The following is a 57,671-nucleotide window of genomic DNA, read 5'->3' on the forward strand; positions in this document are numbered from 1 at the left end:
GTCAATGTCCCGCCTCTGCGAGCCCGGCAGGACGATATTCCCCTGCTGGCCGACCATTTTGCGACGCGGATGAGCGCGGAACTTGGCCGAAAGCTCTTTGCGGGATTCTCCCAGAAGGCTGTGCAGCGGCTGATTGACTACGCTTGGCCCGGCAACGTCCGTGAGCTTCGGAATGTGGTGGAGCGCAGCGTGTATCGTATGGATCAGCCTGAGCGCCGTCTGGATGAGATTGTGCTTGATCCGTTCGTCACGCCTGACTGGAGTAGCGTTATGGCTCCAGCCTCGACTGGGGAAGGTCATGTTCAGGGAGACATTCCCCAAACCTTCCCGCTGGATTTTGCTGAGACAGTCAAAGGTCATGAACGTGCGTTGCTGGAAGCGGCCCTCAAGGAGGCGCAGTTTAGCCAGCGGCAGGCCGCAGATCTTCTGGGGCTGACCTATTATCAGTTCCGTCACCACCTGCGGCTGCACGGTCTGGCCGACAAGGAAGCGCGGAAGGCCCTGACCAAAAAAGGATGAACGCAGTTTCATACCTGGGTTCATGCATGAAGTGTGCCAGATTTTGTGGTGTGGGAATTTTCAGGAATGACACCGTTTGTGGGGTGAGTCGTTTGCGGGAAATTTGACCATTAATTGGTAAATCAGGCCAAAAATTCTGCCGCACTTCAATCGATGAGAAATACTCAATTAAACCATTTAATATGGTTATACAAAATAAAATAGTTGAATAATAGGTGAAGCGCGCCTATGTCTCCTTCACGTCGTGATTCTGGCGCGTGTGAACAGGGATATGGGTGCAGTAAATGCCTCTCTCACAATCCGAACTTCAACATCTTTTGGATACGCCGGAGAGTCACGCACTTGAGGAGGCGCTCGTGAGCCTGAAAGGCCGCGTCGCTGTTATTTCCTCATTTGGAGCTGAGTCGGCCATTCTTCTGGATGAGATTGCCCGGATAGACCCGTCTGTGCCGGTTTTCTTTCTGGATACGCGGCGCCATTTCCCGGAAACGCTCTCTTATCGTGATGAGCTTTCCGATGCGCTCGGCCTTCAGGACGTCCGGACTATTTCTCCCTTGGCTCGGGAACTTGAGAACAGAGATCCACAGGATCAGCTCGCGGCATTCGATCCGGATGCCTGCTGCGCCCTGCGTAAAGTGGAACCTTTGGAACTGGTGCTTCCGGAATTTGACGTCTGGCTGACCGGGCGCAAGCGCAGTCAGGCCTCAACACGGGCGGCTCTTCCCATTGTGGAACCACAGCCGGATGGCACCGTGAAGCTCAACCCGCTTGCTGGATGGGGCATGGAGAAAATCGAAGCAGAGATGCGTCGTCGGAACCTGCCGCGGCATCCTCTGGTTTCAAAAGGATACACTTCGATTGGCTGTGCGCCTTGCACACGGCCGGTTGGAGACGGAGAAGACGGGCGGGCAGGTCGTTGGGCCGGTCTGACCAAGACAGAATGCGGCATTCATCGGCCGGCATGAACATGGAGCGGACAATGACGCGGACACAAACCCTGGCGGAACCGCGCGTCATGGATGATCTTGACCAGCTCGAAGCTCAGAGCATTTTCATCCTGCGTGAAGCCTATCGGAAACTGAAGCCCCTCTCGCTGCTGTGGTCCCTCGGGAAAGACAGCAACGTCATGGTCTGGCTGGCGCGCAAGGCGTTCATGGGGCGCGTGCCGTTCCCGGTCATGCATGTGGATACCGAGAAGAAATTCCCGGAAATGTATGCCTTTCGGGATGAGTACACCAAGAAGTGGGATCTGGATCTCCTTCTGGGATACTGCCCACCGGTCGAAGAAATCGATCCGTCCCTGCCGCCCGCTGCACGTTCTGCAGCGCGCAAGACGGCGGGTCTGGCGGCTATGATCGACAAGCACAAGCTGCGTGGCGTGATTGCTGGTATTCGCCGTGATGAGCAGGCCACACGTGCCAAGGAGCGCGTGTTCAGCCCGCGTGGCGCCGGTCATCGCTGGGATGTCCGCAATCAGCCGCCGGAATTCTGGGACCAGTATGCCACGCCGTATGAAGATGGCATGCATATTCGCGTCCACCCGTTGCTGGCTTGGCGGGAAATCGACATCTGGCGGTACATCGAACGCGAAGGCATCCCCCTCGTGGATCTGTATTTTGCCAAGGACGGTAAGCGATATCGCTCTCTGGGTGATCAGGACATCACAAGCCCGATCGAGAGCAATGCCACGACCGTAGCCGAAGTGATTGCCGAGCTGGAAAGCAGCAAGACATCCGAGCGCGCCGGGCGTGCCATGGATCATGAATCAGAAGACGCATTCGAGCGTCTGCGCGTGGCGGGGTATCTGTAAGATGGGTGACATTATCGCAACCCAGGAACTCTCTGGGGCGTATCGCGCGGCCGCCACGCCGATCGTGATCGTCGGGCATGTCGATCACGGTAAATCCACTCTGATTGGACGTTTGCTCTACGATACTGACAGCCTTCAGGACGGCAAGCTGGCGCAGATCGTTGAGAGCAGCCGCAAGCGTGGTCTGGCGGTGGAGTGGAGCTTCCTGCTCGATTCCCTTCAGATCGAGCGCGATCAGGGCGTGACGGTTGATTCCACGCGTATTCCGTTCCGTCTGGGCTCCCGTGAGTTCGTGATTGTGGATGCGCCGGGCCATCGCCAGTTCCTGCGCAACATGATTACGGGTGCTGCCGATGCGGAAGCTGCCGTTCTGGTGGTGGATGCTCAGGAGGGTGCGCAGGAGCAGACGCGGCGTCATGCCATGCTACTGCGTCTGATCGGGATCCGGCACGTCATTGTGCTGCTGAACAAGTCCGACGTTCTGGGCTTTGATGAGTCGAAGATCGTTCAGGCCGAGTCTGATGTCCGCCAGCTTCTTGGTCGTCTGGAAATCGAAGTGGAAGCCGTTGTTCCGGCGTCTGCGCGTGATGGTGACAATATTGCCAGCCGTTCCGAGCGGTCTGCCTGGTACAAGGGGCCGACGCTGATTGAGGCTCTGGCCAATGTGCCGCCGCCGACGTCCCGTCTGTCTCTGCCGTTCAGGATGCCGGTGCAGGACGTTTATCGCTTTGATGGTGCGCGTTATGTCGCCGGCCGGATCGAGCGTGGTACTGTCCGTGCGGGCGATCGTCTGGCAATTGGTGCCCAGGGCCAGATTGCAACGGTTGCAGAAGTCTGCCGCTGGCATGCGCCGGAACTGCCGGTTGCTGGTGCGGGTGAATCCATTGCGCTGCGCCTGGAGCCGGATCTGGTGCCGGATCGTGGGGACCTGCTATTCCCTGCAGATGATAAAGCGTCAGCCCCGGCGCGTTCTGCCCGTATTCGCACGCGTCTGTTCTGGCTGCGGGGTGAGCCTCTTCGTGTTGGGGAAAGCTTCACGCTTCGTCTGACAACAGCAGAGCATGATGTGACGGTGGCGTCCATTGATGCGGTTGTCGATCTGGATGACCTGACATTGCGTCAGGGCGATGAGGTCCCGCCGGACGGATTTGCTGAAATCACGCTCGCTGCTTCTCACGCCGTGTTGTTTGACCCGTTCTCTCCGGGAATGGGCGACGGTCGCGGCGTTCTGGTCGATCGTCATCAGCGGATTGTTGGCGGCGCACCGCTGATTGGTCCTGCTGAACTCGAAGATGGTGTTCATGCGATCCACCCGACGGCCAGCCGTATTTCTGCTGTCCAGCAGGCTCAGACGCGTGGTCATAAAAGTGGCGTGTTCTGGCTGACGGGCCTCCCGGGCTCCGGCAAAAGCACTGTGGCTCGTGCGGCAGAAGTGTCTCTGGCGGGACAGGGCGTGAAAGCCACCGTTCTGGATGGAGATACGTTACGGGCCGGACTGTGCAGCGATCTGGGTTTCTCGCCGGAAGACCGTCGCGAGAATATTCGTCGTGCAGCGCATGTCGCAAAAATTCTGTCTGAGAGCGGCCAGGCCGTGGTTGTCGCGCTGGTCTCGCCCCTTCAGGCAGACCGTGATCTGGCGCGCCAGATTGTGGGTGAGGGCTTCCACGAGATTTTTGTGGATACACCTCTGGAAACCTGCGAACAGCGTGACCCCAAAGGGCTCTACGCTGCAGCGCGCTCGGGAAAAATTCCAGAGTTCACGGGTGTTTCAGCGCCTTACGAAGCTCCCTTGTCTCCTGAGCTGCGGCTGGGAGCTGACCGGACGGAGGCTGAGACTGTTAGTGAGTTGACGGGCTTTGTGCTCCGGGTTGTTCAGCCCTGATTGCAGGCTAATTAAAGTGACTTCAGAAACGGCGGGCTTTGTCCCGCCGTTTTTTGTTTCAAGCCTTTTTCACTATGCGCGTGTCGTCGCATTTTGATCCGGCCGTGCTGTCTGTCAGCGAAAGAGGCGGGGCGCTGCCTCTTTGTGCTTTGACGGCTCTTAATTCGAAATTCGACGGTACAGGCATATAATAAAGCTGCCGCCCGGAAGATATCACACAAAAAGCAACATTCATCACGTATTTATGTGATGGATATCGGCGGGTCGATAAATATCTCTTATCGTAAATTATACATAATAATATCAATGAATTATGAATTAACGGTCTCTATCATATTCGTAAAATATCATTTCGGAGTCATAGGATAACAAGGATTTTGTGACGAAATTATCGTTGATTAAGTTATTTATAACAGTATAGTTGTTACGAATCGGGTGCTCAAATCGGAGATGGACGATGGAGCGTGACGCTATCTGGGTTGGTACAAGCTGGAAAATGAACAAGGGGCCCGCAGCATCTGTTGCGGCCGCTAACGAGCTTGCACGGATGTCTTTCCCGACAGTTCTCCAGCCGTTCGTCATCCCACCATTTACGTCTCTAAAGGATGTCTGTGACAGGCTTTCGGGAAGCCGTGTGGCAGTAGGTGCACAGAACATGCACTGGCAGGATGAGGGCGCGTGGACCGGAGAAATTTCCCCGACCATGATTTCTGAATGTGGTGCGGAACTGGTGGAAATTGGTCATTCAGAACGCCGGACCTATTTCGGAGAAACGGATCAAACCGTCAATCTCAAGGTTCATGCGGCTCTGCGACATGGATTGAGGCCGCTCGTCTGTATCGGTGATACGGCCGATGAATATTCTTATAACGTAACAAATGAAACTCTGGCACGCCAATTGAAGATCGCCCTTCATGGGGTGTCTGAAGACGATGTTCCACAGGTTCTCATTGCATATGAACCTGTCTGGGCCATAGGTGCATCAGGCCGTCCTGCAGATGCAGCTTTCGTTGAGAGAACGCATAATCACCTGCGGAAGCTCCTGATTAACATTGCCGGATCCAGTGCAGGGTCTGCGGTCAAGCTCCTCTATGGCGGAAGTGTCACGCAGGACAATGCGGCCGGTTATGTCGCTCTGCCTCACGTGAATGGAGTGTTCGTTGGGCGGGCTGCCTGGAATGTGGAGCATTTTCAGGCGTTGGCTGAGGGGGTCATCGCATGATGCCCCAAGCAACTTTTGAAACGCGCTCGGCTTCTGCGCGCCGCCAGAACATCCTGGACTATGTTCGGGATCGTGGTGGTGCACAGATTGATGAGTTGGCCGGACGTTTTGTCACCAGCCGCATGACCATTCACCGCGATCTTCAGGTGCTTTCGGAACGCGGAGTTTTACGTCGTGTGCATGGGGGGGTGACTACGCCTCCAAAAGCGTTTTCAGAGGGCAGTATTTCCCAGCGAAGCCATCGGGCGATGGAAGCCAAGCAGGCTATCGCGGCTGTGGCGGCAGGCCTTGTCGAAGAAGGTGAAATCATTGCACTGGATGATTCAACAACATCCCGCGTTCTGGCTGAGCGTCTGACTGACAGTGCCTCTCTTACAGTTGTCACGAACAGCATGGGTACTGCGAACCTGTTCACCAGCAAGCCCAATGTGAATCTTCTGCTGCTTGGCGGTCGCTATAACATGGATTTTGACGCGTTCTTCGGAACCCTGTGTGAGCAGGCCGCGGCATCGCTGCGCGTCAACACGCTGTTCCTGTCCGTCGCAGCAATTCGCGGAATGACGGCGTATCATCAGGAGCAGGATATCATCAAAGCCAAGCAGGCCTTGATGAATATTTCCGATCGCAAAATCCTGCTCGTGGACAGTACGAAATTTGGTGTCATCACGCTCAATCGTTTTTCCGATTTAACGGAATTCGATGTGGTGATCACGGATTCAGGTCTCGAAAAAGACCTGGAGGACACGCTCCGCAATGCGGGGATCAATCTGAAAATTGCGGAAATCTCCACCGTCAGGACGAGCGGATCAAGCACCTCCCCTGAACGTAACCCATAAAGACGGAGAAAAATCATGCGTATTGCGATTGGAGGCGATCGGGCCGGAGAAGGTCTTGCAGGCCTCATTGCTGCACATCTTCGCGCCACAACACCGCATACGGTTGTTGATATGTCCCATCCTGAAGATGATCATCCTGAGCTCTATTCGGAGCTAAGTGAGCGGGTCGGTCTCGCGATCACGCACGGGGATTTTGATCGGGGAATCCTGTGCTGCGGAACGGGAATTGGCGTTTGTATTTCCGCCAATAAAATTCCGGGAATTCGGGCTGCGCTAACGCACGACACCTATTCTGCAGAACGTGCTGCCCTTTCAAACGATGCCCAGATCATCACCATGGGGGCACGCGTCATCGGGCCGGAACTGGCCAAAAGCATTGTGGATGCCTGGTTGGCGCATAGCTTTGACCCGTCTGGGCCGTCCGCAGGCAACGTTGCGGGCATTGAAGAATTGAGCCGGAAATATTCCGAGCATCATCTGCAAACATCCAACTGCTGAAAATACTTCCCCTGTTTCCGATCTGATTCCGGAACGGGTTATCTGGAAAGACGACGAACATGAAAAAAGCTCTTTTCCTTGGTGCTGTTCTGGCCGCAACGCCACTTGCTGCACAGGCCGCTGACACCAGCACACCGCTGCGCTTTGTTCTGATTCCGAAAGTTGTCCATCCGTGGTTTGACAAGCTCAATACGGGTGCTCGTGCCGCAGCAGACATGATCACCAAAACCACGGGACAGAAAATCGAAATCGAATACCGTGCGCCGCAAACAGCTGATGTCTCTTCCCAGAATGACATCATTGAAAGAGCGATTGCTACTCATCCTGACGGACTTATTCTTGATCTGCTGGACGAGAAGGGAAATCGCGCGACGATGGATGAAGCCATCGAGCAGAAAATTCCCATGACCGTTTTCGACTCTCTTCCTCCGGAGGGCATGAATATTACGGCAGTGGGCGCCGATTTCTGTGAGCAGGGAACGATTGCGGCGGAACGGCTTGCCACATTGATTGGCAAAAAAGGTGAAGTGGCCATCATGATGGGTGTGCCAACAGCGCCTAACCACACTTTGCGCGCAGAGTGTGAAAAGAAGGTCTTTGCAAAATACCCGGATATCAAAGTTGTCGCGACCGGGATCGACAACGACAGCATCGAGACAGGTCAGAAACAGGCCTCTGCCATCATGCAGGCGCACCCCAATCTCGTGGGATGGGTTGCCTGTGATGCATCTGGTCCTGTGGGCATCGGGCAGGCCATCCGGGAAAGCGGGAAGGCAGGGAAAGTTCAGGAAGTCGGCCTCGATAACCTGAACGATATGCTTCAGCTCATTCGGGACGGTGTTGCGGAATCAACAGCGTCCAGCCGCCCGGAAATGCAGGGTTACTGGGCTGTCGTCTCTGCATGGCAGAGCGCGATGGGGCAGAAAACACCCAAATACATCGATACGGGCATCGACGTCATCACCAAGAAAACCCTTTGAGCCTGGCTCTGAGGCAGGAGTAACGATCATGGCGGTTCTCCAGGTTGAAGCTGTCCGTAAAAGCTATCCCGGTGTGGTCGCGCTCGATCACGTCGATCTGACGCTTGAGCCGGGCAAAATCCATATCCTGGCCGGCGAAAATGGTGCGGGTAAATCAACGCTGATCAAGACCCTGACAGGTCTTGTCACGCCTGACGAAGGAAAGGTCCTGATTGAGGGGCAGGATGCTCTGGCGGATCATAGCCTTTTCTCCCGTATTGCTTACGTACCGCAGGAACTGAATCTGTTTCCGTCCATGACGGTTGCTGAAAACATGTTCATGCCGTTCCATCGTTCGGGATTTGGTCATCTGACAATTTCCCGGAAGGCCATGGAAGCGGAGGCAGCCCGTTTTATCGAGCGCTTTGGGATTCATGCCCGGCCGGGACAGACCGTCAGTCGCATTAGCGTATCAGATCAGCAACTGCTTCAGATTGCGCGTGCGGCCTGCCGGGATGAGTTCAAGGTTTTGATCCTGGATGAACCGACATCCTCCCTCACGGCGAACGAGACGGAACATCTTTTCCGCATCATTACCACGTTGCGGGACAGTGGCTGTGCAATTGTTTTTGTCTCGCACAAAATGGAAGAAATTTTCAGTCTGGGAGACACCGTGACTGTTCTGCGCAATGGTCGCAGTGTCGGTACGTACCCGATGGACGGCATGACGGAAGATCAGCTTATCCGTCTTATGTCTGGCAGTTCTGTTCAGCTTGAAGAGAAATTCCAGCCGCGGGGTGCCATTGATGATTCTGATATTCTTCTGAGTGTTGAAGGCCTGACGGGACCGGGCTTTTCAGATGTTTCTTTTCAGCTCCGTCGTGGCGAAATTCTTGGTTTTGCGGGGCTGGTGGGGGCTGGTCGTTCGGAAGTGATGCAGACCATGTTCGGGTATCATTCCGCAAAATCCGGACGGTGCATGTTTAACGGTAAAGAAATACCTCGTGGCCGAACAGATCGGGCTGTGGCTATGGGCATGGTCTATCTTTCCGAAGAACGGAAACATCACGGTATTTTTCCGCTTCTGAGCGTGCGCGAAAACATCAGCCTTTCCGTTCTGGAAAAGATGAAGCGCGGCGGCATTATTTCGTCCGGAAAGGAGAAATCAATCGTTTCTGAAACGATTCAGAAATTTGATGTGCGCACATCTTCCGTCGGCAAGAAAATTGTCTTCCTGTCCGGTGGAAACCAGCAGAAAGCCATTATCGGCCGTGCCATGGCGCGTCGTCCTCGCATTTTGATTTTCGATGAGCCCACAAAGGGGATCGATATCGGCACGAAATTCCAGATCTACCGCATCATGCAACAGCTCGCGGAAGAGGGCGTCGGCATCATCCTCGTCTCTTCTGAAATGACTGAATTGCAGCGCTGCGCAACGCGAATCATCACCATGTACGGCGGTCGGACCACCGGGTCGTTCGACCAGGCTACCACTGACGTCAATACGCTTGTGGGCGCGATCATCGGCGCCACGGAGACCCGTCATGTCGCTTGAAACCACGCTCCCTGGAGCAACTCCCACTCCTCCAAAGGCGTCTTCCATTCGTGCGCTTATAGCCAGAATGGTCGCCAATCCGCTGGGTGGCGTCATTGGTGCGATGATCCTGATTTTCGGGATTTCGTGTCTGTTGTCGCCGCACTTCCTGACGTCATTCAACATGATCATCATTGCGCGTGCGCTCGCGTTTATCGGTCTGGTCACCATTGGGCAGGCCGTCTTGATGATTCTTGGCGAGCTTGACCTGTCCGTTGGTGCGATTGGTGGCCTCGCTGGCGTCGTTGGCGGAATGCTGATGGTGCAGGTTGGTTTGAATCCCTGGCTCTCGCTCGCTCTGTGCCTGCTGATGGGGGCAGGATGTGGCTTGCTGAATGGCCTGCTGATTACTCAGCTTCGTCTGCATTCTCTGGTGCTGACTATCGGTATGGCGGGCGTCTATGGCGGTGCCAATCTGGTGGCGACACGCGGCGTCGCCATTACCGGGGTGCCGCATGAAATCAGCTTCCTTGGTAGAGGTCTTGTCCTCGGCGTGCCGGTTCCATTTCTGGTGCTGCTGGTCTGTCTGACGGTTGTTGCATTCGTCATGATGCGTACGCCTGTCGGGCGTTACATTTACGCCATCGGGAGCAACCCGCAGGCCGCAAGAATGCTTGGTATTCGCGTTAATGCCATTCGTATGGGCGCGTTCGCTCTCGCCGGTTTCCTGTCTGCTCTGGCTGGCATTCTTATGGTCGCGCGTCTTGGAACAGCACAGCCATCCATCGGTGACACATGGGTTCTGTCTCCGATTGCGGCAGCCGTCATTGGGGGCGTTGCAACAACGGGTGGCCTGGGAAGCCCGGTTGGCGCTGTGCTGGGTGCCGTGATCATCGGGATCATTGAAGACATTATCGTCCTCTTTGGCATCTCGCCGTACTGGCAGTCCGTTGTGAGCGGCGGCATCGTCGTGCTCGCCATCTCTCTGGACTCTCTAGCCCGTCATTACCTTAACCGCGACGCGTCCTGACCGTCAGCAGCTTTTCATCCTGATAAAGGAGAGACTCACATGACCAAGATCTGTGGCGATGCTTCCGAATTCGCAGCCTCGGCCCTGCATGGATACAGCATGGTGCATCGAGACCTTGTCAAAATGGTCCGAGGTGGTGTTGTGCGCGCCAAACCGGGTTCAAAAGGCAAGGTGGCTGTCGTCGTCGGGGGAGGATCAGGGCACTATCCGGCATTCATCGGATATGTGGGAACTGGTTTTGCAGACGCGGCCATTGCTGGAGATATCTTCGCGTCTCCGTCAACACAGGCAATTCAAAGCGTCGTGCGTCAGGCTGATCTCGGAGGAGGCATTCTTCTGGGCTTTGGCAATTATGCTGGAGATGTTCTGAACTTTGGTATCGCTGCCGACAGGTTGCGGGCAGAGGGATATGACGTTCGCATTCTTGCAACCATGGATGACGTGGCCAGTGCGACAGAAAATGAGAGGGAACGTCGGCGCGGTATCGCGGGTGATCTGACAATTTTCAAGATTGTGGGCGCTGCTGCAGAAGAAGGGCTGGATCTGGACGCTGTCGAACAGATTGGTCATCGCGTAAACCGTCAGACACGAACATTCGGTGTTGCTTTCGATGGCTGCACACTGCCGGGCGAAGCAGACAAGCTGTTTCACGTACCGAATGCCCGTATGGCGCTTGGGCTTGGTGTGCATGGGGAGCCGGGGATCGGGGAAGAGAGTATTCCGACACCGCAGGTCCTGGCACAGATCCTGCTGGAAAAAGTCCTAAATGAACTGCCTGCCGGGGCATCCCGGCGTGTGGCTCTGACTCTCAACGGGCTGGGAAGCACGAAACAGGAGGAACTGTTTGTTCTGTGGGAAGCACTGGCGCCCCTGTTGGAAAAAGCAGGTCTGACGGCTGTGGCCCCTCTGGTTGGAGAATACGTCACCAGTCTTGATATGGCAGGCTGTTCACTGACCTTGACCTGGCTTGATGAAGAACTGGAGCGCCTCTGGTGCGCTCCAGTTGATACGGCCGCGTTGCGCCATGGTCTGATTGAAGAAGTAGATACAACCTTCGAGGACGCGCCAGCCGAGACCAGCGTGACCTACATGAAATCGTCTACAGCAGAAGGTCGGCGAGGCGGTCAGTGCGTTTCGGGAGTTATGAGCACCCTGGCCGAGGCTCTTGCAGCGGCAGAAACTGAGCTGGGCCATATTGATGCGGTGGCGGGAGATGGAGATCATGGTCAGGGAATGGCCCGCGGTTCGGCTGCTGCCAAAGCCGCGGCCGCCAGAGCCGTGACTTCAGGGGCTGGGTCTGCAACCACTCTTTCAGCAGCGGCAGATGCCTGGGCAGATCGTGCCGGCGGAACGTCTGGCGCTTTGTGGGGCGAGGGCCTGAGAGCGTTCAGTCTGGCGCTGGACGACAATGCGCTTCCCTCTTCAACGCAGCTTGCTCAGGGAGTCAGGCAGGCAATGGAGCGCATCATGTCTCTTGGGAAAGCGAAGCCTGGGGACAAAACCCTCATTGATGCTCTCGTGCCATTTGTAGAAATTCTTGAGCAGGAGCTTTCAGGTGGCGCGGCTCTGCCCGTTGCGTGGTCTAAGGCCGCCAATGCCTCACAAGTCGCCGCCGAGGCTACGAAAGATCTTCTCCCCCGCATGGGGCGCGCTAGAACCCATGGTGAAAGAAGCAAGGGTCACCCTGATGCGGGGGCTCTTTCTCTCGCGCTTTGTGTCGGTGTGGTGGGAAAGGAACTGCAGACCCAGCTTCTTGAAGATGAGCAAAAACGCACAGTTTCTCTGGGGGAGTAAGGGAAAAACGGGCGCTTTCTCAGAGAAACGCGTCAGGGGAGGCCTTTTCTTGAGAACTCCTGACCTGGCGAAAGTGAAAGGGCAGGAGCTTTCTCACCAAAAGCTCCTGATCCTTTTAACGGCTTAGCCGAAAGAAAGCTGGAGCGCTGAATCGTCCTGGCTCTCCAGAAGATATGGCCCTGCGTTCAGAACCTGAACTTCCAGCATCCCGATCGCATCAGCATTCCGGTTTCCCAGAGACACCAGAGCATTGCCATTCGTCCAACGGGTTTCACCGTTGGTTTCAGCGTACCAGCCCGCATCCTCGGATGCAGAAAGATGGGACGTGATGGAATGGCAAATTGTGCTGTCCCAGAGTTTGATTTGCCCAACCAGAACGCCGAGATTGCGACGGTCATCAACAAATGGACCAATAACATCTGCAGGGCGGCTGCTTCGTGAAACCAGACGAACCGATGTGACGCCCGGCTGGATCTGGAACAGAACCGATCCCTGCATTGTCCGTGATGGATAAATCACGGTGTTGTCCGTCGTGACCAAATGCAGATCATGGTCATCAGTTTGTTCTGCGGGATGCGACGTTTCGCCAATATCCAGCTTGGTCGCACGTTCCAGAAGCGCAGAGTAAAGCGGTTCGACCTGCTCGCGGTTTACACCGAGCGGCGCCGCAGCATCAGACACCCATGTCTGATTGTTCAGGCGAACAACATCTCCGGTCTATTCGAACGAAGTGCGGTTTCCCGTGTCCAGATAGCTTTCAGCTTCTGCTCCATCGGCGATAAGAACGCCGTGTGTTTCGAGTTCCACATGGAAGATTTCGAAAAAGCTCTCGGACGTATCTGTCATGATGGAGCGACCATTGACCAGCATACGCGCCGGAACCATCAGATCATTCAGATGCAGACAGTGCTCCGAAGTAATACGAAGGTCCTTGTGTGGGATGTTCTGGGCGAGTGCGTTGGCCTTGATGCAGACGGGCCATTTGTCAGGATCTGCACTGGCTTTGACGTCCACAAAACGACGGCCCATCCAGCGGATTGGCTCTGGCTGAAGTTTGCCATTCCGTTTGACCATGACCAGATCGCCAATCTGCAAGGTTTCAACGGCCTTTTCACCGTCTGGCGTTAAAATCATGGTGTTGGATAGATAGCAGACCGTAACCCGGATGCCGCCGCTGTCGTACTGACCCGACGACGCTGAGACGTCGAACTTATGACCATCATAGGCAGTCGTATCCAGGCCCACGGACTGTACAAGCTTACCTGCTGAATAAACATTCAAGGTCGAGCCACTGACACTGGCTGACATGCTGGAACCAGCCTTGAAGTCTGCAAATGTCAGCAGAGAGCCAGAGGTAATGTCCAGACCGCTGATAATGGCGCCTGAATGAACTGTATAAATTCCACCGGAAGACACCGTGGCGCTAATGGACGACGCACCAGCCTGTACGGAGAATTCTCCGCCATTGGCAACAGTCGTATAATAGTCCTTGGATGGGCCGTAGCTGTTGCCGAATTCCTGGGCAAAGCCACCAGAGGAAACGGTGACGTTACTGAGCACACCGCCTCGGTTATTGATTTCAGCGCCGGAAAAAACCGTGACGCCTGTGACCGTCGCGCCGGAATAGGTGTAGAGCCGAGCGCCATTGGCAGCATATTTCGCGCCGCCAGAACTCAGTACGATGCCAGAGGCGCTTCCACTTTTGACATTGACAACGCCGCCCGAAGAAACAGCGATGCTGCTGGCTTTCCCGCCACCTGAGACATTCAGTGTGCCGCCACCACGGACAACGAAACCGCTTTGTGTCGTACCGCTAACGGTCGTGGAGCTGCCTGAACTGACTGTCGTTGTCATGTGATTCCTATGCTTCTTCGTCGACGCTAAATGTGAATAGTTTGTTTTAAGCAAACTAATATTATGATTTCAGGCGGTTTTTGTAAAATGGAAATATTTATTTTCATGATTTTCCACGGCAGAAAGATCAAAAAGAAAACACCGAGTTTCTAAAAAGTCCTGATCTTTTCAGGAGAAATATTTTTTGAGAAAAATGCATTCTAGAGGGCGGCGTTAATCGGAATTTTCATATTGGATTCCGAATGTGAGACGGAGCGAGGCCAGAAAAGCGCTCGATATTTTCAAATCATGGATGGCCTGCGGTAGCATAGTCTTCTCTGGAAATGCCGCCTTTCCAGCAAATCTGAGAGGCCCATTTGAGATGTGGAGAGACTGATGATCTCGATAACGTCATGTCCCGAGCTCTTTGCTTAGAACAGCAACCCTAAGAGAGTGTTGATTGGAAGAAGCGTTGGCGAATGGAATTGAAGAGGAATTTCCGGAAGCGGGAGCTTCACTGTAAGAGAATTTCCTATCGTTGATTTTGGTATCAGGGGCCTGTCTGTAATCTCATGAGTGTTTCTTCCGTCCCCGTGCGGCGGCGTACGCAGGCTGATCGTAGCGCCTCGACGCGTGCCAAGGTTGTGCAAGCGGCCGTCAATCTGCTTCAGACGCAGGGCTATGCCGCGACAACAATACAGCGCATCGCAAAAGCGGCGGGTGTCAGTCTTGGGGCGTTGCAGCACCACTTTCCCACAAAATCACTGATTATGGCCACGGTCCTGCGTCATTATGCTCTTAAGCGCGCGCGCCTCTACAGGCAGGCCATCAGCAACAAGGAAACACCTGAGCAACGTGTTGATGCCATGCTGGATACGATGTGGGCACTCGTGACCGCCGGGCCGGAATTTATTGCGACGGTAGAAATAGAGCTGGCAAGGCGCAGCGATCCGGATCTGGAAGAAGTGACAGCTCCGGTTCTCGCCCGCATTGACCAGTTCATGACGCGGTGGCTGTCCGGAAAGCGGGGTGTGGCGCCCAGTCAGGAGTTTATTGATCTGCGACTTCTGAATGCTGCGCTTTTGCGCGGGTTAGCAGTTGAAACGGCACGAGGCATTCCGCTGGAGGACCTCTATCGCTCTTTTGAAGTCTGGCGCAGATTTGCCCGCGAAGAATTCCTTCGGATTGCTTTGAAAACTCCCTGATTCAAAGGGCTGGGAACGTTCCGCACGTGCAGGGTCGAATCATTCCGGTACGCAAATAATTTATCTTGACGCACAATAAACAAGTAGGTTGTATTGCTTTTATAAGAATTTGAATGGGAGCGTTGAGAGACCTCCCTCCAGCACAACAGGGTCAGACATGACAATGCCGCCTCTTACTGCTTTGCAGGTTTCTCCCGCCGAAATGGCCGAACGCCATAAGAAGGTCCGGGAAAAAATGGAGGCAGCCGGCCATGCGGCGTATGTCTCTTTTGATCCCGACAATATCTATTATCTGACAAATTTCGCTAATTTCGTTCATGAGCGTCCATTTGTACTGGTTCTGACTGCCTCTGACGCGACGTTCATTGTTCCCAGGCTTGAGATCCCGCATGTGGAGCGGCACAAGGTTGGTGCCCTGACACTTGAGGAGTATGCCGAATTCCCAGCCCCTGCTGGAGCGCGATGGTCTGATCGTCTGGCGAGCATTCTGCCAGCGCAGGGTACAATCGGTATTGAGGCTGCCTGTCCGGCTTATTTGCAGGCAGCGATCGGACCTCGGTGCCAGATCCTGAATATCGTTGATGACGTCCGGCAGATTAAGTCTGCCCATGAGATTTCACGTATCGCGTGGACAAGTGACGTGATGACCAAGGCTCTTGCCATGATGATGGGCCAGGTCAAGCCAGGTGTGATGGTGGCTCAGGCCATTTCAGACGTGACACCCTATTTTTACCATCGCTGCCTGACGGAAGCACCGGCTTATAATGTCATGTCCAGCAAGGCTGCCGGTCTTATCCAGCCGCCTGCCTATACAGACGATCCGCATAATTTTTCATGCCTGACCGCACCTTGTGAACCAGGAGGTCCGTTCATGGGGCTTATTGCGGGGCGCATTAACGGATATGGCGCGGAAATCGAGCGAACGTTCTTTCTGGATCATATCCCCGAAGACGCGAAACGCCCCTTCGATACCATGATGGAAATGCGCCACAAAGCGTACGGTATGCTCAAACCGGGTGCGATTGGTTCCGAAATTGATGCGGCCTGCCAGGCTATTGCGCATCGTGCGGGCTATGAAACGCCGCTGCACCGGACCGGCCACAGTTTCGGTGTTACCAGTCATGAAGCTCCGTTCCTTGCTTTGGGTGAAGATAACGTCATTCAGCCGGGTATGATTTTCAGTGTTGAGCCGGGAATTTATATCAAAGGGCAGGGCGGATACCGGCATTCGGATACAGTTCTGATCACTGAAGCCGGATACGAAATACTGACAAAATATCCCGATGAAAAAGAAAATCTCATCGTTCGTTAGGCCTGAGGCACACGCTGATTTTTCCTGACGAAGTTTGTTTTTTCATTCTCCCTTGTGTCGGGAACGCTATCGATGACTATTTCAGAACGGCTGGAGCAGCTTCCGTTTTCCCGCTTTCATTACAAGCTCCTTCTGGTGGGGGGAGCAGGGTACTGCTTTGACGGGCTTGATGGAGCCATTTTGGCATTCGTGATGCCCGCTATTCAGCATTTATGGGGCCTGTCCCTGTCACAACTGGGGCTATTGGGCAGCTCCGCGTTTTTGGGATATTTCATTGGTGCGCTGTGTGCCGGTTTGATTGCAGACAGATGGGGCCGCCGATCCGTCATGATGTGGGCTTTGGCCTGCTATTGTCTGGGATCGTTGGCTTCGGCCTTCTGTACAAACTGGCACAGCTTTCTTCTGACACGGATGATCGCGGGTCTTGGGACTGGCGCTGAATCCGCCATTATCGCTCCATATCTTTCAGAGTTTGTGCCGCGTCGTTATCGCGGAGCTTTTACTGGTGCTCTGGCTGGCTTCTTCTCGTTTGGTTTTGTTGCTGCGGCTCTGCTGGGATATGCCCTGATCCCGGGATCATCGGACGGGTGGCGTTGGGCGCTGGCTCTGACAGCCTGTCCGGTGATTTTGCTCCTTTGGTGGCGCAGATCTCTGCCTGAATCTCCCCGCTGGCTTCAGATCGTCGGGCGGGGACAGGAAGCTCATGCTGTTCTTAGTGGAATCGAAAGAGAACTAGGGCGCCCATCGGTGGCTTATAAGGCAGAAAGCGCGCCGTCATCACCATGCACGCGTATGTCCAAGCAATTCACGCAGCTTTTGTCAGCACGCCTGCGCAGGGTCACCGTCATGAGCTGGCTTCTCTGGATGTCCATTACGTTCAGCTATTATGCGTTCTTTTCCTGGCTGCCTACGCTTCTGATCGCTCGGGGTTTTACCATTGCGCATAGTTTCGGCTTTTCAATCGCAATCTACGTGGCACAAATTCCCGGGTATTTCAGTGCTGTTTATTTCAATGAAGCGTGGGGACGAAAAGCGACCATTGTAGGTTATCTAGCTGCCGCGATGATCAGCGCTCTTGGTCTGGGGATGGCGAGTTCTTCGACCGCAGTTCTCGTATCCGGCCTTCTGCTCTCCTTTTTCATGAATGGAACGTATGCCGGGGTTTACGCCTACACTCCTGAGATTTTCCCAACGTCTCTCCGCGCGACGGGCATGGGAACAGCATCGGCACTTGGTCGAGTAGGAGCGATTGCTGCCCCGCTCTTGATCGGTGCTGCATATCCAAAAGTAGGCTTTGCAGGAGTGTTTGGTCTGACAGCCGTCATTTTGTTCGGTGGCGCGCTCAGTATCCTCCTGTTCGGACCGTCCACCAAAAACCGTTCTCTGGAGGCGATTACTGGAGATTACGGCGTGTAAGTCACGTCTGCCTCCACGCGTCCCTCTTCATCAAATACGCTCATGCGAATGCATGAAACACGCCACCTTCATAACCGGAGATATTCCGGGGAGACCTGAAATGTTCCGATATAGCAATTATTTTCTTCTGTGCGGCACCGCTCTTGCCATGACGCTTTCCGTCTTTACGGCAACATCTGTCGCGGCCCCAATCACAAAGGGCGCAGTTCACAAACATGCGTCTCACCCCAAAGCTGGGACAACTGTAAAAAAGCCTGTGTTGTCTCCCGTTCAGCATAATCGCAAGGCCATGCAATCTTCGCAACCTGAGACGATTATGGTTCGGCAGACGAGAAACGTGTTTGGGCAGGCGGCGAGACAGAAGCAGGGCGTTTCAGTCACTCATATCGATGCTGCGGATCTTGCAAGGCATCAGGTGACGGATGTTAAAGGTCTGATGAATCTTGCACCCAATCTCACAGTGCAGCCTCAAGGTGCGAGTTCCAGTGTCAATTTTACATTGCGTGGTGTGGGGTTAAATGATTTTACCTCCAACAATACGCCATCCGTCATGACCTATGTGGACGGCGTAGCTTTGCCTATTGGATATATGGCAGGCGCTGCGATGTTTGATATGGCGGGTGTGGATGTCACCAATGGGCCATCGGGTTACACGCACGGACAAACCGTGACAGCAGGTGAGATCAACGTTCAAACGGCGGACCCGACGAAGGCGCTTCACTATGGTGCGTCTGAAGACATTGCGACCTATAATCGCAGCATTACCAACCTTTACGTATCCGGCCCCATCACCTCCAACGTGCAATACCGGATTGCTGGTTTTACTCAGCAGGGGGGAGGCTTTCAGAAGAATATTAACACAGGCCAGACTTTGGGAAATGCCAACAAAGGCGGTTTGCGTGCAAAGGTTGCCTGGCAGCCTGACGATAAGACGAACATCGTTTTTAGTGGGAACTGGATGCAGGATAATTCCCAGGCTACTGGCGTTTATAATATTCAGGACCTATCGAGAAATACGCCAGCTTACAGCAATAACAGGGATACCTCGTGGGGCTTTCGCCCGGAATTTCTCAAGTTGTCAGGCAATGAGGGACAGACCAAACCATCTTATAACAACACCTTCTGGGGGGCAGGCGTTAATATCACGCGGAACCTAGGATTTGCGAACCTGACAACCATTAGCGCATTCCAGCAGATGTACGTTCATAATCTCATGGATCTGGATGGCACGCGCTATGCAATCTATGACGTGGACGTCAACACGAACGCCAATATGTTCTCTCAGGAGGTCAAGTTAGCATCGCGTAACTCACAGTCACGCCTTCAGTGGACGGTGGGGATGTATTATGACCGCACGCAAATGCGTTCTTCCATTTTTAATGATTATTCCCAGTCCGGGTCCCGGCCTTATGTGCAGCGGACCAGCTATAATCAGGATCAGCAGGCGTTCAGTCAGTATGGCCATTTGCGCTTTGCCCTTACCAAGCGGCTGCATCTTCAGGCGGCCCTGACGCATGAATCCGATGACCGTACGCTCTACAATATGCGGACTATGCGGTATAACACTCCGGCGTATCCAACGCCTTTTGACAACCGGTATGGCCGACATGGTGCTCTGACCAATCAGTTTTCCGGAATGGGTGGCATTGAATATCAGGCGTTCAATAATCTGATGTTTTATGGGTCAATTCGGAAAGGGTTCAAGCCGGGCGGGTTCACAGCCAACAATACGGTTGTTGACTCGCAGCTTAATCCAACAAAGCCGGAATCCCTTCTGGCTTACGAAATTGGTTTTAAGTCCGACTATATGCATCATAAGCTGCGTATTAACGGCGATGCGTTCTGGTACGATTATCATAATCAGCAGATGGTTGGGCTAGCCGTTATCCCACGTTATGGCGTGGTCGGCCAGTACGTCAACATTCCCAAGAGCCGTATCTGGGGCGTGGAGATGGAGATTGATGCCAACCCGATCGCGGGGTTGGTCCTGCACCAACATATTGGATACGAGCGCGGGAATTATAAGGATTTCAACGCTATCGACTCAACGGCTGTCGCTCTCGCGTACATCAAGACCGGCGTGCTGAGCGCGCAGTACAAGAATTTCAATAACGTCGATATGGGAATTCCGAAGCTGACGCTTGAGGGCTCTGCGTCCTACAAGGTGAAGCTCGGTGAAACATGGGGGCTGACGCCCTATGTCGATTACAGTTACCGCGGATCCCAGTTAAATATTCCTGGGAATAACCTTTACCGGCTGCCAGCTTATTTCCTGCTGGACGCTGGTCTGACGTTCGCACCTAAGAGCGGAAAATGGTCCGTCTCTGCCTACGCAAACAATCTGCTGAACCGCCATTACGACATAACACGGGACACGGGTTTGAATGGTATTTTCGGTGTTCCCGGAACGCCACGCATGGTTGGTGGTCGCCTTAAAGTGGATTTCTGATACAAGTAGACGGATCTCAAAGGGAGTATGTAGGCTAAGCTGCGGAAAGACGAATGGAGTTTGATGAACCCACGCGTTCTCCAGCACGCAGAGCCGTGGACTTACACAACGCCTTTGAGCAGTCGTTTGGTATAATCGCTTGGAGAGTATCCGGTGTTTTTCCTGAAAGCCGCAGCAAAAGCACCGAGACTTTCATAACCTACAGCAGCAGCTACAGAAGTGACGCTTTCGCCGCGCGCCAGTTTTTCCTGAGCGCTCAGAATACGCAACCTCTGGCGCCAGGTCGAAAAAGACATGCCGGTATCAGCGGTAAAATGGCGCACGAAAGAGCGGAGTGACATCCCGGCCAGCTTTGCCCAGTCCTGCTGCTCTCGTGTATCGGCCGGATGAATGCTCAATGCTTCTGTCACTTGCTTCAACCTTACGTCTTTGGGGGCTGGTAGTGTTACCGAACAACGAGGAATAGACAGAAGTTCATCCCAAAAGCTTGTAGCCAATCGAGTGGTACGGTCGTCCCATGTACTGCTGATGATAGCTACTGACAGACGTTCCGCCTGAGCTGTTATCAGACGTGTGCTGTCTGCAATAAAAGGTTTGGTGGGGAGAGAAATGCATCTGTCTTCTCTGAGATAGAAACTCCAGCCCGAAATCGCACCATGGGAGCACGCTTCATGATTGGTTTTTGGTGGAACCCAGAGAAATTGTCCTGGACCGATCAGCCAGTACGACTCTTCAGTTTTTATGATCATAACCCCGCGCTCTACTCCAATAATTTGACCGGTTTTGTGGATGTGAAGGTCGGTCACGCGACGTTGGGGCTGACTGATATGCCTGGTTGTTAGCCAAGGACAAGCGATATTGGCGGAGTGCATATGTAGGCCCGACTAAGAAATTTTGGCGTATAACAGTTGTATTATGGCGCATTCCCGAGAGTGCGCCACATTTTCCTACGTTAAAGTCTCTGTGTTGGATGCCACAAGACCAAAGGAAGTTTTCATGTCATTGAGACATCACGAGCGGACGATCCGCCAAATGTTCTCTACGTTTACGGATTTTAACTCAGAGATCAGCGCGCTCTCTGATTTTATGACACCAGATTATCGACAGCGTGTTGATGGAAATGAGATGACGCTGGACGCCTTCCTAAGGCATGCGAATGCTCTAAGAAGCGGCCTCCATAGGCTGGAAATCAGTATTAAGCATGTCGTCTGTGAGGGTGATAGGGCAGCTACTGTCCATTTGGCGCGTGCTATACGCCACTCTGGTGAGTGTAGTCTGATTAAGGTTATCGCTTTTTATGAATTTCGTGAGGAGCGTATCTGCCTCGTGGATGAACTGACGCATGTTCTTGAGGGTGGACAGAACGATAAAACGCTTGGATCGCTACAGTAATGGGTTGTTATGATATTTCAATCACTATCAGGAGGTGTTATTTATGGCTGCTGCTTGTTTCTGGTGGCGCGCAGTCATGGAGATATTACAGGCTAGAAGGGGGCCGCAATGACATGGGACCGGTCGGTTATGATCTCCGCTGTTTTTATAGCTCTTTGAAAAAAGCGAGACTGTAATGCAAGTTGAGAGTTCCGCGAGGAGGCTGTCAAACACGACGATCTTCTTTTTAGTTCTCCGTAATATCGGCATCACCTTGTTTGAGGGGTTTATTTTTCAACCTCGTCATTGTCGTCGTCAAACTTTCGAAGTGGTAGAGTGCAGATAATGTTTTCACATTAAATTCTCTCCACAAAAAAACACACTAAAAACAGTTGGTTATAAAGAGGCTTTCTTCCAAACACTTTCTTTGAAAAAATTGTACGCATTGGGTGGTCATATTTTCCTGTTATTGTCTTCAATTGTACCCATTTTTTAGCATATCATTCACCTCCTGTAATTTGCATACCGGCGGTAAAAGGCGAACAATGTGCCTCAAAGAATGGGGGCCAATCGACAGAAAGTGTACTGACTTCGACGCCTTGGAACGTTCTAACAGGACAAGGAACAGAATTATGATTGAAAATTTTAATAAGAATGAAATTTACAATAATAAAAACGTCGAAGCTGAAACGATCCTGAAGCATAGACTTTTTGGTATGGTTTTAGGTTTGTTTCTAGCGCATGCATATGTAGCTCTAGCGCTTTATTACACATACATAGATGACAAAAATCATTTCCATACAAGCTGGATGGCTTTGTTCGGTTGCTTTGTTTCATCCATGATATTTTTGTATCATATTGGTATTTCAAAAGCGATTTCTGAAAGAGAAAACGGAGTTTACGGAAAGTATCTCTCTCCTTTCATGTCATCCTCTCTATGGGGTTTCGTTTTATTAGCGATAACCGTCATAACGATTATTCAGGGACAAACTTGGTTTTTGCCATATGAATATCTTGCATGGCCTATGGCATTTGCATCCATATTTGTTGGGTATTTTATCGGGCCAGCGCTCGATCGATTTTTTGAGTTTCTTATGAATTCTTCCAGAAGATAATTAAGAATTCCATAAATGCAGAATAAAAAAATATTAGATAGGTGGAGTGAATATACGGCCCAATATAATGGGCCTATGTACCTTGCAATTGTAGAAGCTCTGGCATCGTCAATTCGAGAGGGGGTCATTCACGGTGCTGAAAGACTTCCTACCCAGAGAGATATAGCTTCTGCGCTTGGGACAAATCTTACAACTGTGACGCGAGCATTCAGAGAGGCGCATCGCCGTGGGCTCATTAATGCAACGGTTGGGCGAGGAACCTTTGTAAGGATGGGAGCTGAAGTCAGTCACTGGCGCTCTCCCAAAGCGGCGATTGTTGATATGACGATGAATCTGCCGCCAATACCGCAAAATCCGCCACTTCAGCGCATTATGCAGCGTGATCTTGCTGCACTTTTGAAAAAGCAGGATATCGCCAATCTTATGTCCTACCGCGTCACAGGGGGAACATTGGAAGAGCGCCAACAAGCGGTAAAATGGATTGAACCCGTTATGGGATCAAGGCGCCCAGATGATGTGTTGGTTGTCCCTGGTGCACAGACGGCTTTGGCGGCAGCCATGAGTATTCTGGCAGGTCCGGGAGATATAATATTAGCTGACCGTATTACCTATTCTGGAATACGCACTGTCGCAGATCAACTCGGTCTTATCTTGGTCGGGGTAGATGGTGATGAAAACGGGTTTCTACCTGAGCAGCTGGAAACGGCCTGCCGACAATATCGACCAAAAGCCATATATTGTATTCCTGCTATTCAAAATCCGACGACGGTGACGATGTCATTGGAACGCCGTAAGCAGGTCTTAAGGATTGCTCATGACAACCGTTTGTATGTCGTAGAAGATGATCCCTACAGCTTGTTGTATGATAATCCCATTCCTGCACTGGCTGCGCTTGATCATGGCCGAGTGATCTATGTGTCGACGTTGGCAAAGGTACTGAGCCCAGGCTTGAGAACAGCCTATGTTGCACTGCCAAACGCTGAAATGACCAGACGTTTTGCTATAGCAGTCCGCGCATTTGCTCTGACAAATGCGGGACTATTGAGTGCACTGACATTGCGATGGATGCAGACAGGGCAGTCGAAAGAGATATTAGTATCGATTAAGCAGGAATTACGCCTCAGACAGTCTATTGCCCGAAAAATTTTGGGAGATGGTCATGGGATGGACCCGAATGGCCCCCATGTGTGGCTAAAGTTGCCTGCGTGGTGGAGTAGCGTGGATTTTGTATCATATGCGCGCCATCGTGGTATTGCACTGGTCCCGAGTAACGTTTTTTCCGTGGACAGTGATGCTCCCCAAAGAGCTAGAATTTCTCTTGGGAGTATCGCTAATATTTCCAACCTTGAAAATTCATTGCATGATATTGTTACTATTCTTAGTCACAAGAGATCTACGGATTTCCTGTCTATCGTATAAATCGAAAAAGCAGGAATTTCCTTGCTCGCGCAATTTACCCAGCAAAAACTTTTTTCAATATTCCGGGAGGTGGCCGGTGTAAGCCTGTCCTCTCTCGATGGTGATCGTGGTCTCATACCTGAACCGGGGTAGCATGCCGAAAGCAACAGAGGGCTTATGCTCAAGTGCTTGATCATGATCATTCAGTTGTGCCCGACTACAAATGCGGCAGCCTTGACCTGCTTTTCAAGAAACAGACACCGTCGTCAACGGATGGTGGAAGCAAGCGCGCATTCACTCCCGATAAGGCGAGATGTGACAAATGCACATCATTGAATGTCACATCTAAGCCAGAAATAACATTAATATCATCGAAATATGAAAATACTCACTTTTACGATGTTCCGTTAGGTGCTGTAACGTTAAAGACACCCCTCCCGAATGACCCTGCTCACGGACGGAAGAAGACCCTATGACGCAGTCCCTTGATGTTTCACGACGGCTCAGCGGAGAAGCGCTGACCAATTTCATTGCAACCATCTCTGCAACGGGTGGTCTGCTTTTCGGATATGATACGGGAATCATATCCTCGGCGCTTTTGCAGATACGTGAGCAGTTTCATCTCGACACAATCGGGTCGGAGATTGTGACCTCTGCCATCATTCTCGGCGCGTTGATTGGCTGTCTTGGTGCAGGTAGCATTTCTGACCGGTTTGGTCGTCGTCGGACTGTGATGCTTGCTGCCGCTTTGTTTCTGGTTGGAACAGCATTGGCATCGGCGGCCCAAGGGGTCACGGTACTTATCGTCTCGCGTCTGATTCTAGGGCTTGCGATCGGCGCGGCGTCCCAGATTGTCCCGATCTACATTGCAGAAATTTCGCCGCCGAACCGTCGCGGACGACTGGTTGTTGGTTTCCAGCTTGCGATTGTATCGGGCGTTACGATTTCCTTCCTGACTGGCTACTTCCTGCGAGACAGCAGCTGGCGGATCATGTTCGGCATCGGCATGCTGCCTGCACTGATCCTTTTTGTTGGGATGGGATTTCTGCCAAACAGCCCACGGTGGTTAGCGCTTAAAGGGCGGACGGATGAAGCTCTGGCTGTCCTGCGTCGCGTACGGCCTTCAGAAGAAGTGGCCCAGAATGAACTTCAGGCCATCATAGACAACCATGACGAGCAGGCTCCCTGGTCTGAACTCGCCAAGCCTTGGGTTCGTCCGGCTCTTATTGCTTCTGTTGGTATCGCTCTGCTGTGTCAGCTAACGGGTATCAACGCGGTTCTATACTATGCCCCAACCATTTTTGCAGATGCCGGGTTTGGTCAGGAATCTGCGCTTTTGACGTCAGTTGCTGTTGGCCTGGCGATGGTCTGCGCTACGATCTTCGGTGGCTGGGCTGTTGATAACTGGGGCCGCCGGACGCTGATTCTACGCCTGCTGCCCGGTGCAGTTATTTCCCTGATTGTGCTCGGAGCAATGTTTGCGCTGCACATGAAAGGCGGTGCTGGCGCATGGATTACGGTTCTGGCGATCATGGGTTACACGATCTGCAACACGGGTAGCTTGTCAGTTGCAGTCTGGCTGGTTGGCGCTGAGGTTTATCCGCTGTCCTGCCGTGGCAAGGGCATGAGCCTTGTTGCGGGCAGCCATTGGGGGGCAGATCTGCTGATCTCTCTGACAACCCTGTCTCTTGTTGAGGGTTTGGGCGCACACATGACGTTCTGGCTTTTCGCTCTCGTCAATGCAGGCGCCTTTCTGTTCGTGCTGCGTTATGTGCCGGAGACCAAAGGCCAGTCCTTGGAACAGCTTGAAAAGAGCCTTCGGAATGGAACTTTTGCTCCCGTTCACAAGTCCTGAAAGCTGAACGTATTACTTTTGACGCGAAAAACCGGCCTTTCAAAGAGGTCGGTTTTTTTTTGTGCACGTTTAGAGTCGGCCGATTGAACTGTAATCAAAGCCGGCGGCCCGCATGCTTGCAGGGTCCCAGATGTTTCTCAAATCCGCAATGGCTTTTCCGCGCATGGCTTTGCTCAGGCGTTCCGGGTCAATGGCGCGGAATACGTTCCATTCCGTGAGAACGACCAGAATGTCAGCGTTGGTCGCTGCTTCCAGCGCGTCTCCGCAATAGACAACCCCGTCAGGCAGGAGCGAGCGTGCAGCTTCCATTCCCTCAGGATCGAAGGCCTGAATCCGGGCTCCTGCTTCATGCAGATGGGTAAGGATAGGCAAAGAAGCTGCCTCGCGCATATCGTCGGTATCTGGCTTGAACGTTAGGCCCAGAACTCCCACCGTCTTGTCTTGGACAGTACCACCAGCCTGAGCAATGATGCGTTCCGCCATGCGACTTTTGCGGTCTTCGTTTACGGCGACGGTGGCTTCGACCAAACGGGATGGGGCTCCTGCATCATTTGCGATGGCTGTTAGAGCGCGTGTATCCTTCGGGAAGCAGGACCCCCCATAACCCGGGCCCGGATGCAGAAAACGCCCGCCAATGCGTTGATCCAGACCCATGCCACGCGCAACATCATGGACATTGCCTCCCACTTTTTCGCAAAGATCAGCCATCTCGTTGATGAAGGTGACTTTCATGGCGAGAAAGGCATTTGCGGCGTATTTGGTGAGTTCCGCCGTTTCGAGGTCTGTAATGACGATAGGCGCTTCAATCAGATGCAGGGGGCGATAGACTTCACGCATGATCCTTGTCGCACGTTCGCCTTCGTCGGAACCGGATGTATCAATCCCGATGATCACGCGATCCGGGCGCATGAAATCTCCGATAGCGTTACCTTCTCGGAGGAATTCAGGATTTGATGCGACGTCAAACGTGAGCTCAGGGCGCGTTTCCCTTAGAATTCGTGCAACTTCACGGCCTGTTCCAACCGGAACCGTAGATTTCGTGACGACGAGCAGGCCCTCTTTGGCAGAGCGGGCGATTTCTTCCGTTGCTGCATAGACGTAGGTCAGGTCTGCGTGGCCGTCGCCGCGCCGGGTCGGGGTGCCAACGGCGATAAAGACGGCGTCTGCACCATTGATAGCGGTTGACAGATCATCCCCAAATGTAAGGCGGCCGGTCTCGGTATTCTTGGCGACAATAGCGTCCAAACCGGGCTCATAAATGGGAATACGGCCCTCACGCAGGGCTGCCAGTTTCTTGGGGTCCCGCTCGACAACGGCTACATCTGAACCGAATTCGGCAAAGCATGCACCGGAAACCAGCCCGACGTAACCACCACCGATCATTGCTATACGCATAACAGAAACTCTCCAGGCGCTATGCGGTCTGCATAACCTGCGTACATTGACGGAGCAAATTGAGGCCGCTCCACGAACTAGGATGATGTGTCATTGCGTGGGGCGGGCGCAGGCATTGGAAGATGCAAAGGATCGGAGGGCAGCAGGCAGAACAGTCAGCTCGTTGGAGTCAGCCAAAAGATCACGCCCTTTCTTCGACCACTTCGCAATGCTCAGATCGGGACTGTCAAACCGTCCACTGACACGTACGGGGATATCGAGTGCAAAGAAACTCGTGGAGAACGGCCGGCTCGCAAACACAAGGTCCAACCATCGGCGGTTTAAATCAAAATCTGCCTTCGCGGCCAGAACACCGGCGCTGGTCTTCAGTCGGAGGGGAACAACTTTTCCGATCCCCTGATGCATCTCCAGAACACCCAGCATGCAGGTGATCGGTGTGGTCCCTTTTGCATGACGGAACAGGAGCCGAAGATCCATGGACGCGGCTTCCACGATCTCTCGGGCAATTTCTCCTTTTTCCATACTGACCGCTGCGACCAGATCAGCTTTCCGTGTGGCCTCGTTCAGGGTGCGGACATTATTCGCCGAAGCAATGATGCGGATCGACAGGCTGCCTTTTACCGGAACTGGGGCTAGACCCGCAGTACGGCGAAGGCGGTCAATGTCGCCATGGGAGAGAGCGATGTTTGCCGTAACACGGGAGCGGCCGCCTTGATCTTCCATGTGTCCGTTGGCCTGAAGTCCCGCTCCCAGATAGCCTAGTGCGAGGGTGCTGACATCAATGCGGCCAGGTGTCTGAGACGCGTCCAGCTTCAACTTGGCAAACGTCAGAGTGTTGTAAAGGATCTCATCAGCAGTGAGTTTGACGTGCAGAACCGGGTCAGGTTTTGCGGGGGCAATCAGGGGGATATCGGTTGGCCCAGAGGATTTTCCGGATGAGAGTGCTTTATTGAGGTCATTAAGATCTACCCGGCCCAAATTCAGGTCTGTGGAAATGATATCGGGCTTTCCTTTGCCACCTTCGTTCAGATCAAAGGTGCCACTTTTGATTTTGGTGCTTTGGAAGTTTCCCGTGGTATTGGTGAGATGCCAGTTGTCTCCGGCATGACTGAAGGTGCCATTAAGAGTCAGGGGAATAACGGGATGGGTGTCTGATAGCCCTGCCAGCGCAAAAATTGGCGCAGAGGTCGGCGTGGAAAGGGTAATATTGCCTTTCACGCCCTCAAAGTTCAGAGCATCCGTGAGGGTGCCATCAAAATCGATAGCAAGATCCCCGGACGTAACATGGGCTTTTGCCCCATATGGCTCTGGGGCGCGACGTAGGACCTTGAGGGGCTGCATGGTGGCATCGAGCGTGACGGGTGTGCCGTTGTATGCGCCCTGAAAAGCCATGCTCAGGGGAGACGCATCATTTTCGGACTGAAAAGTCACATGCTGCATGGTGACTTGGTAAGAGGCGCCCTTTGCGGAGCGATAAGTAACATCGCTCTCGTTAATTGTGGCGTTGCGAAGTCCTGGGAACCAGCTCAGGTCAGGCTTGTCCGAAGGTGGCGGTTGGGTATCTGCGGTATCGGAAGTCTTATGGGACTTGAAGCGCCAGTTAGGTGTTCGGTCTGGGGTTCTTTCAAAGAGACCTGAGAAATGGTCAATCGTGACATCGCGTGTTTCAAGTGGCCCATGCAGAAGCGAGGTTAGCCGTATTCGGGCATGCAGGGCGCCTACACTCACCATATCTGGTCGACTGCCGCCGGGAATATTGGCCAGATGCAGGTCCTTGGCGTCTATCGTGATCCACTGGCCAGGGCTGAGGCGTAATGAGCCGATTTTGACCGTTCGACCCGTGGCTTTTTCAAGCTTCTGTGTTGCAAGCGCCGAGAAATCTTTCTGGTCGATCCAGAGCCAGCCGCCTCCGATGATCGCACTGCAAACGACAAGAAAGCCGAGGAACGCTCCAAGAAGCCATTTCAACAAGAGAAAGTCTTTCCAAATACCGAATATAAAATTCTATAATAACTGGAAGATCTCTGGAGTGGGAGAGTTCGTCTGGAAAAAATAATTTTCCAGAACATTTCATTGGGTTTCAGGTGAATGCTGTTCAGAATGTTGACTGAATGCGCCCGACGACCGCATCGCCGTTGCGACCATAGAGGTTAACGGTGGCGGAAGAACGACTGACGATGAAGTGGTTATAGTCCAGCATGAATTTAAAATAGCGGTTGGGATACCAGCTTAGGCCCGTTGCCCAGACAGTCTGCTGTCCGCCACGGACGCCATCTGCATCTCCTATGCGGCTGTTGAGATCAGCGACGCTATAACGGGCTGCAATTTCCAGAGCTCCCCAACGATCATGCAGGGGATCAAATTCCTGATCCGGAGAGACGCCGGGGGCAAGGAAACCTCCTTCCTGGATGCTGTAACGCCGTGGGTTTCCAAAGAGCGTGTATCCAACAGCACCATACCACCCCTGGAATCCGAGTGAGGGTAAACCCTCTGTGCGTTCAACGCCGATGCGATAATACTCAGCCTTTATCAGAAGTCGTTTCCAGCGCAGCGCGAACTCCGGCCCTGCTGACCAGAGTTGAGCAACATTATTGATGGCGCCCGTCGTCATAAGGATGGACTCGCCCAGATTGATTTCCGGGCGTTGGGCAAACGTATAACTGCGGCCTGTCGTGCTCTTGGCAACCTTGAAAGATGCGATGGAGGAGATGCCGACATGCATGTCCACGTCTTTGGTTACAACTGGGCGGCCTGCGACACGGAAGGTTCCACCTGTCTGACTATCCGTGATCTCGTCCCCGACAGAGGCATAATATCCGCGCTCGTTGCGATTGCCCCATTCCTGCCCGGTGAAGTACCCCCCAATCCACCAGCGATCGGCATAGTGCATACCTCCCACGCTGAATCTGGCATCGTTGGCGGCAATCGTGCGAACAAGGTCAATGATTGCAGGGCGCTCAACAAACATGAAGTCGTTCGAGCTCTCTGCATCTTCTTCCGTTACACGGGGTTGAAAATATCCAACGGTCAGGACGGTATTATGCAGCCCTGCGTAGTTTATGTTGGCTTCGTAAAGGCCAACCTGACCATCATGGTTGCCATGCCCGAAGTCAGGTGTGACGTTTGCAACCCAGTCCTTGTAGCGGAAGGTAAACGGAATCCGGAGGCGTCTACTGTTGGATGTAAAGCTGTTGAAATTGCCTCGTTCTTCGCCATTTCTGTGCGAAATGCTTGGGAAGCCGCCAAAATCTTCCTGAAACGCTAAACCAATGGACAAAGAATAGGCGCCATCAGCTGTCTTGAATGTCGGACGCCCGTTGGGGAAGCCAATCTTGATTCCTCCGACGCTGACTTCCTCATCCTGAGCGGTAGCGGCCTGGAAATCCTGCCAGGAGGTCACGATGCCTCGGTCTGATGGCGGCGTGTCTTGCGGATGGACGCCTGGCCGATGGATTGTCAGTGGAGCAATGGCAGGCATGACCTGAAGAAGCGGAGGCGGCGGAAGAAAGCTTGCGCGCTGCCTGTAGGGATTTGCTTCTGTTTCTTCGCGCTGGTGTGCCAGAACGGCCCGAGCCTGTCTGAGTTCTTCGTTTCGCTCTTTCCGGAGTTTCTGGACCTCCGCCTGCATTGCCCTGAGCTGGCGCTCCATGATTTCCAGTCTGTCGGCAGCGAAAACGGGGAAAGTGGAAGCAAGAGACAGTAAAAACGTTGCTGTTGCTAGAAAACTCAGGCGGGGCAAAGAGACAATCATAAGCGAAAGGGCGTCCTGGAAAGGCAGCTCATCTGTCGGGGCCAAGATCGCAGGCATACTGCAAGCGAGGATTTTCTGTTTAGACAGAAATCACAATGAGGTGCGTATCATTGTGCGACAAATAGAGGGCTACGGTGGACGAGACTGTTTCTTGTCTGATGCTCGATCAATGGAAAAGGCGGGGGCATGCTCCATGACCCGCCCCGCCTGAAAAATGGTGAAGTGTTAGAAACCAGCCTGAATTCGGGCTGCAATCGAGTTGCCACTGCGGCCGTACAGGTTGGTCGCCTGCATGCTGCGAGACACGATGAAGTGGCTGTAGTCCAGCATGAGGCGGAAATGGCGATTGGGATACCAGTTCAGGCCGCCGGTCCAGACTGTTTGCTGACCACCGCGAATGACATTCTTGGCGTTTGCATCATTCAGGCCACTATTGAGGTCAATGACACTGTAGTGGCCGACGACTTCAAGAGCTCCCCATTGATCGAGCGCCGGATTGAATTCCTCGTTAGCCTTTACGCCGGGACCACCAAAAGCGCCTTCCTTGATGTTGTACATGCGAGGATCACCGAAGATTGTATAGGCTGCTGACCCGTACCAGCCTTGAAACCCTGCGGATTTCAGACCAGGGCCAGAACGCTCGACGCCAACGTGATAGTACTCACCTTTAACAATCAGGCGTTTCCAGCGGATGCCCAGTTCGGGGCCAGCAGCCCAGACCTGGGCAGCATTTGTGATTCCTCCTGTTGCCGCGAGATTAGCCTCTCCAATGTCGAATTCAGGGCGCTGGCCGAAGGATGTTGACCGTGTACAATGGTTTGCATCTGCTCCTGTATTGCAGGGAACCTTGAAGGCTGAAATGGCAGACGCTCCAACATGGACGTCCACGTCCTTTGTGACCACAGGTCGGCCAGCGACACGGAGTGTGGCGCCCGTCTGACTATCAACGGTATTGGCGTTGCCGCCGCCATAATAGGTGCTGCCGTTGTCAGAGGCGTTGCGGTGTCCCCATTCCTGGCCCGTAAAGTACCCGGCAACCCACCAACGCTTTTCATAATGCAGCCCACCAACACTGAAACGGGCATCGCCAGCAGCGATGTTGCGGACCATGTCAGTGATGCTCGGACGTTCAAGTGTGAAGAAGTCGTTCGAGCTTTCGGAATCTTCCTCCGTCACGCGAGGCTGGAAGTAACCAGCAGTCAGGACTGTGTTGCGAAAACCTGTGTAGTTCAGGTTGCCCTCGTACAGGCCGACATAACCATCATTATGGTTCGCCCCAAAATCAGGCGTAACGGCTGCAACCCAGTTCTTGTAGCGGAACATGAACGGGATACGCAGGCGTCGCAGATTGGAAGTAAAGCTGTTGAAAGCACCACGGCTTTCGCCTGCCCGTGGGCCTGCATTGAAGAATCCGCCAAAGTCTTCATGGAAGGCCAGTCCAATGGAGAAAGCATACGCGCCATCGGAAGACTGAATGGTTGGACGGCCTTTGGGAAAGCCAATTTTCACGCCACCAACCGTGACTTCCTCGTCCTGAGACGTCGCGCGCTGGAAGTCGGCCCATGAACTGACATCTGCACGGTCCGAAGCCGCACGGCCACTGTCCGGACTACCAGTCCCTTGGCGAACAGTGATTAGGGGGGTAGTGGGTTGTGGTGGGGAGCCAATATAGCGGCTACGTTGATTGTAAGGGTTATTTTCCGCTTCTTCACGCTGACGGGCAAGGACGGCTCTGGCTCGCTTGATCTCGTCGTTATGCTCTTTCTTCAGGGCATTCAACTGCGCCTGCATCGCGTGAATCTGGCGTTCCATGATTTCCATCTGGTCAGCCGCATGGGCATGACCAACGAACGTTCCAAAAGACATCAGGGTCGAAGTCGCCAGAAGGGCTGTTGCTCTTCGAACAGAAAAAGTCATTGCCGTGGTGCATCCTTGCATGAATGGCAGGTGATCCACAGCGGAGGTATCTGATTTCGTTTTTTGAAGAGTGGGAAGGTTTCATGACGGTAAAAAGACTCATTTATGACAAACCCTGTCATGTCTTTGAAAATGTGTGTCTTTTAGAAACGGGCTGCATTTTCCCATTGTTGAATGCTTTAAGGGGAATGGACCATGGGTGTGTTATTTACGCATCAGGCACTCTGAGCCTGTCATGAAACTATCATGTGCCACCCTCTGTTTCCCTTGGAAGGGTGGGGCTAGTACATAACTCCGTTTACCAATGCCCGGTTAGGGATCATCATGATTAAGAACAAGCTCGCGCTTTTCGGTTTTGTCGCAATGACGGCCCTTGGTTCTGTCTCGCTGTCTTCTGCCCGTGCTGAGGAGATTACGGGTGCAGGCTCCAGCTTCGCAGCCCCCATCTACGAGGCGTGGGGGGCCGCTGCCAAAACTCAGATCGGGGTGAACGTAAATTATCAGAGCGTCGGCTCCAGCGCTGGCCAGGATCAGGTTATTGCCCGGACCGTCGATTTCGGCGCTTCTGACAAGCCGATGGCTGCGGATCGTCTGGCTGCTGAACACCTGTATCAATTCCCGACCGTGATGAGCGGCATTGTCGTCGTTGCCAATGTTCCGGGAATCGAGGCAGGCAGCCTGCATCTGGATGGCCCGACGCTTGCCGCTCTGTACGATGGCGACATCACGGAGTGGGATGATGATCGCATCAAGGCTCTGAATCCGGGCTTGAAACTGCCGGAAACAGATGTCGCTCCGGTTCATCGTGCTGATGGTTCGGGCACAAGCTTTGTCTTCACATCCTATCTGTCTCAGGTCTCCCCTGAATGGAAGCAGAAGCTGGGAGCTGGCACGTCAATCGCATGGCCGGGTGGTTCTGGCGCCCGCGGCAATGATGGTGTGGCAGCGATGGTCAAGCAGACGGAAGGTGGCATCGGCTATGTCGAGTATTCCTATGCTGCACAGAATCATCTGAATATTGCCCAGATGAAGAACCATGCCGGCGCATTTATTTCTCCAACGCTTCAGAGTTTTGCTGAAGCTGCGAATGCGGCTGACTGGACCCATGCTGACCATTATGCCGTTAACCTGCTCGATACGGCAGGCGCAGGGGCTTGGCCGATTGTGACGGCAACGTTCGTTCTGGTTCCAACCAACCCGAAGGATGCGAAAGTCGCCAAGGCTGTTCGTGACTTCTTCGCCTGGGGATTTCAGAATGGTGATGCGGACAATGCCCGCCTTGACTATGTCGGCCTCCCCAAAAGCGTGAAGGACAGCGTACTGGCAGGGTGGGGGAAATAATCTTCCGGTCGTCCCTGTTTTCCTGATCGTTTCTGCTTTTTCGGGGATGGTCAGAGCGCATAAAAAGGCGTTGAGTACCAAAGCGGGCTTCTCTTTAATGAGGAGCCCGTTTTCCTGTTTATCGCCCTGCCATGACGTGGTGTACTTTTGTCCACTTCCTCCGCCTCTGATGCCCCTGTAACGACCCTTTCGCCGGTCGTTCGGATTTTGATCGGCCTTATCTTCATTCTCGGACCGGTTTCGACAGATATGTATCTGCCAGCATTTCCCATGCTGGAACATGATCTGGGGCAGGGGGCGGGTTCAGCCCAGTTGACGCTGACAGCCTGGCTCGCCGGGCTCGCAATTGGGCAGTTTACACTCGGCCCACTCTGTGACCGCTATGGCCGTAAATTGCCGCTCCTGCTGGGGCTGGTGGTGTATGTCATCGCTTCCGCTCTTCTGGCGGTGGTCACGAATTTTCACCTATTCTGCATTCTACGTTTCATCGCTGCGATGGGAGGGGCAACAACGTCCGTAGCGCCACGAGCTATGGTACGTGACGTTGCCACTGGGCCGGCTGGCGTGAAGCTGATGTCCCAGTTGATGCTCATCTTTGGTCTGGGGCCGCTTCTGGCGCCATCCATCGGGAGCTTTTTGCTCGATCTGGGCGAGTGGAGACTGATCTTCTGGGTTGGCGCAGGCTTTGGAGTGTTGCTGTTCATTGGAACGTGGTTCCTGCTGCCAGACACGTTTCCACCAGAGAAGCGGTTTGCGCTCCCTTTTACAGGCGTGGTCGCCCGGTATTGGGGCCTGATTACAGAGCCACTGTTCTGCTCTGCTGCCATGGTCGCAAGCTTCGGCACCTTTACGATGTTTGCCTATCTTTCCAATGCACCAGCTCTTTTTGAGGGCATTCTGCATTTCTCGCCGCGCTTGTTCGCCATATTCTTTGGGTTGAACGCTGTAGGCTTTGTCTTGGGGTCACAGATCAACGCACGGATGGCGCAGCGCTTTCTGTTTACCAGAGTCATGGAATACGGAATGCTGGCTGTTCTAACCTTCACACTGCTTGGTGTGCTGGTTTGTTCGCTGGGGCTGGTTGGGCCACAAAATCCCTGGATACTCTGCATCCTGATTTTCTGTACGACGTCGTCGCTCGGATTTGTCGGGCCAAACGCTGGTGTTCTGGCCCTGACGCATCACGGGCATCAGGCAGGAGCAGCATCTGCCCTGATTGGTACACTGAACTGGACCATCGCAGGAGGTGCAGGCGTTTTAATGGCGCTGCTACCGTCACACTGGATCGGGTCCACATCAGTGGGCATGATGATCGGAATCATGGGCTGTTGGATCAGCGACTTGTGGCGTCGTCGTCTGGATCCGAATTCCTACTTGTCCGTTCGTCACTGAAACCCTGCCTGCGAACAGCCAAGGCGTAACCAAAGGCTAAAATTCAGCCTTTGGAAGAAACGCGGTCAGCTGCAACAGTAGCGATCATCAGAGCGCCGATAACAGGCACGAATGCGACCATTGAGAACTGGGCGAGAAGATTGGTTGGCAGGCCGATCAGGTGGATCAGGGTCATGGACGTCATGGAAGTTTTCTCCGTTTTACTTGCCGTTGATGGCGTGGGACGGGAGAAACTCCAGAAACCACTTTCAAAGCAACAAATGAAGATGCGGGATCAGACCTGCGTTTAATGCATAAATCCCTGCCAGAACTTTGCTGCAATTCATGAAATGCACATCCCTGACCTGAAACAGAGATTATTTCACGTTTCAGTTCAGGGGTGTTCTATTGTCGCTTCCCTGGCAATTTAGGGTATCAAAATTTGGGAACGAGCACATTCGCGCAATAAAATTGCGCGAGGCCTCAATTTTTCTTGGGGGACGAAAGAGAAAGCCCGTCGCGTCGTAGCCCGTGCCAACTGAGAAGTGTGTCCGCCAGAAAGAAGAAAAGAGCGCCAACGGTGCAGGCCAGAGCTATGCCGAAAAAGGCTAGCAGCCATGTGGATGTGCTTGCATCGCGCAGCGAGCCGACAAAAAGAGCCATTGCCGCGCCGCAGGTCGAGGCCCCGCCGATGGCGTTGAGCATGATGGCTGCGTCCAGAACGAAGATTCGCCGATGGAGTCTAAGCTCATGAGCGGCCAGTCGTGCCGGTGTATAGAAAGGGTCTGGCGTATCGGTATCAGAAGGCGGAGCGGCCAGTTTTTTTCGCACGTCTTCTAGGTGGTCTGCCACACGGGCAAGACGTGTGTTGAAAACGTTGATCAGTGTTCCAATGCCAGAAAGCATGAAAACCGGCGTCAGCGCGACTTGAATCAGATGGGCGGCACTATCGACCGCATCGGGGTCATAAGAAACAGGGAAAGGCATACCGCTCTCTATACTGTATCTTCCGAGAGCGAAAAGATGGCGTGCTCTGGAAAACATACCCCCGGATGGAGTAGGGAAAGACGACCATTTTCAGAGATGTCTGTCTTATGCCGATTTATCCCCGTCTATTGCGCTCCGCCTGTGCGATGCTTGGCCTGGGGATTGGTATGGCTCCGCTGGCATTCGGGCAGGCCGTGATGCATTGCTCGGGAACGGCGGCACAAGTTGAATTCGCCTGCCACACCTGGACGGAGATCGACCGCTCCGTCCATGGCGGTACGGATACTATTATCATTCCTGTCGGCGGGACGGAGCAAAGCGGGCCTTACATGGCTGTTGGCAAGCACAATGTGCGGGCGCAGGTTCTGGCGGACGAAATTGCCAGACAGGCCGGGCAGACGTTTGTGGCCCCCGTCATTGCCTATGTGCCGGAAGGTTCAACCTCCCCGCGAACCTCTCACATGCGTTTTCCGGGAACGATTTCCGTACCGCCTGCCGTGTTTGAGGGAATGCTGATAGGTGCCGCTGAAAGCTTTCGTGTGCAAGGTTTCCGGAAAATCGTTTTTCTCGGAGATCATGGAGGCTATCAGGCGTCCATGGCGCATGTGGCCCAGGAGCTGAATACGCGATGGAAGGGCCAGGCAGCAGTTCTGGACCTGCGCGATTATTATGAAGTTATTCCCCATCAGTATGCTGATGCCCTGAAAGCGCAGGGCCATGCAGCAGAAGTGGGTATGCATGCGGAGCTGAGCGATACGTCCCTGATGCTGGCCGTGGATCCGTCCCTGGTCCGTCAGGAAGCGCTTCGCACCGCTCCAAAACCCAGTGTCACCGATGGCGTTTATGGCGGGGATCCGCGCCAGGCTACGCCCGGACTGGGACGTATCGGCACAGACATGCAGATACGCACCGCTGTAACGGCACTTCAGTCCTTCAACAGGAGCCATCCATGAATTTCAAGACCCCCCTTCTGGCGGCGCTGACGCTGCTGGGAGCCTCTGCGGCGCAGGCCCAGACCACGGCTCCTGCGGATGCAAGTGCACCGATTCCTGTGCCTCCGGCCCCGGCGGCTCCAGCAGCTCCGCCAGCTATGGTGCCTTTCTCGGCGCCAGCGCCTGCTGTTTCATCTGTTCCCGTGGCCGCTCCGGCTGCTTCAGATGCGGTGCAGACTATTCCGGGCATGCCAGCCGTTATTGATCCGCATAATATTTATAGCGAAACCACGCCGTCCCACATTTCTCCGGCGATTGCTCACGACCCGGCGCGGGTTTATGTCCCGAACCTGCGTGGAAACAGTGTCTCCGTTATTGATCCGGTGTCTTTTCAGGTTGTGGATACCTATCCCGTTGGTCGCTCCCCACAGCACGTCGTGCCATCCTGGGATCTGCGGACGCTTTGGGTGACCAATAACAGTGAGGGACGTCCGGATGGCTCCCTGACGCCGATCGACCCTGCGACCGCAAAGCCCGGCGCAAATATCGCAGTGGACGATCCTTACAACATGTACTTCACCCCAGATGGCAAGTACGCGATCACGGTGGCTGAAGCCCACAAGCGTCTTGATTTCCGCGACCCGCACACGATGGAGCTAAAGGGCTCAGTCGAGACGCCGGAGTGCAAAGGCGTCAATCACGCTGACTTCTCCATTGACGGCAAGTACGCGATCTTCACCTGCGAGTTTGGCGGTTATGTTGCCAAGGTCGATACCGTGAACCTGAAGATGATCGGTATGCTGAAGCTGTCCAAGGGTGGAATGCCGCAGGATATTCTGACGGCTCCAGACGGGCATAAGTTCTATGTTGCCGACATGATGGCTGACGGTGTGTTCGTTGTGGACGGTGACTCCTTTACGGAAACCGGCTTCATCCCAACGGGTATCGGCACGCATGGCCTGTATCCGAGCCGTGATGGCAAGGTCATGTACGTGGCGAACCGCGGCTCCCATCGCATTCACGGCAAGCGCGGTGGCCCGGGTGGAGTGTCCATCATCGATTTCGCGACGGACAAGGTCATCAAGACCTGGATGATTCCGGATGGTGGCAGCCCGGATATGGGCAATGTCAGTGCTGACGGCAAACTGCTCTGGCTGTCTGGCCGCTTTGACGATGTGGTTTATGCCATCGACACGGATACGGGTGCTGTCCGCAAGATCCCTGTTGGAGCCGAGCCGCATGGCCTGACGGTCTGGCCGCAGCCAGGCCGTTACAGTGTGGGCCACACTGGTATTCTGCGCTAATCTGAAATGAGCGATGATGGAGACGTCAGTTGAGGTCTCTATTGTTGAAAGCCCGGCAGAGATGCCGGGCTTTTTTATTACGGAGATTAGGGCGTCTTTGTCTGAGCTGGCGTTTGGTCGTTGTCGTTTCTGGTTTCACTTGGCGTGATGCAGGGCGGTATAGGCGAAGTCTGTTAGTGTGGGCCAACGATGCCTCTTTGAGAGGGTGTCCCGGGAAGATGCTCTGTGTGTCGAGCGGATATGAAGCCCGTGATGTGCGCACGAATACTTGCAAGCATTTTGTTCCCAGATCCGGTAATGTCCGGAAACACATAAGAGAAAAGGTGACTCGAAGATGTTGATTGCTTCGATGTTGTGCTTCACTTTTACGGTTATTGCAGGCCTATGGCTCGGCCTTTGCGTTCTCCGGAGTAAGCGTCCGTTGAAGGCTCTGTTGCCAGTCCATGTCGGGTTTGCCCTACTCGGCGCAGTTTTCATGATTGTCGCACTGGCGAAGGGTGACAGCCGACTTATGCTGAATGTCGCTTTAGCCGTGGCTGTTGCTGCTTTTGGCCTTCTCATGGGATGGGCAAGGCGGCGGGGCTATGTGATTGCCCCGCTCTACATGTGCCATATTCTGCTGGCAGTGATGTTTTACCTGTCTCTGGTCAGCTTCACGCTCTTCCCAAACTTCTGAAACGCCTTCTGTAGGGATCAGGCTTTCTCAGGTGATGGCTGAACAGGCTGTGGCCCTGTGTCATTGGCGACCTTGAACTGCATGCTGTTGCCTGGTGGCGTCGTGGTGTAGGCGGTCGGCGTGTAGAATTTGACACCTTCTTCCGCAAAGCGGTTGGTCACGATGCGGTTGAATTCGCGTTTAACCTTCCATTTCATCATGGGGGTTGTCCGGATGCTGCCAATCAGAGTGGCGCCTCCGCTGTCGCTCTGATCCACGCCCAGATCTGTGTAGTCGGACAGGATCATCGGCCCGAAAACCGGATCAGCACGCATTTCCTTGACGGCTTTTTCCATGATGGCAGAGACGCGCGGCAGGTCTTCCGACAGATCAAGCTGCTGCTTGATGACGATCTGGTTGTAGCCGCGCGCTGTGTTGGCAATGGAGGAGACGGACGAGAACGGGATGATGTGCAGATCGCCCGTAATGTCGCGCACCTTTACAGTCCGGATTGACAGGTTTTCCACGGTTCCCGAGACGCCGCCTGTCGTAACCCAATCACCGACCTGGATTGCGTCTTCGACGAGCATGAAGAAGCCCGTGATGAAGTCCTTCACCAGACTTTGGGAACCGAAAGCGATGGCTGCGCCAAGGATACCTGCACCGGTCAGAAGTGGCGTTACGTTAATGCCGATCTGCGAGAGTGTCGTCACGGCAACGATGATGATGATGATGGCCAGAAGAACGGTGCGGATGATTGGCATCACCGTACGCAGGCGGGTTGCTCGGGAACGCTGGCCTGAGGTCTCGAAAGACGAGAGCTGCCGGTTCAGCATGATGTTGACCATTTCCCAGATTGCCGCAGCCACAGTCGCTGCAATCAGCATCGTCAGCGCCGTATCCATTAGGCGACGGCCAAGGGCATTCTTGATGAAGAAGCCGAAGGTTGGCAGGCCCCATGCTTCTGTGATGGCCACGAGCGTGAGGAACAGGATGGCGCCCGTCAGAATCATACGAGCGACCGGGTAGTACCGATCAGCTCGCTTCTGAAGCTCTGGGAAGCGCTCCACAAGCTGTGGATTGACCCGAAAGAACCGGTCCTGAAGCCCATAAGCCAGAACAGCACCAAGACGGGACGCTACCAGAACGCCGATTGTGGCGCCTGTGGTCTTGAGGATCCATGTGTATCCACCCTGTAGATGGGCTGCCCAGACAATCCAGAGCGAAATGTCCAGGAACATGGCAGGTACCCACCACAGGCGCGTGATGGCGGCTATGACCGTCCACATGCCCGTTTTCTTACCAACGGTGCTGGGCTGCAGCGCATTGCTGACGATGTGACGGATACGCCAGATGAAAGCAGCGATCAGTACGTGTTCAACCAGAACAACCGCACGAATCATGGCTCCTGTTCCGCGTGGTGCCAGATTGAACTGTGCGCCAAGTTCGGACAGACAAATGACAATAGCGGGCGCAGCAACCAACACGTTCCACCACCGCGTCACCATAAAGGCAGTCGGTGTGCTGGCGGGTAGAAGCCGAATGGTGGGTGACCGCGGGGTAAGACCAGTCTCGACCAGGAGGTAGAGCGTGCGTGCCCCTGCGTAAGAGTATGCGAGTGTCAGGATAACGTTCACGGTGCGCTCTGTCAGAGGCAGAACCAGCACCGACAGGCCTGCCAGAAGCAGAAAGGCGAGAACGGGCAGGGCTTTAAGCAGAAAGTGACCCGCGGCGTAAGGAATGCGGGACAGGAAACGGAGCGTCTCAACCTGACGTCTCTGGTCTTCTGCTCGGGTCTGGTTGGAATTGTTGGTGGCTTCAGTGGCTGCCGTTGTGGGCACCGGGTCTGCTTCGGGCAGGACCTGAATATTCCGGACTTCCCGCGCCTGTGCTTTGAGCGTCAGGTTCTGAAGCGGTTTGCGCAGCATTAGCGCAATGGTGCGTTCGAGCCCCAGACCGCACGCAATGACCAGCACGGCAATGCCAAATGCATGCAGGATTGGCGCGCGTGTCTCTGCCGACAACATCTGTGATCTGAACCAGTGGCCGACCAGCCCCAGATCACTGAAGAGGTTCAGAAAGTTGTGAACATATCCCAATGACTGCGTACGAACGCTTTTCAGGCCGTTATCAATCTCTGGTGACACGTCCGGCATGGTTGCAGCCTTGGACGCTGGGCTTGCTGCAGGCGTGTCCGTCTGTTTGACACCACGCGCCATGAGGGAGAGCGTGTGTGTGAAGCTGTCACGCTGTTTGGGGTCATTCAGAACATTCAGAAGCTGCTGGGCTTCCTGAGCCGACAGGGGAGCCGACGTGGGGCTGACTGTCGCCGCTGCGGCTTTTGCCGGTGTTGTTTCTGCCCAGCTGAAGGGTGTTGCCAGCAGGGCCGTCAGGAAAACCAGAAAGGCCATGAAGGAATGGCGTTTCTTTTGACGGGGTGTTCGTGACTGGACGGGCCGTGAAGGGGAACACATCGTTCTGAAATGTCCTTGATATGCCTTGAAACTGGAGCATGTCCGCGCAAGGTGAGGTCTGTTCTGGCCGGGAAGGCCCTTTTCAAGCAGGAGTGCCACAGGATGAGGTCCCCTGTCCAAAATGTGATGCGTTATTCTGCAGCTTCCATCAGAGTGTCTGAGGCTGCTGCACGGCTTTCATTGGCCTCTAGCGCTTCCAGCGCATCTGCATGATCGATCCCCCACAAGTAGAGCTGTTCAATGGGCTCGACGAAGACTTTCCCGAGGGACGTCAGGCTGTATTCCACATTGGGGGGCATGATCTGATGGATCTCGCGACAGACGAGTCCCTTGTCTTCGAGCTCCCTTAATGTCTGGGTCATCATTTTTTTTGAAAGACCAGGGATGCTTCGCTGAAGGCGACCGGGGCGGGAGCTTCCTTCCAGAAGGTGGAGCGTATGGAGGATCATGGTCGTCCATTTTCCACTGAAAAGTCTTAGAACCCGGCGCGGCGCACAGTCTTCGTCAAAGGGAGCCTGGCGATAGCGGGCCGGAAGGGAGGTTGTCATTCTGTGGGAACCTTTTGGTATCCAGGGCACAATATGGTGCCGTCTGGAACTGTTGACACCAAGGGCTCAAATGGAGGGCGAACCATTTTTCGGGAAAGGAGACCCTGATGTCCCGTATTGCTCTTGTTGTCGGATCGACTGGAATTGTTGGCCAGACGCTCGCGACGCGTCTCGTTGCCGAAGGCTGGACTGTTCATGGTCTGGCACGCCGGCCCCGACACGACATGGCCGGCGTTCTGCCGATTGCGGTAGACCTGTTGGATCTGAACAACCTTAAGTTGGCTCTGAAGGATCTGACGCCCACACACGTTTTTTTCTGTTCCTGGCTTCGTCAGCCCACGGAAGAAGAAAATTGTCGCGTTAATTCCGCGATGGTCCGCAATGTGTTTGAGGCACTTCCTGCGCCAGAGAGGCTTGAGCACGCTGCGCTTACAACGGGTATGAAGCATTATCTTGGGCCATTTGAAGCTTATGCTTCAGGTGAGTCACCCCAGACGCCATTCCGGGAGGACATGCCGCGTCTGCCCTTGGCTAATTTCTATTACGATCAGGAAGATGTGCTGTTTGCCGCCGCGGAAAAATACGGCTTTTCCTGGAGCGTACATCGTCCCCACACCATCATCGGATATGCAGTTGGCAATGCGATGAATATGGGGAGCACTTTGGCTGTTTACGCGACGATCTGCCGCGAAACAGGACGTCCCTTCGTTTTCCCTGGCTCGCCTGTACAGTGGGATAGCCTTACCGACCTGACTGACGCCCGTCAGTTGGCCAAGCAGCTTCTCTGGGCCTCAACATCTGAAAGCGGATGGAATGAAGCCTTCAACGTGGTGAACGGGGATGTGTTTCGCTGGAAGTGGCTGTGGCCTCGCCTTGCTGCATGGTTCGGCTTGGAAGCTGCGCCTTATCCCGGCCACGCGACAGATCTTGAGGAAACCCTGTCGCAAGATGGAGACTTGTGGGCGCAGATTACTGAGAAATATGGCCTGACCGAAAGTCGGATCGATCACCTTGCGTCTGCCTGGCATACGTACGCGGATCTGGGGCGTCCTGTCGAATGTGTGACGGACATGTCCAAGAGCCGTCTGGCAGGGTTTGACGGGTGGCAATATACGCCAGACTCGTTCTTCGATTTGTTTGAGCGCCTGAGAGCGGAGAAACTGATTCCCTGAGACAAAAACCATAAAACAGGATTTATTTAGTCCTGTTTGTGGAAAAGCACTGTTTTCTCAGACATAGAGTGTTATGCAGGCTGTCCTGTTTTGTCCTGAGGGAATGAGACTACCTTGCGTCGTGTGTTAAGTCTGTTGGCCCTGCTTGCAGCGGGGATATGTGGTCTTGGTGTCAATGGGGCGTCTATTGCAGCGGAAAGCCCTGCTGTCGTCTCAGCCAATGATACGGCAACTCTGGTTACTGACCGTGATTCCATCGGTCCGGACCAGTCATTGCGTGTTGGGTTGAGGCTGCAACTTAAACCGGGCTGGCACACATACTGGATTAATCCCGGAGATGCCGGGGACACTCCGACGCTGGATGTAACGGCGCAGGGCGCGGCAACTGGCAAGACTTCGGACATCCACTGGCCGATGCCAGTTCGCCTGAGTGAAGGCGGTCTCATGTCCTACGCCTATGTCGGAGATGTGCTGCTTCCCGCCAGTCTGACCTTAAAAGGGACTGGCGGGACCACACTTCATGCGCATGCAGAATGGCTTGTTTGTGCCGAAGTCTGCATTCCTGAAAGCGGTGATTTTTCGCTGACACTGCCTGCGTCTTCCGGTCCCGCTCCTGAAGGTGCTCAGGCTGGCCTGTTTCAGGCCGCAGATGCGAAAATGCCGATTCCGTCTCCCTTCAAGGCGCATGTTTCTGCTGATGGTGTCCTGACGCTTGAAGGCAGAGGACTGTCCTCCACAGCAGTTTCGGAAGCCTGGTTTTTGCCGGAAGAAGGTGGCCTGATTGATCAGGTTGCTCCGCAGCCGCTGAACGTTGGCAAAGACGAGCTTTCTCTTCACCTGAAGTTTCTGAAAACTGCTCATCGGGATGCGCCGCTTAAGGGGCTGGTCGTGTTGAAGGATGAGGCTGGTCAGGAAAGCCCTATCCAGATTTCTGCTGAACAGACGGTGGGTCCAACCAAAGTAGAGGATGCCGCAGCGGCGCCCGCGCCTGCTTCCGCAGACGCCGTACCAACGGGTGCTGGTTGGCTCCGTGTGATGCTGTTCGCTTTTGTCGGCGGTCTGATCCTCAATCTTATGCCTTGTGTTTTTCCAGTTCTGGCCATGAAAGCCTTGTCATTGGCCAAGATGGGCGGCGTGGGGAGGCGTGTGCAGTTGCAGAGTGCACTGTTTTACACGCTGGGCGTTACGGGAGCCTTCGCAGTTCTTGGTCTTCTGATGATCGGACTGCGCCTTGCCGGATCTTCAGCTGGATGGGGTTTCCAGTTCCAATCAGCGGGATTTGTGGTTGGTGTTTGCTGGCTGCTGTTTGGCATGGCTCTGAACTTGCTGGGCGTGTTTGAAATCAGTGCGGGGCGATTAGGCCAGTTGCATCCACACGGGGCAGGCCATGCTGGCGACATGATGACGGGGCTATTGGCTGTCATAGTCGCGACGCCTTGCACGGCTCCGTTTATGGGAGTCGCCATTGCAGGAGCTTTGGGTGGCCCCGCTGTGATGGGGCTATTGGTCTTTCTTTCCATGGGGCTTGGGCTGGCAGTTCCCTATGTGCTGGTGGCAAGTGTTCCCGGTCTGGCGTCGCGGATGCCAAAGCCAGGAGCATGGATGGGTGTGTTGAAGCAGGCCTTGGCCTTCCCGCTTCTGGCAACCTGCGTATGGTTGCTGTGGGTGGCGACGATTGAGCGCGGTGTGAATTTCGTAGTCGTGGCAGGCGGCGGTCTTGTGTTGCTGGGCTTTGCGGCCTGGATCTATGGCATAGGGCAGCATCGCGCGATGCGGGAAGGTGGACGGGGTACGGTTCTGTTTTGCCGTGTTGTAGCCGTTCTGTGCATGGTGGTGTGTGGGGCAGGCTTGTCCCGTAGTCTTGCCGAACCGGTATCTGCAACAGCGAAGTCTCCTGCAACTTCAGCTGACAATCAAATTCAGTCGTTTTCAAGTGAGAAGCTGGCAGACCTTCGTGCAAAGGGAGAGCCGGTTTTTGTCGATATGACGGCGTCCTGGTGTATCACCTGCATGGTGAATGAACGGGTGGCGCTCGATGTGGACTCTGTCCGTAAGGCGTTCAGTGTGCGGCATGTCGCTTATCTCAAGGGCGACTGGACCAACAGGGACGCAGGAATTTCCGCTTACCTGAAAGCTCACGGGCGCGATGGCGTCCCTCTCTATGTTTATTATCCGCCGCATGGATCGGAAGTTGTATTGCCGCAGATACTGACGCCAGGTCTGGTTCTGGGAATTATTGGGCACTAAGTGCCCAGCTCGCTCTGATACAAAAAACCCAGCTTCACATGTGAAGCTGGGTTTTTTTTGTCGGACTAGTCTTAACGATTTGTATGCTGCGGATCATCCTGTGGGTTCACGTAGGTCATGGTAAATGGGCCTGTTCCCGAAACCTGCACAATGGCGCCTTGTGTCCCAGCTTTGAGTGCGTGCGGAACATTAGGAGGAAGATGAACAAACCCTCCGGCTGTCAGGACTTTTTCATCGTTCGCTGTGATGCTCTCGCCGATGTAATGATGCACACTGCCCGCCAGAACCGTGAGCATTTCATCCATATTGTGCGTATGGGGCGGAATGGTTGACCCTGCGGGCATCATGACGCGCATGGTGAAGGGACCGGGCTTGTCCGAGGCTCCGTACAGGAAGGACATGCGTGTTCCACTCGGGAACATGGGAGGCGCGGCTTTCCAGGCAACATTCTCTCCGCCCTGAACAATACGGATGTCAGTGGCCGTCTGGGCGAGGGCGCCACTTCCCAACAGACAGCAGATGAGGGCGCTGGCAGAAAATATCCTGAGAAAAGACATTGGATTGTCCTTAGATGTTCTGGCTTATGCCTGCCCTTCCTAACGCGGTGTAGAGTTTGTCGTTCAGCATGCTGCTTCCGAAGTTATGTCTCTGTTGGATGCAAGAAGGTTTTCTCCACTTCTGCAATCACCAGTCTTGCTGCTCCGGAAAGCTGCCGAGCCTGATCCACGCATAGAGCCAGGGTCAGTGGGGAAACATCCCTGTTTGAAATGGGGACGAAAGCCAGTTCACCACTGAGAATTTCCTTCATGGCATCAAGCCGACTCAGGATTCCCAGTCCGACGCCTTCCAGGACCAATGACTTTATCATCTGGATATTATCGGAGGATGCAGCAGGCTGGACGCTGACATTGCTGTCAATTTCCAGAATTTCAATCTGTCGCTGTAGTGCGAGAGGTTGTTGGGGCATGACCATTGGGTATTCGGCACAGGTGCTGAAACGAGCATCCTTGTTTTTGGCTATCGGATGGTCGGGAAGGCAGACGAAACCCAAGGGGTAATCGATATGAGTGCGGACGAGCAGGCCGCGGGCCTGTGTCGGATTCAGGAGGAGCGCAAAATCAACATCTCCACTGATGAGCGCCTGCTGAATGGCAGCGTTGTCCAGCACATGGGTGCAGATGGTAATGCCGGGATGGCTTTTCCGCAGGTCTTTCAGAATACGGGGGAGAAATCCTGTGGTCAGGGCATCAGGCAGAGCTATGTCCACCTGTCCCCGTCTCAATCCGCGCATGTCTTCAAGCTGGGTGCGGACTTCCTGCATTTCCCGCGTCCACTGCTTGCCTTTGGTATAAAGGAGTTCGCCAGCGGCTGTCAGACGCAGGCCGCTGGGCAGGCGCTCAAAGAGTGGAGTGCCGAGAGCTTCCTCACCATGCAGAATCTGGCGGTCGATGGCAGACGCCGCAATCCGTAGGTGTTCGGAGGCTTTCCGGATCGAGCCATATTGGGCAACGGACAGGAAGTAGCGAAGGAAGCGGGAGAAAACCGGCATGGGATACGCTCTTTTTTCGAGAACGGCAGGGACGTTTTTCTGAGATATACGAGAATGCCCCTCTATGAAACACTTCAGAGAGGCAGGTTAATCCTGTCATTTTGACACAGGAAGAAACTCTGGTCATTTCTTATGAAAGACCACGATCCTGTGCCTGTTCTTTAGGATAAGATGCTCATGACACGTTCCCCTTCCCCGACTGACGGCCTGGCCACCCTTTCGGCGCAGGTTCATGAGGATCTTGCGAAGATCAGGTACGCAACCGGAAACTGGAATATTCCGGTTCAGAAAGACGGTGAAGATGTTCTGGATGTTGCCATTATTGGCGGCGGACAAGGTGGGCTGACAGCCTGTTTCGGACTGCGCCGTCAGGGCGTAACGAACACGCAAATTTTTGAGCGCGCTGCAAAGGGTGGAGAAGGCCCGTGGGTCACGTTTGCCCGGATGATCACGTTGCGGACGCCGAAGCATGTGACGGGGCCGGATCTGGGTGTTCCCAATCTGACGCCGCAGTCTTGGTATGAAGCGCGGTATGGCAAGGAAGCCTGGCAATCGCTCGACAAGATCTCACGGCATGACTGGCAGTCCTATCTGGATTGGGTGCGTGATACGCTCGAACTGCCGGTCGTCAACGACCAGGAACTGGTTCATGTGGAATGGAAAGACGGCCTTCTGCGTCTGACATTCCGAAATGCTGCTGGTGTCGAGACAAAGCGCTGGGCGCGCCGGATGGTTCTGGCTACGGGAATTGATGGTGGCGGAGCCTGGTTCGTTCCCCCATTCATTTCGGAGAACCTTCCGAAGTCGGTTTATGCCCACACGCATGAGAATATTGATTTCGAGGCTCTGAAGGGCAAGCGGATCGGCGTTCTGGGCGCTGGTGCGTCCGCTTTTGATAATGCTGCGACGGCGTTGGAATCCGGTGTGGGGCGTGTGGATCTGTGTCTGCGTCGTACGAAGATTCCGGCCATCAATCCGTATCGCTGGATGGAAAATGCGGGCTTCCTTGCGCATTTTTCAGAACTGCCGGATCTGACCCGCTGGCGCTTCATGCGCTGCATCTACAATCTGAACCAGCCGCCGCCGCAGGATACGTTCTGGCGTTGCCGCAAGCATGAGAACTTTGCGTTTCATCCGGGGACGCCATGGAATTCTGCGCGTATGGACGGCGATGAGGTTGTGGTTGAAACGCCCAATGGCGAGATGCGCTTTGACTTCCTGATTATTGGTACTGGCTTCTCGATTGATCTGAAGCACCGTCCGGAAACGCAGGATTTCGCGGACTCCGTCATGCTGTGGAGCGACCATTTCACGGCGCCAGAAGGGGAGGAAAGCACGCTGCTGTCCAGCCATCCCTATCTGGGGCAGCGTTTCCAGTTCCTGCCGAAAGATCCGGCCGATCCGAAGGCCCCGATGCTGGCGGCAATCTACAATTTCACGTTTGCGTCCATGCCCAGCATGGGTCTTTCAGGGGCGTCCATCAGTGGTATGCGCTTTGGTGTCGAGAAGCTGACGCGCGGTATTGCGCGTGACCTGTTTGTTGAGGATGGTGAGAAACATCTGGAAAGTCTGCTGTCCTATGACACGGAAGAACTGATCAGCCTTGATCCGCCAACGGTTTGAGGGGGAGGCAGTCCAGATGAGCACGAACACTTATCCCCGTAACATGATTGGCTATGGCCGAACTCTGCCTGACCCGAAATGGCCGGGTGGGGCGCGGATCGCGGTTCAGTTCGTCATCAACTATGAAGAAGGCGCGGAAAACTCGGTCCTGCATGGAGATGCGGGATCGGAGGCTTTCCTGTCTGAAATGGTCGGGACGAAGTCCATCATTGGTGCACGCTGTGCGCAAATGGAAAGCCTTTACGAGTACGGTAGTCGTGCTGGTTTCTGGCGTTTGCATCGTCTGTTTGAAAAGGCTGGCATGACCACAACCGTGTTCGGTGTGGCCAAAGCCTTGGCGCGCAACCCGGATGCGGTGGCCGCCATGAAGGAGAGTGGCTGGGAAATTGCCACGCACGGCCTGCGCTGGATTGATTATCAGGATTTCCCGGAAGACGTGGAGCGCGAGCATATTCGTGAGGCGATTGCGCTTCATACCGAAGTGGTCGGGGAGCGCCCGTTGGGGTGGTATCAGGGCCGCACCAGCCCGAACACGGCCCGTCTGATCGTGGAAGAGGGCGGCTTTGTTTACGATGCTGATTCTTATGCGGATGATCTGCCGTACTATGATCGCTCCCATGGCAAGCCGCAGTTGATCGTGCCTTACACGCTTGATGCCAATGATATGAAGTTTGCGGCGCTCAACGGTTTTACCGAGGGCGAGCAGTTCTTCCGGTATCTGCGGGATACGTTCGACATGCTGTATGCGGAAGGGGGGCGTATGATGTCCATCGGGCTTCATTGTCGTTTGGCCGGCAAGCCTGCGCGTGCGCTGGCGCTTCAGCGTTTTCTGGAGCATGTGGCGTCCCATGAGAATGTTTGGGTGGCATCCCGGCTTGATATTGCGCAGCACTGGATGAGTGTGCATCCCGCATGAAGATTTCCGATGTGAATGCCATGACGTCGGATGTTTTCGTCCAGACGTTTGGCGGGCTTTACGAGCATTCGCCCTGGGTGGCTGAAGGTGCTCTGGCAGCGCGGCCATTTGCTGGTGTAGAGGCCATGCTTGCGGCGTTTTCTGCTGTTGTGCGGGATGCGGGCGAGAAAGCTCAGTTGGCACTGGTGCGGGCGCATCCTGAACTTGGTCATCGTGCGGGAGTTGATCCGGATCTGACGGCGGAGTCTGCATCCGAGCAGGCCTCTGCCGGGCTGGATCGTCTGACGCCTGCGGAATACGAGCGATTCAAGACGCTGAATGCGGCCTATGGGAAGGCTTTTTCCATGCCGTTTGTGATCTGCGTGCGTAAAGTCGCGGCCCCCGGGCAAATGGCCAAGAGGGTCATCATGGATGAAATGGAACGTCGTCTGGGCGGGACGCCCGAGGCGGAACTGAGGGAAGCCCTCTCGCAGATCGATGCGATTGCAGGGCTGAGACTGAAAGATCTGGTGACATCATGAGCTCATTATCCACGCATATTCTGGATACGGTCTCGGGCCGTCCGGCGGCTGGGGTGTCTTTCCGGCTTTTTCAGGAAGATGCTGTTCTTTTCGAAGGCGTGACGGATCATGATGGGCGTTGCCCCGCCTTGCGGGAGATCTCGCTGGAACGTGGAACCTATCGTCTGGAATTCGAGATTGGTGCGTATTTCCGGGCGGCGGGGCATGTGCTGTCTGATCCGCCCTTTCTGGATGTTGTGCCGATTGTGTTCGGTCTGGGTGAGGGCACGCATGCGCATGTTCCGCTGCTGGCGGCGCCTTATGGATATTCCACATATCGTGGAAGCTGAGACCTGATGGCGTCTGACACTTCTGTGGTTCATCCGGTTGATGAGAAGCTCCCGCTCTGGCGGCTGGGGGCTTATGGCTTCCAGCATATTTTGGCGTTCTATTCAGCGGCGGTGATTGTCCCCATTCTTGTGGCAGGGGCTTTGCACCTCCCACAGGAAACGCTGATTCATCTGATTGATGCAGATCTGTTCACTTGTGGGATTGCGTCCCTGTTGCAGGCTGTTGGTTTTGGACCGGTAGGGGTTCGTTTGCCGCTTCTGCAAGGGGTGACGTTTACGGCGGTAGGTCCGATGATTGCTATCGGGTCGGCGGTAGGGGGCGGAACGCCAGGTCTGCTATCGATCTATGGATCAGTCATTATCGCAGGGATTGTGACCCTGCTTCTGGCGCCGCATTTCGCGAAACTTGTGCGGTTTTTCCCGCCTGTCGTGACAGGCTCCATCATTCTTGTGATTGGTCTGGCACTCTTACCTGTCGCGGCTAACGACATTGTTTCCGGGCACGGACCGGGACTTGTGCAGGATCAAGTGCCTTTGCGAAGCCTGTGTTACGGGCTGGGAACGCTGGCAAGTATTCTGGTTGTGCAGCGCTTGTTTCGGGGGTTTATTGCGACTATCGCCGTGCTGATTGGGCTGTGTGTCGGTACGATGGCTGCCTGGCTTTTGGGTGATGCACATTTTGATGGCGTTGCTTCCGCGCCGTTTGTGTCACTCACACAGCCCTTTTTCTTTGGGACACCCACTTTCCACGTGGTTCCGATCCTGTCGATGGTGATCGTAATGATTATCACCATGGTCGAGACAATCGGCAATGTGTACGCGACGGGGGAAATTGTCGGGAAGACCATCACGCGGGAAGACATTGCGCGCACGTTGCGGGCAGATGGCATTGCAACGCTGCTCGGCGGTGTCTTTAATTCTTTCCCCTATACCTGCTTTGCTGAAAATGTCGGTCTTGTGCGCATGACTGGAGTGAAAAGCCGTTGGGTGGTGGCGTCTGCGGCTGTCATCATGATGATGCTCGGATGTCTGCCAAAGCTCGGGGCGATTGTGGCGGCGGTTCCGTTACCCGTTCTGGGTGGTGCCGCGCTGGCGATGTTTGCCACAGTTGCTGTTGTCGGTGTTCAGACGCTGACGCGAGTGGACTTCAATCGGCAGAGTAATGTCATCATTGTTGGAACAAGCATCGGCCTTGGAATGCTGGCGACGGCGCAGCCTCATATCTCGGATACGTTCCCGATGTGGGCGCAGATTGTCTTTGGAAGCGGTATTACCTTAGGGGCATTGTCCGCCATTTTCCTGCATCTGCTGTTCAATGTCCGTCGGACACTGGCAGTTGATCCAGAAGCGGACATCGTCGTGGCCGATCTGCCCGATGAACGGATTCTGATGGGCCTGTCTGTAGACGCTGAAGACCCTATAGTCGAAGGGCCACAGCGTCGGTTCGGCTGAGGGGCTGCAGGCGAGATATCAATTCCGGGTGTGGACCTTCTGACCGGCGACATATGTGGCCTCGATGCTACGGTCATCACCCAGCATGGTCAGGGCAAACAGGAGGTCAGACAGGGTCTCTGCCGTCTGGGTACGAATTTTTCCGAGAGGTGTCGCAGTAGGATCGAACACGCAGAGATCTGCATGAAGGCCGGGTCTGATGGCGCCAATATGATCTTCAAGCCCTAAAGACTGAGCTCCCCCTACAGTCGCTAACCAGAGACCTTGAGCTGGGTGAAGTTTTGTACCCAGGCCTTGCGCGACCTTGTATCCGTCCGACAGAACCTGAAGCAGGGAGAGGGATGGCCCAGCGCCCACATCGCTGCCGATACCGATTTTAACACGTCGTTCAGGCTTCAAAGCGTTGAACAGGGGAAACGATCCACTACCCAGGAACTGGTTTGAACCAGGGCAGTGCGCGATGGAGCAGCCTGTATCATGGCAGCGCTGGAAATCTTCTTCCTGTGCGTGCACAGCGTGAGCCAGAATGGCGCGAGGGCGCAGAAGGCCGGACTTGTCGTATACGTCTAGGTAGGATGAGCGGGTGGGAAAGAGTTCCTTGACCCATTCGATCTCAGACCGGTTCTCGAGCAGGTGCGTCTGCATGAAGAGGTCAGAGCGGGTAGCAAGGAGAGATCCAGCCAAATCCAGTTGTTCGGGTGTGCTGGTAGGGGCAAAGCGCGGTGTGACGGCGTAAAGCTGCCGTCCGCGACCATGCCAGCGTTCGATAAGGGCGGCAGACTGATCGTAACCTGTCTGGGCAGTGTCTCGCAGGTTGTCAGGCGCATTTCGGTCCATCAGGACCTTCCCTGCGATCATGCAGGTATTGAGACGTTCTGATTCCTCAAAAAAAGCATCGACGGATTCCGGGTGAACAGTGCAGTACACGGCGGCCGTTGTTGTACCGACGCGGAGAAGTTCTTTCAAAAAACTGCGGGCAATTTGGCGTGCATAAGTGATATCGGCGTAGCGGGCCTCAGCAGGGAAAACGTAAGTTTCCAGCCATTCCAGGAGTTGTTCCCCATACGAGGCAATCACCGGAAGCTGAGGATAATGGACGTGAGTATCGATCATTCCTGCTGAAATCAGCCGGTCTGGATAATGATCTACGGCAGTGCCTTCAGGGATCTGATCTTTCAGATCGTCCCATGCTCCGGCGGCGGTAATGATGCCATCTTTGCATAGAATCAAGCCATCCGGCTGATGCGTTACCGCCGCCATGGGATCGACCGTGAATGGGTCAGTGTGGAAAGTCAGGAAGGGGCCGCGGATGGCAGTATGGTCTGTCATGATCTTTCCGGTATCGCACAGCATTTCCGACCAGGGAACGATCTCTGGTGGATAGGTGAAAGTTTCTTTTAATGTCCAAGGGTCGTTAGTCTATTTTAACCTTGGCACTGTTTTGTGGCAGAGTGGGCAGCGTCTCTTTATCAAGAGATGGATGCAGATTTGAAAATGGTTTTCAACTTTCAGTATTGAGCCTGCTTTTGTGGGTGCGGTGGGGACGGTTCTCTGTCTCTGTACGGCCTGCGGGGACGGTTTGGAGACGCTTCTACTTATGTCTGATGTGACCTCTGTTTCTTCCCAGCTTGCAGAAACTGTAACACCTGCCTCAGGCCTTCCGCAGGAGAGTACTTTACCCGTTGATGGAAGTGTTGTGCAGAAGGAGGACGAAAAGAGCCCCTATCTGGCCATTCCGGCTGTTCCAGTTGTCGAAGGGGGACAGGGTGTCCGCTTTGACTTCAATGATGGTGCCCGCGTCATGGTGCCGGATATCGCTCCGGAGTTGGGGCAGTGGCATGTCAGGCTTTCAGATTATTCGACGGGAAATATTCTTTTCGATGCCCGGCTCAAGGGCGGGATGGTTTCATCCACCAAGAAGTACTTTGTTCCATTCCGGATTGATGTCTGGCTGGAAAAGCCTGACGGAACACGGGAGGATATTCTGCATCATGAACTTTCTCTGAATGGAAAACCTGTTCTGGTGCAGCTTCCTGTTGGAACTCTGGGAGACACGATTGCCTGGCTGCCCGCTGCTATTCGCTTGGCCCAGCAAACGGGAGCGAAAGTGTCCTGCTCGGTTGCAGATGTGATTCTGCCACTGGTGAAAGACGCCAATCCGGATATTACTCTGGTTGGTCACGATGAAGCTCAGACAAACAAGACGTTCACGTCCGGATTCTATGCTTCGTATAATATAGGCCTGTTTTTCACGGATACCGAGCTGACACATCAGCCAACAGACTTCCGGCATGTGGGTCTGCACCGCACCGCAGCTTATATTCTAGGTGTTGATCCCTGGAACGATAACCCGCCTGGCATTACAATTCAGGATGGGGATACGCCTCCTATTGAGGGGCCATATGTCGTGATTGCGACGCAGGCGAGTACTCAGTGCAAATACTGGAATAATCCGGCTGGGTGGCAGGAGGTTATTGGCTTTCTGAAGTCTGCTGGGTATCGCGTGATCTGCATTGATCAGAAAACGTTCCATGGAACAGGATATGTCTACAATCACATTCCCCATGGTGCAGAAGACGAGACTGGCAGCCGTCCGTTGTCAGAACGTGCGCGTTGGCTGAAGCATGCCAGTTTCTTCATTGGCCTCTCCAGTGGTCTGGCTTGGCTGGCGCATGCAGCTGGGACACCTGTCGTCATGATTTCCGGCTTCACGCATCCGGACAATGAATTTTTCACGCCCTATCGCATCATCAACTGGCACACCTGCAATTCGTGCTGGAACGACCCGAGGCATCAGTTCGATCACAAGGATTTCTTCTGGTGCCCCCGCCACAAGGGAACGGAGCGGCAGTTTGAATGCACGCGTCTGATTACTGGATCGCAGGTCATTCAGACGGTGCGTCGCGTGATCAAGGATCGCGGACTACCTCTCGCAGAAGCAGCAACCGCCTCAGTCGCCTGAGGCTCAGGTTCAGGAGTTTTCTGGAATTGAAGGCGCGAGCCTGATATTGGCGGGGGCACATTATCACCTGATCGTGGGTCTGCCTGCGGTCGCAGAGCTGGATGGTTGCCCTGTGTCTGATGCTCTTCCGCCGATCCGTATCGTCGCGCTTTACAACTTCACGCCGTTTGAAGACATCGTTGCGTTGCGCGGGCCTTTGCAGGAGGTCTGCGACCGCGCAGGCATCAAAGGCATTCTGCTTCTGGCGCCAGAGGGCATTAACGGAACGATCGCTGGTTCAGACGAAGGCATGGAACGGGTGCTGGAGCATATTCGGGCGATGCCCGGATGTGAGGAACTGGAGATTAAGGAATCTCGTGCGCCGGAAATGCCCTTCCGCCGCATGAAGGTGCGTCTCAAAAAAGAGATCGTCACCATGGGACAGCCTAATATCGATCCTCGCAAGGATGTTGGTCAGTATCTGGCACCAGATGAATGGAATGCTCTGATTTCTGATCCGGATACGATCGTGATTGATACCCGGAATGACTACGAAGTCGCGATCGGGACTTTCAAGGGGGCTGAAGATCCCAAAACACGGTCATTCCGGGAGTTTCCGGAGTGGTTCCGGAACCGGCGCAAGGAGCTTGAGGCAACAGGCCGAGTTCCAAAGATTGCCATGTTCTGCACAGGCGGAATTCGCTGTGAGAAGTCTACGTCTTTTGTGAAGGCAGAGGGATTGGACGAAGTTTACCATCTCAAAGGCGGTATTCTGAAATATCTGGAGACTGTTCCAGAGGAAGAAAGCCTTTGGGAAGGGGAATGTTTCGTCTTTGACCAGCGTGTTTCCGTGAAGCATGGTCTGGAAATTGGCAGCTACGATGTTTGTCACGCCTGTCGTCGCCCTGTCAGTGAGAAAGACAAGGCTTCTCCGATGTTTGTACAAGGCGTCTCTTGCCCCCATTGTCATAACGAACGGACAGAAGAGCAGCGCCAGCGATATGCTGCCCGTGAGCTACAGGAGAAGCTGGCGCGCCAGCGCGGGAAAGAGCATCTCGGTACTCAGCAGAAATAACTGCCGACCAGTCAGCCGGTAATTCTTCTCAGAAGGGAGCAAATGGATTGTTCTAGGAGGATGATCCGGACCGCTGAGCGCTGATGATTGCTCTAATCTGGCTGCCGTCTCGTATGTTGATTGTTGCCGTGGGGTTTGCACCAGCATACCCGCTTGGAAAGGGTACGGCTGCGTTTTTTGCGATTACTGTTCTGGTGTCGCCTGTCGGGGGCTGAATTTCTGGCTCCCGATCACTCTGATCTGGAAGGCATTGTGACGACGGCCTTTGACACCTTTTTGTAGCCTGGCTTGCGTAGCGTCCTTTGTTGTCCTGAAGAACGGGGCTCTTCAGGACTTGATCAGGAATCAGACTTTGGTTTTGTTGCGGGAGCCTGAGGGGCGGCCACGAGGTTTCTTGTCCGCCACTATTTTTGCCTTAGGCACTTTTGTTGTTTTGGCTGGGGCTCGCTCCGCCTTTTGGGGCAAGCTGGCGGCAATCATCGCCTGAGTGATTCTTTTGCCTGTGGGCTCACGGTGCTGCCTGACACCGGGCGCATCCAGAAGGGGGGCCAAGAAGCGGCCAGTGTGGCTTGCTTTGCAGGCAGCAATGTCTTCCGGTGTTCCTGCGGCTACGATCTTGCCGCCACCATCACCGCCTTCTGGTCCGATATCGATCAGCCAGTCTGCTGTCTTGATGACCTCCAGATTATGCTCGATCACCAAAATGGTGTTGCCCTGATCGACCAGCGTATGCAGCACTTCCAGCAGCTTGCGGACGTCTTCTGTGTGCAGACCTGTGGTAGGCTCATCAAGAATGTAGAGCGTGCGACCCGTAGCCCGTTTGGCGAGTTCCTTGGACAGTTTGACGCGCTGGGCTTCACCGCCTGAAAGCGTGGTTGCCTGTTGGCCCAGGGCGACATAGCCAAGACCAACCTGCTGGAGAATGGCGAGGCGGTCCCGAATTCTGGGCGCAGCCTGAAAGAACGGCAACGCCTCGTCCACAGTCATGGCAAGTACATCAGCGATGGAATTGCCACGGAACTTCACTTCCAGCGTTTCACGATTGTACCGCGCGCCTTTGCAGGTGTCACAGGTGACAAAGACGTCAGGCAGGAAGTGCATTTCGATTTTCAGGACGCCATCGCCCTGACAGG

At 54.3% G+C, this 57,671-nt stretch carries 49 protein-coding genes (2 of these 49 running past the window's edge); 34 read left to right on the plus strand and 15 right to left on the minus strand.

The genetic code is table 11. The annotated features are described in order from the left end of the window. The 11 genes from pspF to KP702_RS04855 form a co-directional block, all read left to right on the plus strand. On the plus strand, positions 1-519 hold the 3' portion of the coding sequence (pspF, locus tag KP702_RS04805; RefSeq protein WP_215768592.1) for a phage shock protein operon transcriptional activator. It extends 534 nt beyond the left edge of the window; only the last 519 of its 1,053 coding nucleotides appear in the window; its start codon lies off the left edge, out of view; it ends in the stop codon at positions 517-519. 284 nt (positions 520-803) lie between these two features. Beyond that, complete coding sequence (locus KP702_RS04810) at positions 804-1,484, plus strand: phosphoadenylyl-sulfate reductase (protein WP_064275243.1); 681 nt, start codon at positions 804-806, stop codon at positions 1,482-1,484. Between the two features lie 50 nt (positions 1,485-1,534). Then, a complete protein-coding gene (gene cysD, locus KP702_RS04815; RefSeq protein ID WP_064275312.1) occupies positions 1,535-2,329 on the plus strand; it encodes a sulfate adenylyltransferase subunit CysD in 795 nt (264 codons plus the stop codon). 1 nt (position 2,330) lies between these two features. Next, positions 2,331-4,211 carry an adenylyl-sulfate kinase gene (cysC, locus tag KP702_RS04820; RefSeq protein ID WP_215768593.1) on the plus strand — a complete coding sequence of 627 codons (1,881 nt, stop codon included), beginning with the start codon at positions 2,331-2,333 and terminating at the stop codon, positions 4,209-4,211. A 457-nt stretch (positions 4,212-4,668) separates the two neighbouring features. Continuing rightward, positions 4,669-5,433 (plus strand): triose-phosphate isomerase, encoded by a 765-nt coding sequence (locus tag KP702_RS04825; protein ID WP_202206956.1) that lies wholly within the window; start codon positions 4,669-4,671, stop codon positions 5,431-5,433. After that, a complete protein-coding gene (locus tag KP702_RS04830) occupies positions 5,430-6,269 on the plus strand; it encodes a DeoR/GlpR family DNA-binding transcription regulator (RefSeq protein WP_202206957.1) in 840 nt (279 codons plus the stop codon). Before KP702_RS04825 ends, KP702_RS04830 begins: the two co-directional genes overlap by 4 nt. 15 nt (positions 6,270-6,284) lie before the next feature. Further along, the gene (locus tag KP702_RS04835) at positions 6,285-6,767 is read left to right on the plus strand and encodes an RpiB/LacA/LacB family sugar-phosphate isomerase (protein ID WP_046900499.1); all 483 of its coding nucleotides are present in this window, start codon (positions 6,285-6,287) and stop codon (positions 6,765-6,767) included. Between the two features lie 59 nt (positions 6,768-6,826). Beyond that, entirely contained in the window at positions 6,827-7,747 is a 921-nt protein-coding gene (locus KP702_RS04840) for a substrate-binding domain-containing protein (protein WP_046900500.1), read from the plus strand. Positions 7,748-7,775: 28 nt separating this feature from the next. Then, positions 7,776-9,281 carry a sugar ABC transporter ATP-binding protein gene (locus tag KP702_RS04845; protein WP_202206958.1) on the plus strand — a complete coding sequence of 502 codons (1,506 nt, stop codon included), beginning with the start codon at positions 7,776-7,778 and terminating at the stop codon, positions 9,279-9,281. After that, positions 9,271-10,290 (plus strand): ABC transporter permease, encoded by a 1,020-nt coding sequence (locus KP702_RS04850; RefSeq protein ID WP_064275248.1) that lies wholly within the window; start codon positions 9,271-9,273, stop codon positions 10,288-10,290. Before KP702_RS04845 ends, KP702_RS04850 begins: the two co-directional genes overlap by 11 nt. Positions 10,291-10,329: 39 nt before the next feature. Then, positions 10,330-12,084: a dihydroxyacetone kinase family protein gene (locus KP702_RS04855; RefSeq protein WP_215768594.1), complete on the plus strand. Its 1,755-nt coding sequence runs from the start codon at positions 10,330-10,332 to the stop codon at positions 12,082-12,084. 123 nt (positions 12,085-12,207) lie between these two features. Here KP702_RS04855 and KP702_RS04860 read toward each other — a convergent pair whose 3' ends face one another. Together KP702_RS04860 and KP702_RS04865 are read right to left on the minus strand one after the other, a co-directional pair. Continuing rightward, a complete protein-coding gene (locus tag KP702_RS04860) occupies positions 12,208-12,765 on the minus strand; it encodes a hypothetical protein (RefSeq protein ID WP_215768595.1) in 558 nt (185 codons plus the stop codon). A 36-nt stretch (positions 12,766-12,801) separates the two neighbouring features. After that, complete coding sequence (locus tag KP702_RS04865) at positions 12,802-13,938, minus strand: Hint domain-containing protein (protein ID WP_215768596.1); 1,137 nt, start codon at positions 13,936-13,938, stop codon at positions 12,802-12,804. A 551-nt stretch (positions 13,939-14,489) separates the two neighbouring features. Between KP702_RS04865 and KP702_RS04870 the strand changes: the two genes are divergently transcribed. The 4 genes from KP702_RS04870 (at position 14,490) to KP702_RS04885 (ending at position 20,299) form a co-directional block, all read left to right on the plus strand. Further along, positions 14,490-15,122: a TetR/AcrR family transcriptional regulator gene (locus tag KP702_RS04870; RefSeq protein WP_046900504.1), complete on the plus strand. Its 633-nt coding sequence runs from the start codon at positions 14,490-14,492 to the stop codon at positions 15,120-15,122. Between the two features lie 157 nt (positions 15,123-15,279). Then, positions 15,280-16,434, plus strand: a complete 1,155-nt coding sequence (locus tag KP702_RS04875; RefSeq protein ID WP_215768597.1) for a Xaa-Pro peptidase family protein — start codon at positions 15,280-15,282, stop codon at positions 16,432-16,434. Between the two features lie 72 nt (positions 16,435-16,506). Beyond that, positions 16,507-17,850: an MFS transporter gene (locus KP702_RS04880; RefSeq protein WP_202206962.1), complete on the plus strand. Its 1,344-nt coding sequence runs from the start codon at positions 16,507-16,509 to the stop codon at positions 17,848-17,850. 100 nt (positions 17,851-17,950) lie between these two features. Beyond that, positions 17,951-20,299 carry a TonB-dependent receptor gene (locus KP702_RS04885; protein WP_202206963.1) on the plus strand — a complete coding sequence of 783 codons (2,349 nt, stop codon included), beginning with the start codon at positions 17,951-17,953 and terminating at the stop codon, positions 20,297-20,299. Positions 20,300-20,400: 101 nt separating this feature from the next. Here the strand turns inward: KP702_RS04885 and KP702_RS04890 are convergent, their stop codons facing one another. Beyond that, a complete protein-coding gene (locus KP702_RS04890; RefSeq protein WP_202206964.1) occupies positions 20,401-21,171 on the minus strand; it encodes an AraC family transcriptional regulator in 771 nt (256 codons plus the stop codon). 124 nt (positions 21,172-21,295) lie between these two features. On the opposite strand from KP702_RS04890, the gene KP702_RS04895 reads away from it, so the two are divergent. The 4 genes from KP702_RS04895 (at position 21,296) to KP702_RS04910 (ending at position 26,038) form a co-directional block, all read left to right on the plus strand. After that, positions 21,296-21,691: a nuclear transport factor 2 family protein gene (locus KP702_RS04895; RefSeq protein WP_202206965.1), complete on the plus strand. Its 396-nt coding sequence runs from the start codon at positions 21,296-21,298 to the stop codon at positions 21,689-21,691. 611 nt (positions 21,692-22,302) lie between these two features. Beyond that, the gene (locus KP702_RS04900; RefSeq protein WP_202206966.1) at positions 22,303-22,785 is read left to right on the plus strand and encodes a hypothetical protein; all 483 of its coding nucleotides are present in this window, start codon (positions 22,303-22,305) and stop codon (positions 22,783-22,785) included. Between the two features lie 15 nt (positions 22,786-22,800). Then, positions 22,801-24,204: a PLP-dependent aminotransferase family protein gene (locus KP702_RS04905; protein WP_202206967.1), complete on the plus strand. Its 1,404-nt coding sequence runs from the start codon at positions 22,801-22,803 to the stop codon at positions 24,202-24,204. A gap of 451 nt (positions 24,205-24,655) precedes the next feature. Continuing rightward, positions 24,656-26,038, plus strand: coding sequence for a sugar porter family MFS transporter (locus KP702_RS04910; protein WP_215768598.1), 1,383 nt, complete (start codon positions 24,656-24,658; stop codon positions 26,036-26,038). A gap of 69 nt (positions 26,039-26,107) precedes the next feature. Here KP702_RS04910 and KP702_RS04915 read toward each other — a convergent pair whose 3' ends face one another. From KP702_RS04915 to KP702_RS04930, 4 genes are all read right to left on the minus strand, one after another. Further along, entirely contained in the window at positions 26,108-27,421 is a 1,314-nt protein-coding gene (locus KP702_RS04915) for a UDP-glucose/GDP-mannose dehydrogenase family protein (RefSeq protein WP_304599230.1), read from the minus strand. A gap of 102 nt (positions 27,422-27,523) precedes the next feature. Beyond that, positions 27,524-29,401 carry an AsmA-like C-terminal region-containing protein gene (locus KP702_RS04920; RefSeq protein WP_237389879.1) on the minus strand — a complete coding sequence of 626 codons (1,878 nt, stop codon included), beginning with the start codon at positions 29,399-29,401 and terminating at the stop codon, positions 27,524-27,526. A gap of 127 nt (positions 29,402-29,528) precedes the next feature. Further along, positions 29,529-31,184 carry an OprO/OprP family phosphate-selective porin gene (locus KP702_RS04925; RefSeq protein WP_202206970.1) on the minus strand — a complete coding sequence of 552 codons (1,656 nt, stop codon included), beginning with the start codon at positions 31,182-31,184 and terminating at the stop codon, positions 29,529-29,531. Between the two features lie 225 nt (positions 31,185-31,409). Beyond that, positions 31,410-33,101 carry an OprO/OprP family phosphate-selective porin gene (locus KP702_RS04930; protein WP_202206971.1) on the minus strand — a complete coding sequence of 564 codons (1,692 nt, stop codon included), beginning with the start codon at positions 33,099-33,101 and terminating at the stop codon, positions 31,410-31,412. 324 nt (positions 33,102-33,425) lie between these two features. Here KP702_RS04930 and pstS point away from each other — a divergent pair, with 324 nt between their 5' ends. After that, positions 33,426-34,442, plus strand: coding sequence for a phosphate ABC transporter substrate-binding protein PstS (gene pstS / locus KP702_RS04935; RefSeq protein ID WP_215768599.1), 1,017 nt, complete (start codon positions 33,426-33,428; stop codon positions 34,440-34,442). A gap of 147 nt (positions 34,443-34,589) precedes the next feature. Then, positions 34,590-35,834, plus strand: coding sequence for a multidrug effflux MFS transporter (locus tag KP702_RS04940; protein ID WP_202206973.1), 1,245 nt, complete (start codon positions 34,590-34,592; stop codon positions 35,832-35,834). 43 nt (positions 35,835-35,877) lie between these two features. On the opposite strand, the gene KP702_RS04945 is transcribed toward KP702_RS04940, so the two are convergent. Together KP702_RS04945 and KP702_RS04950 are read right to left on the minus strand one after the other, a co-directional pair. Beyond that, entirely contained in the window at positions 35,878-36,018 is a 141-nt protein-coding gene (locus tag KP702_RS04945; RefSeq protein WP_157091237.1) for a hypothetical protein, read from the minus strand. A gap of 278 nt (positions 36,019-36,296) precedes the next feature. Further along, positions 36,297-36,800, minus strand: coding sequence for a DUF2721 domain-containing protein (locus tag KP702_RS04950; RefSeq protein ID WP_202206974.1), 504 nt, complete (start codon positions 36,798-36,800; stop codon positions 36,297-36,299). Positions 36,801-36,907: 107 nt separating this feature from the next. Between KP702_RS04950 and KP702_RS04955 the strand changes: the two genes are divergently transcribed. The 3 genes from KP702_RS04955 (at position 36,908) to KP702_RS04965 (ending at position 39,712) form a co-directional block, all read left to right on the plus strand. Beyond that, positions 36,908-37,753 carry a creatininase family protein gene (locus tag KP702_RS04955; RefSeq protein WP_215768600.1) on the plus strand — a complete coding sequence of 282 codons (846 nt, stop codon included), beginning with the start codon at positions 36,908-36,910 and terminating at the stop codon, positions 37,751-37,753. Beyond that, positions 37,750-39,036 (plus strand): YncE family protein, encoded by a 1,287-nt coding sequence (locus KP702_RS04960; protein ID WP_215768601.1) that lies wholly within the window; start codon positions 37,750-37,752, stop codon positions 39,034-39,036. Before KP702_RS04955 ends, KP702_RS04960 begins: the two co-directional genes overlap by 4 nt. 334 nt (positions 39,037-39,370) lie before the next feature. Next, positions 39,371-39,712, plus strand: coding sequence for a hypothetical protein (locus KP702_RS04965; RefSeq protein ID WP_202206977.1), 342 nt, complete (start codon positions 39,371-39,373; stop codon positions 39,710-39,712). Between the two features lie 17 nt (positions 39,713-39,729). On the opposite strand, the gene KP702_RS04970 is transcribed toward KP702_RS04965, so the two are convergent. Both KP702_RS04970 and KP702_RS04975 read right to left on the minus strand, forming a co-directional pair. After that, the gene (locus KP702_RS04970) at positions 39,730-42,102 is read right to left on the minus strand and encodes a mechanosensitive ion channel family protein (protein WP_237389880.1); all 2,373 of its coding nucleotides are present in this window, start codon (positions 42,100-42,102) and stop codon (positions 39,730-39,732) included. Between the two features lie 194 nt (positions 42,103-42,296). Then, entirely contained in the window at positions 42,297-42,713 is a 417-nt protein-coding gene (locus KP702_RS04975; RefSeq protein WP_202206979.1) for a helix-turn-helix domain-containing protein, read from the minus strand. 107 nt (positions 42,714-42,820) lie between these two features. Here KP702_RS04975 and KP702_RS04980 point away from each other — a divergent pair, with 107 nt between their 5' ends. Together KP702_RS04980 and KP702_RS04985 are read left to right on the plus strand one after the other, a co-directional pair. Continuing rightward, positions 42,821-43,885 carry an SDR family oxidoreductase gene (locus KP702_RS04980; RefSeq protein ID WP_202206980.1) on the plus strand — a complete coding sequence of 355 codons (1,065 nt, stop codon included), beginning with the start codon at positions 42,821-42,823 and terminating at the stop codon, positions 43,883-43,885. Positions 43,886-44,008: 123 nt separating this feature from the next. Then, positions 44,009-46,132, plus strand: a complete 2,124-nt coding sequence (locus KP702_RS04985; protein ID WP_237389927.1) for a protein-disulfide reductase DsbD — start codon at positions 44,009-44,011, stop codon at positions 46,130-46,132. Between the two features lie 71 nt (positions 46,133-46,203). On the opposite strand, the gene KP702_RS04990 is transcribed toward KP702_RS04985, so the two are convergent. Next, the gene (locus KP702_RS04990) at positions 46,204-46,689 is read right to left on the minus strand and encodes a cupin domain-containing protein (RefSeq protein ID WP_202206981.1); all 486 of its coding nucleotides are present in this window, start codon (positions 46,687-46,689) and stop codon (positions 46,204-46,206) included. Positions 46,690-46,772: 83 nt separating this feature from the next. Further along, positions 46,773-47,681 (minus strand): LysR family transcriptional regulator, encoded by a 909-nt coding sequence (locus KP702_RS04995; protein WP_215749824.1) that lies wholly within the window; start codon positions 47,679-47,681, stop codon positions 46,773-46,775. A 171-nt stretch (positions 47,682-47,852) separates the two neighbouring features. On the opposite strand from KP702_RS04995, the gene KP702_RS05000 reads away from it, so the two are divergent. From KP702_RS05000 to KP702_RS05020, 5 genes are read left to right on the plus strand one after another with little or no spacing between them, the layout of a single operon-like run. Next, positions 47,853-49,304 (plus strand): SidA/IucD/PvdA family monooxygenase, encoded by a 1,452-nt coding sequence (locus KP702_RS05000; protein ID WP_202206983.1) that lies wholly within the window; start codon positions 47,853-47,855, stop codon positions 49,302-49,304. A gap of 16 nt (positions 49,305-49,320) precedes the next feature. Beyond that, on the plus strand, positions 49,321-50,220 hold the full coding sequence (puuE, locus tag KP702_RS05005; RefSeq protein ID WP_215768602.1) for an allantoinase PuuE: 900 nt from the start codon (positions 49,321-49,323) through the stop codon (positions 50,218-50,220). After that, positions 50,217-50,741: a 2-oxo-4-hydroxy-4-carboxy-5-ureidoimidazoline decarboxylase gene (gene uraD / locus KP702_RS05010; protein WP_202206985.1), complete on the plus strand. Its 525-nt coding sequence runs from the start codon at positions 50,217-50,219 to the stop codon at positions 50,739-50,741. The genes puuE and uraD overlap by 4 nt, the downstream gene beginning before the upstream one ends. Beyond that, entirely contained in the window at positions 50,738-51,070 is a 333-nt protein-coding gene (gene uraH, locus KP702_RS05015) for a hydroxyisourate hydrolase (protein WP_202206986.1), read from the plus strand. The genes uraD and uraH overlap by 4 nt, the downstream gene beginning before the upstream one ends. Before the next feature lie 6 nt (positions 51,071-51,076). Continuing rightward, the gene (locus tag KP702_RS05020) at positions 51,077-52,522 is read left to right on the plus strand and encodes a nucleobase:cation symporter-2 family protein (RefSeq protein WP_202206987.1); all 1,446 of its coding nucleotides are present in this window, start codon (positions 51,077-51,079) and stop codon (positions 52,520-52,522) included. 18 nt (positions 52,523-52,540) lie between these two features. Here the strand turns inward: KP702_RS05020 and guaD are convergent, their stop codons facing one another. Continuing rightward, positions 52,541-53,851 carry a guanine deaminase gene (guaD, locus tag KP702_RS05025; protein WP_202206988.1) on the minus strand — a complete coding sequence of 437 codons (1,311 nt, stop codon included), beginning with the start codon at positions 53,849-53,851 and terminating at the stop codon, positions 52,541-52,543. Positions 53,852-54,119: 268 nt separating this feature from the next. Between guaD and KP702_RS05030 the strand changes: the two genes are divergently transcribed. The 3 genes from KP702_RS05030 (at position 54,120) to KP702_RS16410 (ending at position 56,753) form a co-directional block, all read left to right on the plus strand. Next, on the plus strand, positions 54,120-55,484 hold the full coding sequence (locus KP702_RS05030) for an autotransporter strand-loop-strand O-heptosyltransferase (RefSeq protein WP_202206989.1): 1,365 nt from the start codon (positions 54,120-54,122) through the stop codon (positions 55,482-55,484). 112 nt (positions 55,485-55,596) lie between these two features. Beyond that, positions 55,597-56,538, plus strand: coding sequence for a rhodanese-related sulfurtransferase (locus KP702_RS05035; protein ID WP_202207253.1), 942 nt, complete (start codon positions 55,597-55,599; stop codon positions 56,536-56,538). Between the two features lie 83 nt (positions 56,539-56,621). Continuing rightward, the gene (locus tag KP702_RS16410; protein ID WP_255494179.1) at positions 56,622-56,753 is read left to right on the plus strand and encodes a hypothetical protein; all 132 of its coding nucleotides are present in this window, start codon (positions 56,622-56,624) and stop codon (positions 56,751-56,753) included. 130 nt (positions 56,754-56,883) lie between these two features. Here the strand turns inward: KP702_RS16410 and uvrA are convergent, their stop codons facing one another. Further along, positions 56,884-57,671: the final stretch of an excinuclease ABC subunit UvrA gene (gene uvrA, locus KP702_RS05040; RefSeq protein ID WP_202206990.1), read on the minus strand. 2,245 nt of this gene lie beyond the right edge of the window; 788 of the gene's 3,033 nt are visible here — the last part of the coding sequence; its start codon lies beyond the right edge, outside the window; it ends in the stop codon at positions 56,884-56,886.

Source organism: Gluconobacter sp. P5B12 (assembly GCF_018812035.1).
Taxonomy (GTDB): Bacteria; Pseudomonadota; Alphaproteobacteria; order Acetobacterales; family Acetobacteraceae; genus Gluconobacter.

Bases quoted from the DNA above. Each gene is read 5' to 3' on its own strand.
- KP702_RS04810 (WP_064275243.1), top strand. From the start codon at position 804: ATGCCTCTCTCACAATCCGAACTTCAACATCTTTTGGATACGCCGGAG.
- cysD (WP_064275312.1), top strand. From the start codon at position 1,535: ATGGATGATCTTGACCAGCTCGAAGCTCAGAGCATTTTCATCCTGCGT.
- cysC (WP_215768593.1), top strand. From the start codon at position 2,331: ATGGGTGACATTATCGCAACCCAGGAACTCTCTGGGGCGTATCGCGCG.
- KP702_RS04825 (WP_202206956.1), top strand. From the start codon at position 4,669: ATGGAGCGTGACGCTATCTGGGTTGGTACAAGCTGGAAAATGAACAAG.
- KP702_RS04830 (WP_202206957.1), top strand. From the start codon at position 5,430: ATGATGCCCCAAGCAACTTTTGAAACGCGCTCGGCTTCTGCGCGCCGC.
- KP702_RS04835 (WP_046900499.1), top strand. From the start codon at position 6,285: ATGCGTATTGCGATTGGAGGCGATCGGGCCGGAGAAGGTCTTGCAGGC.
- KP702_RS04840 (WP_046900500.1), top strand. From the start codon at position 6,827: ATGAAAAAAGCTCTTTTCCTTGGTGCTGTTCTGGCCGCAACGCCACTT.
- KP702_RS04845 (WP_202206958.1), top strand. From the start codon at position 7,776: ATGGCGGTTCTCCAGGTTGAAGCTGTCCGTAAAAGCTATCCCGGTGTG.
- KP702_RS04850 (WP_064275248.1), top strand. From the start codon at position 9,271: ATGTCGCTTGAAACCACGCTCCCTGGAGCAACTCCCACTCCTCCAAAG.
- KP702_RS04855 (WP_215768594.1), top strand. From the start codon at position 10,330: ATGACCAAGATCTGTGGCGATGCTTCCGAATTCGCAGCCTCGGCCCTG.
- KP702_RS04865 (WP_215768596.1), bottom strand. From the start codon at position 13,938: ATGACAACGACAGTCAGTTCAGGCAGCTCCACGACCGTTAGCGGTACG.
- KP702_RS04870 (WP_046900504.1), top strand. From the start codon at position 14,490: ATGAGTGTTTCTTCCGTCCCCGTGCGGCGGCGTACGCAGGCTGATCGT.
- KP702_RS04875 (WP_215768597.1), top strand. From the start codon at position 15,280: ATGACAATGCCGCCTCTTACTGCTTTGCAGGTTTCTCCCGCCGAAATG.
- KP702_RS04880 (WP_202206962.1), top strand. From the start codon at position 16,507: ATGACTATTTCAGAACGGCTGGAGCAGCTTCCGTTTTCCCGCTTTCAT.
- KP702_RS04885 (WP_202206963.1), top strand. From the start codon at position 17,951: ATGTTCCGATATAGCAATTATTTTCTTCTGTGCGGCACCGCTCTTGCC.
- KP702_RS04890 (WP_202206964.1), bottom strand. From the start codon at position 21,171: ATGCACTCCGCCAATATCGCTTGTCCTTGGCTAACAACCAGGCATATC.
- KP702_RS04895 (WP_202206965.1), top strand. From the start codon at position 21,296: ATGTCATTGAGACATCACGAGCGGACGATCCGCCAAATGTTCTCTACG.
- KP702_RS04900 (WP_202206966.1), top strand. From the start codon at position 22,303: ATGATTGAAAATTTTAATAAGAATGAAATTTACAATAATAAAAACGTC.
- KP702_RS04905 (WP_202206967.1), top strand. From the start codon at position 22,801: ATGCAGAATAAAAAAATATTAGATAGGTGGAGTGAATATACGGCCCAA.
- KP702_RS04910 (WP_215768598.1), top strand. From the start codon at position 24,656: ATGACGCAGTCCCTTGATGTTTCACGACGGCTCAGCGGAGAAGCGCTG.
- KP702_RS04915 (WP_304599230.1), bottom strand. From the start codon at position 27,421: ATGATCGGTGGTGGTTACGTCGGGCTGGTTTCCGGTGCATGCTTTGCC.
- KP702_RS04925 (WP_202206970.1), bottom strand. From the start codon at position 31,184: ATGATTGTCTCTTTGCCCCGCCTGAGTTTTCTAGCAACAGCAACGTTT.
- KP702_RS04930 (WP_202206971.1), bottom strand. From the start codon at position 33,101: ATGACTTTTTCTGTTCGAAGAGCAACAGCCCTTCTGGCGACTTCGACC.
- pstS (WP_215768599.1), top strand. From the start codon at position 33,426: ATGATTAAGAACAAGCTCGCGCTTTTCGGTTTTGTCGCAATGACGGCC.
- KP702_RS04945 (WP_157091237.1), bottom strand. From the start codon at position 36,018: ATGACGTCCATGACCCTGATCCACCTGATCGGCCTGCCAACCAATCTT.
- KP702_RS04950 (WP_202206974.1), bottom strand. From the start codon at position 36,800: ATGCCTTTCCCTGTTTCTTATGACCCCGATGCGGTCGATAGTGCCGCC.
- KP702_RS04955 (WP_215768600.1), top strand. From the start codon at position 36,908: ATGCCGATTTATCCCCGTCTATTGCGCTCCGCCTGTGCGATGCTTGGC.
- KP702_RS04960 (WP_215768601.1), top strand. From the start codon at position 37,750: ATGAATTTCAAGACCCCCCTTCTGGCGGCGCTGACGCTGCTGGGAGCC.
- KP702_RS04965 (WP_202206977.1), top strand. From the start codon at position 39,371: ATGTTGATTGCTTCGATGTTGTGCTTCACTTTTACGGTTATTGCAGGC.
- KP702_RS04970 (WP_237389880.1), bottom strand. From the start codon at position 42,102: ATGGCCTTTCTGGTTTTCCTGACGGCCCTGCTGGCAACACCCTTCAGC.
- KP702_RS04975 (WP_202206979.1), bottom strand. From the start codon at position 42,713: ATGACAACCTCCCTTCCGGCCCGCTATCGCCAGGCTCCCTTTGACGAA.
- KP702_RS04980 (WP_202206980.1), top strand. From the start codon at position 42,821: ATGTCCCGTATTGCTCTTGTTGTCGGATCGACTGGAATTGTTGGCCAG.
- KP702_RS04990 (WP_202206981.1), bottom strand. From the start codon at position 46,689: ATGTCTTTTCTCAGGATATTTTCTGCCAGCGCCCTCATCTGCTGTCTG.
- KP702_RS04995 (WP_215749824.1), bottom strand. From the start codon at position 47,681: ATGCCGGTTTTCTCCCGCTTCCTTCGCTACTTCCTGTCCGTTGCCCAA.
- KP702_RS05000 (WP_202206983.1), top strand. From the start codon at position 47,853: ATGCTCATGACACGTTCCCCTTCCCCGACTGACGGCCTGGCCACCCTT.
- puuE (WP_215768602.1), top strand. From the start codon at position 49,321: ATGAGCACGAACACTTATCCCCGTAACATGATTGGCTATGGCCGAACT.
- uraD (WP_202206985.1), top strand. From the start codon at position 50,217: ATGAAGATTTCCGATGTGAATGCCATGACGTCGGATGTTTTCGTCCAG.
- uraH (WP_202206986.1), top strand. From the start codon at position 50,738: ATGAGCTCATTATCCACGCATATTCTGGATACGGTCTCGGGCCGTCCG.
- KP702_RS05020 (WP_202206987.1), top strand. From the start codon at position 51,077: ATGGCGTCTGACACTTCTGTGGTTCATCCGGTTGATGAGAAGCTCCCG.
- guaD (WP_202206988.1), bottom strand. From the start codon at position 53,851: ATGACAGACCATACTGCCATCCGCGGCCCCTTCCTGACTTTCCACACT.
- KP702_RS05030 (WP_202206989.1), top strand. From the start codon at position 54,120: ATGTCTGATGTGACCTCTGTTTCTTCCCAGCTTGCAGAAACTGTAACA.
- KP702_RS16410 (WP_255494179.1), top strand. From the start codon at position 56,622: ATGATTGCTCTAATCTGGCTGCCGTCTCGTATGTTGATTGTTGCCGTG.